Origin of the sequence: Sphaerisporangium sp. NPDC088356, assembly GCF_040685555.1 — a bacterium.
Taxonomy (GTDB): Bacteria; Actinomycetota; Actinomycetes; order Streptosporangiales; family Streptosporangiaceae; genus Sphaerisporangium.
On sequence record NZ_JBFBIK010000025.1, the window covers coordinates 1 to 57,671 of the forward strand.

51 protein-coding genes (1 of these 51 running past the window's edge) are annotated in these 57,671 nt (G+C 69.3%); 24 read left to right on the top strand and 27 right to left on the bottom strand.

Features of this window, described 5'->3' with window-relative positions; all coding sequences use genetic code 11:
* Positions 1–58 precede the first annotated feature (58 nt).
* The 4 genes from AB0O34_RS12385 to AB0O34_RS12400 all read right to left on the bottom strand — a co-directional run bounded on the left by AB0O34_RS12385 (position 59) and on the right by AB0O34_RS12400 (position 4,643).
* Complete coding sequence (locus tag AB0O34_RS12385) at positions 59–1,720, bottom strand: DUF4082 domain-containing protein (RefSeq protein ID WP_363915416.1); 1,662 nt, start codon at positions 1,718–1,720, stop codon at positions 59–61.
* A gap of 393 nt (positions 1,721–2,113) precedes the next feature.
* A complete protein-coding gene (gene rfbC / locus AB0O34_RS12390) occupies positions 2,114–2,722 on the bottom strand; it encodes a dTDP-4-dehydrorhamnose 3,5-epimerase (RefSeq protein WP_363915417.1) in 609 nt (202 codons plus the stop codon).
* A 62-nt stretch (positions 2,723–2,784) separates the two neighbouring features.
* On the bottom strand, positions 2,785–3,708 hold the full coding sequence (locus tag AB0O34_RS12395; protein WP_363915418.1) for an FkbM family methyltransferase: 924 nt from the start codon (positions 3,706–3,708) through the stop codon (positions 2,785–2,787).
* Complete coding sequence (locus tag AB0O34_RS12400; RefSeq protein ID WP_363915419.1) at positions 3,705–4,643, bottom strand: glycosyltransferase; 939 nt, start codon at positions 4,641–4,643, stop codon at positions 3,705–3,707. The genes AB0O34_RS12395 and AB0O34_RS12400 overlap by 4 nt, the downstream gene beginning before the upstream one ends.
* 179 nt (positions 4,644–4,822) lie before the next feature.
* Here AB0O34_RS12400 and AB0O34_RS12405 point away from each other — a divergent pair, with 179 nt between their 5' ends.
* The 10 genes from AB0O34_RS12405 to AB0O34_RS12450 all read left to right on the top strand — a co-directional run bounded on the left by AB0O34_RS12405 (position 4,823) and on the right by AB0O34_RS12450 (position 19,136).
* The gene (locus AB0O34_RS12405) at positions 4,823–5,965 is read left to right on the top strand and encodes an acyltransferase (RefSeq protein ID WP_363915420.1); all 1,143 of its coding nucleotides are present in this window, start codon (positions 4,823–4,825) and stop codon (positions 5,963–5,965) included.
* A 95-nt stretch (positions 5,966–6,060) separates the two neighbouring features.
* Positions 6,061–10,101, top strand: a complete 4,041-nt coding sequence (locus AB0O34_RS12410) for a DUF4082 domain-containing protein (protein WP_363915421.1) — start codon at positions 6,061–6,063, stop codon at positions 10,099–10,101.
* 115 nt (positions 10,102–10,216) lie between these two features.
* Entirely contained in the window at positions 10,217–11,254 is a 1,038-nt protein-coding gene (locus AB0O34_RS12415; RefSeq protein ID WP_363915422.1) for a Gfo/Idh/MocA family oxidoreductase, read from the top strand.
* Positions 11,251–12,243, top strand: a complete 993-nt coding sequence (locus AB0O34_RS12420) for an NAD-dependent epimerase/dehydratase family protein (protein WP_363915423.1) — start codon at positions 11,251–11,253, stop codon at positions 12,241–12,243. The genes AB0O34_RS12415 and AB0O34_RS12420 overlap by 4 nt, the downstream gene beginning before the upstream one ends.
* Positions 12,240–13,421, top strand: coding sequence for a glycosyltransferase (locus AB0O34_RS12425; RefSeq protein WP_363915424.1), 1,182 nt, complete (start codon positions 12,240–12,242; stop codon positions 13,419–13,421). The genes AB0O34_RS12420 and AB0O34_RS12425 overlap by 4 nt, the downstream gene beginning before the upstream one ends.
* Positions 13,421–14,545 carry a DegT/DnrJ/EryC1/StrS family aminotransferase gene (locus AB0O34_RS12430; protein WP_363915425.1) on the top strand — a complete coding sequence of 375 codons (1,125 nt, stop codon included), beginning with the start codon at positions 13,421–13,423 and terminating at the stop codon, positions 14,543–14,545. The genes AB0O34_RS12425 and AB0O34_RS12430 overlap by 1 nt, the downstream gene beginning before the upstream one ends.
* A complete protein-coding gene (locus AB0O34_RS12435; protein ID WP_363915426.1) occupies positions 14,542–15,786 on the top strand; it encodes a glycosyltransferase family 4 protein in 1,245 nt (414 codons plus the stop codon). The genes AB0O34_RS12430 and AB0O34_RS12435 overlap by 4 nt, the downstream gene beginning before the upstream one ends.
* Entirely contained in the window at positions 15,783–17,330 is a 1,548-nt protein-coding gene (locus tag AB0O34_RS12440; RefSeq protein WP_363915427.1) for a lipopolysaccharide biosynthesis protein, read from the top strand. Before AB0O34_RS12435 ends, AB0O34_RS12440 begins: the two co-directional genes overlap by 4 nt.
* 40 nt (positions 17,331–17,370) lie before the next feature.
* The gene (locus AB0O34_RS12445) at positions 17,371–18,042 is read left to right on the top strand and encodes an acetyltransferase (protein ID WP_363915428.1); all 672 of its coding nucleotides are present in this window, start codon (positions 17,371–17,373) and stop codon (positions 18,040–18,042) included.
* Positions 18,039–19,136, top strand: coding sequence for a DegT/DnrJ/EryC1/StrS aminotransferase family protein (locus tag AB0O34_RS12450; RefSeq protein WP_363915429.1), 1,098 nt, complete (start codon positions 18,039–18,041; stop codon positions 19,134–19,136). The genes AB0O34_RS12445 and AB0O34_RS12450 overlap by 4 nt, the downstream gene beginning before the upstream one ends.
* A 308-nt stretch (positions 19,137–19,444) precedes the next feature.
* Here the strand turns inward: AB0O34_RS12450 and AB0O34_RS12455 are convergent, their stop codons facing one another.
* The 7 genes from AB0O34_RS12455 to AB0O34_RS12485 all read right to left on the bottom strand — a co-directional run bounded on the left by AB0O34_RS12455 (position 19,445) and on the right by AB0O34_RS12485 (position 25,923).
* On the bottom strand, positions 19,445–19,909 hold the full coding sequence (locus tag AB0O34_RS12455; RefSeq protein WP_363915430.1) for a hypothetical protein: 465 nt from the start codon (positions 19,907–19,909) through the stop codon (positions 19,445–19,447).
* 190 nt (positions 19,910–20,099) lie between these two features.
* Positions 20,100–20,372 (bottom strand): DUF6295 family protein, encoded by a 273-nt coding sequence (locus tag AB0O34_RS12460; RefSeq protein WP_363915431.1) that lies wholly within the window; start codon positions 20,370–20,372, stop codon positions 20,100–20,102.
* Between the two features lie 14 nt (positions 20,373–20,386).
* On the bottom strand, positions 20,387–21,130 hold the full coding sequence (locus AB0O34_RS12465; RefSeq protein WP_363915432.1) for a dienelactone hydrolase family protein: 744 nt from the start codon (positions 21,128–21,130) through the stop codon (positions 20,387–20,389).
* A complete protein-coding gene (locus AB0O34_RS12470; RefSeq protein ID WP_363915433.1) occupies positions 21,127–22,821 on the bottom strand; it encodes an MFS transporter in 1,695 nt (564 codons plus the stop codon). The genes AB0O34_RS12465 and AB0O34_RS12470 overlap by 4 nt, the downstream gene beginning before the upstream one ends.
* A gap of 63 nt (positions 22,822–22,884) precedes the next feature.
* Entirely contained in the window at positions 22,885–23,331 is a 447-nt protein-coding gene (locus tag AB0O34_RS12475) for a MarR family winged helix-turn-helix transcriptional regulator (RefSeq protein ID WP_363915434.1), read from the bottom strand.
* Positions 23,332–23,416: 85 nt separating this feature from the next.
* The gene (locus AB0O34_RS12480) at positions 23,417–24,775 is read right to left on the bottom strand and encodes an O-antigen ligase family protein (RefSeq protein WP_363915435.1); all 1,359 of its coding nucleotides are present in this window, start codon (positions 24,773–24,775) and stop codon (positions 23,417–23,419) included.
* A complete protein-coding gene (locus AB0O34_RS12485; RefSeq protein WP_363915436.1) occupies positions 24,772–25,923 on the bottom strand; it encodes a hypothetical protein in 1,152 nt (383 codons plus the stop codon). The genes AB0O34_RS12480 and AB0O34_RS12485 overlap by 4 nt, the downstream gene beginning before the upstream one ends.
* Positions 25,924–26,098: 175 nt before the next feature.
* Here AB0O34_RS12485 and AB0O34_RS12490 point away from each other — a divergent pair, with 175 nt between their 5' ends.
* Positions 26,099–26,746 carry a hypothetical protein gene (locus AB0O34_RS12490; protein ID WP_363915437.1) on the top strand — a complete coding sequence of 216 codons (648 nt, stop codon included), beginning with the start codon at positions 26,099–26,101 and terminating at the stop codon, positions 26,744–26,746.
* Between the two features lie 154 nt (positions 26,747–26,900).
* On the top strand, positions 26,901–27,764 hold the full coding sequence (locus AB0O34_RS12495; protein ID WP_363915438.1) for a hypothetical protein: 864 nt from the start codon (positions 26,901–26,903) through the stop codon (positions 27,762–27,764).
* A 9-nt stretch (positions 27,765–27,773) separates the two neighbouring features.
* Here the strand turns inward: AB0O34_RS12495 and AB0O34_RS12500 are convergent, their stop codons facing one another.
* The 10 genes from AB0O34_RS12500 to AB0O34_RS12545 form a co-directional block, all read right to left on the bottom strand.
* Positions 27,774–28,745, bottom strand: coding sequence for a hypothetical protein (locus AB0O34_RS12500; RefSeq protein WP_363915439.1), 972 nt, complete (start codon positions 28,743–28,745; stop codon positions 27,774–27,776).
* A gap of 29 nt (positions 28,746–28,774) precedes the next feature.
* Complete coding sequence (locus AB0O34_RS12505) at positions 28,775–29,386, bottom strand: acyltransferase (RefSeq protein ID WP_363915440.1); 612 nt, start codon at positions 29,384–29,386, stop codon at positions 28,775–28,777.
* 60 nt (positions 29,387–29,446) lie between these two features.
* Positions 29,447–30,400: a glycosyltransferase family 2 protein gene (locus tag AB0O34_RS12510; RefSeq protein ID WP_363915441.1), complete on the bottom strand. Its 954-nt coding sequence runs from the start codon at positions 30,398–30,400 to the stop codon at positions 29,447–29,449.
* Positions 30,397–31,632, bottom strand: a complete 1,236-nt coding sequence (locus AB0O34_RS12515) for a hypothetical protein (RefSeq protein WP_363915442.1) — start codon at positions 31,630–31,632, stop codon at positions 30,397–30,399. Before AB0O34_RS12515 ends, AB0O34_RS12510 begins: the two co-directional genes overlap by 4 nt.
* 8 nt (positions 31,633–31,640) lie before the next feature.
* Positions 31,641–32,402 (bottom strand): WecB/TagA/CpsF family glycosyltransferase, encoded by a 762-nt coding sequence (locus AB0O34_RS12520; RefSeq protein ID WP_363915443.1) that lies wholly within the window; start codon positions 32,400–32,402, stop codon positions 31,641–31,643.
* A gap of 76 nt (positions 32,403–32,478) precedes the next feature.
* Positions 32,479–33,843, bottom strand: coding sequence for an MFS transporter (locus AB0O34_RS12525; protein ID WP_363915444.1), 1,365 nt, complete (start codon positions 33,841–33,843; stop codon positions 32,479–32,481).
* A complete protein-coding gene (gene rfbD, locus AB0O34_RS12530; RefSeq protein ID WP_363915445.1) occupies positions 33,843–34,715 on the bottom strand; it encodes a dTDP-4-dehydrorhamnose reductase in 873 nt (290 codons plus the stop codon). Before rfbD ends, AB0O34_RS12525 begins: the two co-directional genes overlap by 1 nt.
* Entirely contained in the window at positions 34,712–35,680 is a 969-nt protein-coding gene (rfbB, locus tag AB0O34_RS12535; protein WP_363915446.1) for a dTDP-glucose 4,6-dehydratase, read from the bottom strand. Before rfbB ends, rfbD begins: the two co-directional genes overlap by 4 nt.
* Positions 35,677–36,744: a glucose-1-phosphate thymidylyltransferase gene (locus tag AB0O34_RS12540; protein WP_363915447.1), complete on the bottom strand. Its 1,068-nt coding sequence runs from the start codon at positions 36,742–36,744 to the stop codon at positions 35,677–35,679. The genes rfbB and AB0O34_RS12540 overlap by 4 nt, the downstream gene beginning before the upstream one ends.
* Entirely contained in the window at positions 36,744–38,207 is a 1,464-nt protein-coding gene (locus AB0O34_RS12545; protein ID WP_363915448.1) for a sugar transferase, read from the bottom strand. The genes AB0O34_RS12540 and AB0O34_RS12545 overlap by 1 nt, the downstream gene beginning before the upstream one ends.
* A 251-nt stretch (positions 38,208–38,458) precedes the next feature.
* On the opposite strand from AB0O34_RS12545, the gene AB0O34_RS12550 reads away from it, so the two are divergent.
* Positions 38,459–39,214 (top strand): crotonase/enoyl-CoA hydratase family protein, encoded by a 756-nt coding sequence (locus AB0O34_RS12550; RefSeq protein ID WP_363915449.1) that lies wholly within the window; start codon positions 38,459–38,461, stop codon positions 39,212–39,214.
* A gap of 18 nt (positions 39,215–39,232) precedes the next feature.
* Here AB0O34_RS12550 and AB0O34_RS12555 read toward each other — a convergent pair whose 3' ends face one another.
* The 3 genes from AB0O34_RS12555 to AB0O34_RS12565 form a co-directional block, all read right to left on the bottom strand.
* Positions 39,233–39,568 (bottom strand): hypothetical protein, encoded by a 336-nt coding sequence (locus AB0O34_RS12555; RefSeq protein ID WP_363915450.1) that lies wholly within the window; start codon positions 39,566–39,568, stop codon positions 39,233–39,235.
* Between the two features lie 61 nt (positions 39,569–39,629).
* Positions 39,630–40,247, bottom strand: a complete 618-nt coding sequence (locus AB0O34_RS12560; RefSeq protein ID WP_363915451.1) for a GntR family transcriptional regulator — start codon at positions 40,245–40,247, stop codon at positions 39,630–39,632.
* Positions 40,244–41,215, bottom strand: a complete 972-nt coding sequence (locus AB0O34_RS12565; protein WP_363915452.1) for an EamA family transporter — start codon at positions 41,213–41,215, stop codon at positions 40,244–40,246. The genes AB0O34_RS12560 and AB0O34_RS12565 overlap by 4 nt, the downstream gene beginning before the upstream one ends.
* A gap of 166 nt (positions 41,216–41,381) precedes the next feature.
* Between AB0O34_RS12565 and AB0O34_RS12570 the strand changes: the two genes are divergently transcribed.
* Together AB0O34_RS12570 and AB0O34_RS12575 are read left to right on the top strand one after the other, a co-directional pair.
* Positions 41,382–43,793 (top strand): nitrate- and nitrite sensing domain-containing protein, encoded by a 2,412-nt coding sequence (locus AB0O34_RS12570; RefSeq protein WP_363915453.1) that lies wholly within the window; start codon positions 41,382–41,384, stop codon positions 43,791–43,793.
* Entirely contained in the window at positions 43,790–44,161 is a 372-nt protein-coding gene (locus tag AB0O34_RS12575) for a DUF742 domain-containing protein (protein WP_363915454.1), read from the top strand. Before AB0O34_RS12570 ends, AB0O34_RS12575 begins: the two co-directional genes overlap by 4 nt.
* 68 nt (positions 44,162–44,229) lie before the next feature.
* On the opposite strand, the gene AB0O34_RS12580 is transcribed toward AB0O34_RS12575, so the two are convergent.
* The gene (locus AB0O34_RS12580) at positions 44,230–45,093 is read right to left on the bottom strand and encodes a chitosanase (protein WP_363915455.1); all 864 of its coding nucleotides are present in this window, start codon (positions 45,091–45,093) and stop codon (positions 44,230–44,232) included.
* A 392-nt stretch (positions 45,094–45,485) separates the two neighbouring features.
* On the opposite strand from AB0O34_RS12580, the gene AB0O34_RS12585 reads away from it, so the two are divergent.
* Together AB0O34_RS12585 and AB0O34_RS12590 are read left to right on the top strand one after the other, a co-directional pair.
* Entirely contained in the window at positions 45,486–45,698 is a 213-nt protein-coding gene (locus AB0O34_RS12585) for a DUF5999 family protein (protein WP_363915486.1), read from the top strand.
* Between the two features lie 104 nt (positions 45,699–45,802).
* Positions 45,803–46,177: an ATP-binding protein gene (locus AB0O34_RS12590; protein WP_363915456.1), complete on the top strand. Its 375-nt coding sequence runs from the start codon at positions 45,803–45,805 to the stop codon at positions 46,175–46,177.
* A 264-nt stretch (positions 46,178–46,441) separates the two neighbouring features.
* Here the strand turns inward: AB0O34_RS12590 and AB0O34_RS12595 are convergent, their stop codons facing one another.
* On the bottom strand, positions 46,442–48,880 hold the full coding sequence (locus AB0O34_RS12595; RefSeq protein ID WP_363915457.1) for a LuxR C-terminal-related transcriptional regulator: 2,439 nt from the start codon (positions 48,878–48,880) through the stop codon (positions 46,442–46,444).
* A gap of 238 nt (positions 48,881–49,118) precedes the next feature.
* Between AB0O34_RS12595 and AB0O34_RS12600 the strand changes: the two genes are divergently transcribed.
* Positions 49,119–50,042 (top strand): SDR family oxidoreductase, encoded by a 924-nt coding sequence (locus AB0O34_RS12600; RefSeq protein ID WP_363915458.1) that lies wholly within the window; start codon positions 49,119–49,121, stop codon positions 50,040–50,042.
* On the opposite strand, the gene AB0O34_RS12605 is transcribed toward AB0O34_RS12600, so the two are convergent.
* Positions 50,033–51,010, bottom strand: coding sequence for a YafY family protein (locus AB0O34_RS12605; RefSeq protein WP_363915459.1), 978 nt, complete (start codon positions 51,008–51,010; stop codon positions 50,033–50,035). The two genes, AB0O34_RS12600 and AB0O34_RS12605, sit on opposite strands and share 10 nt — an antisense overlap.
* A gap of 105 nt (positions 51,011–51,115) precedes the next feature.
* Here AB0O34_RS12605 and AB0O34_RS12610 point away from each other — a divergent pair, with 105 nt between their 5' ends.
* From AB0O34_RS12610 to AB0O34_RS12635, 6 genes are all read left to right on the top strand, one after another.
* Positions 51,116–51,814: a class I SAM-dependent methyltransferase gene (locus tag AB0O34_RS12610; protein WP_363915460.1), complete on the top strand. Its 699-nt coding sequence runs from the start codon at positions 51,116–51,118 to the stop codon at positions 51,812–51,814.
* A gap of 50 nt (positions 51,815–51,864) precedes the next feature.
* Positions 51,865–52,251 carry a metalloregulator ArsR/SmtB family transcription factor gene (locus AB0O34_RS12615; protein ID WP_363915487.1) on the top strand — a complete coding sequence of 129 codons (387 nt, stop codon included), beginning with the start codon at positions 51,865–51,867 and terminating at the stop codon, positions 52,249–52,251.
* A complete protein-coding gene (locus AB0O34_RS12620; RefSeq protein ID WP_363915488.1) occupies positions 52,251–52,637 on the top strand; it encodes a VOC family protein in 387 nt (128 codons plus the stop codon). Before AB0O34_RS12615 ends, AB0O34_RS12620 begins: the two co-directional genes overlap by 1 nt.
* Positions 52,638–52,680: 43 nt before the next feature.
* A complete protein-coding gene (locus AB0O34_RS12625) occupies positions 52,681–53,340 on the top strand; it encodes an SRPBCC family protein (protein WP_363915461.1) in 660 nt (219 codons plus the stop codon).
* A gap of 678 nt (positions 53,341–54,018) precedes the next feature.
* Entirely contained in the window at positions 54,019–55,401 is a 1,383-nt protein-coding gene (locus AB0O34_RS12630; RefSeq protein WP_363915462.1) for a diaminobutyrate--2-oxoglutarate transaminase family protein, read from the top strand.
* 44 nt (positions 55,402–55,445) lie between these two features.
* Positions 55,446–57,671: the 5' portion of a Pls/PosA family non-ribosomal peptide synthetase gene (locus AB0O34_RS12635; protein WP_363915463.1), read on the top strand. Its footprint extends 1,839 nt past the window's final position; 2,226 of the gene's 4,065 nt are visible here — the first part of the coding sequence; it begins with the start codon at positions 55,446–55,448; its stop codon lies off the right edge, out of view.

The window sequence follows — 57,671 nt, forward strand, 5'->3', positions numbered from 1 at the left end:
CCCCCGTGCTGAACCGCACGGGGGCCTTCGCACGCTTGTACGGACTCATGGCTGGCCGTCAGGGGGTGACGGGCGCACCGGTGTCCTGCCAGACGTTGTTCTTCCACACGTTCCCCGAGGCGCCCATGTCGAAGTGGGCGACGGCCCCGAGCTCGCCACACTTGGAGTTGAGCGAGCGGCTGAAGACGTTGTTCTGGACCACCACGTTGGTCGTCGGGTTCGACCTGCCTGATCCGCCGTAGAGACAGTAGCCTCCACCGCTGAGCAAGTTGTCCTCGACCGTCACGTTATTGATGGGCCCGAGGTCGGCGTCGATCATGATGGCGCTGGTCTGGTCCTCGGGGTTACTCACCGTGTTGTGCCGGATGATCAGCTTTCCGGTCGTGGCGTCGGTCTGAATGCCGTCCACGTGGTCACCGGGATACGACTTGAGGTCGTGGACCCAGTTTCCCTCGATGAGGCCCTCGCCGCTCACGATGCCGTCGGTGACATCGTGGATGTCGTTGTTCCGCACAGTGATCATACCGTTGCCGATGTTCTTGACCCCGACGCTGAGCTGGCTCGACCCCTTGCCGGCGATCTCGCAGTTCTCGATCTTCAAGCCGGTGTGGCCGTTCCGTAGCTGGATGCCCCAGTAGCCGCCGGTGATGACCCGGCAGTTGCGGATGGTCACGTTGTCGGCGTAGACATCCACGCTGTCCGCGAAGTCCATGCCGTCCAGGACCGCGCCGTCCTCCCGGATCTCGCCGCCCTTGTGGCTCTTCAGCGCGGTGCCGTCCGGTCCGGTGGTAGAGGCCCCCGGCCAGGCGCCCGCTGGCGGTGGGGGTGCCACGGTCGGCTGGTTGGTCGGATCCGCAGTGAGCGACGGCTTCGGCGTGGACGGCTTGGGAGTCGGCGTCGGGGTGACCGGCTTCGGAGTCGGCGTCTGGCTACTCGTTGGGGTGGTGCTTGGCTGTGAGGTCACCGTGGCCGAGGTGCTCGGCTTCGGAGTGACGTCGGTGCCTCCGGACGGCTGCCCTGACACGGTGACCTCGGGCGTCGGCGTGGCGGGGCTCTCCGGCTTGGGCGACGTCGTGGGCGTGGCCGTGAAGCCACCCGTAGGAGTCTCCGACGGCTGGGGGACATTGCGGCGTTCCCGGTGCCTGAAGATGACGTCGACCCAGTAGCTGACCCGTGCCCGGTGCCGGTGGGACGGGAAGGCGGCCTTCGCGGAGGGGGCGAACACGCCGGCCTCGGCGGTCAGCGGGCCGACCGTGACGGGATCGGCCAGGGCTCCGGGAGCGGCGACGTACCCGCCGTTCTGCGTGTGGTACGAGACGGTGTAGGTGCGGCCGGCGACGATCGGCACCGGCTCGGAGAACAGCGCCTGCTGCCATCCGCTGCGCGTCTCGCCGGTGAAGGTCACCTTGGCGAGCAGCTTCTTGTCGGAGTCCCAGAGGCTTCCGCGGTGCGCGCCACGCTCGGAGGCGGGCTTGTAGAACCGTACGCCGGCAACCTCGCCATTACGGCTCGCCGTGAAGCGCGTGCCGAGCTCCAGCGGCGTGTGCTCGGACTGCGCCTTGCCCTTCACAGCCTTCTGCGACTTCCACAGGCTGGACTCGAGCGTCACCTCGGCCGAGACGGGCGCGGCGTTCGCGGTCTGGGCGGGAGACGACTCCCGGTTGACGACCACTACCGTTACGGTTGCCCCCAACAACGCGGCAGCGGCCAGCAACGACACCCGTCCCACCATGGGGAACCGAGGCCCAGCGGATCGAGCTTCGGCGGACGCCGGTCGACGCCGTGCGCGCCGCCTGTCCGCATGCCGGGAACTGCTCACTGGCACAAGCCTCCACCTCCGGCACTTGCGGGCGCCGGACTCCGATCATGTTTCAGTGCGAGGCTATTGTTGCGGTTGGGAAACGATGACACAACCTGAATCCCGTTTTTATCCTCCAATCCGCTGCAATAGGCATGAAGAAAGGGGATTACGGCGTCAGGATTGCTTGTTACAGGTAAGCCTTAAATCGTGGTATAGAGCAGAAGATCCTTAGGCGAACTCCTTCACCGGTTCCGCTGCCCGGGCGACTACCGGCGCATCGCGAGTGTCACAGGCTCGCGTCTCCAGGCCCGCCTACCTGCTCATGGAGCTTTCCACCGATTCACGCAGGTGGGTGTAGTACGCGAGGCAGTCGTCGTAGCGGGGTAGCAAGCCCTTGTCCTTGGCCTCGGCCAGCGTGGGAGCCACGGCGTCCTTCGCCGAGAGCAGCGGCTCGACCCCCTCGGGCCAGGCGATGCCCAGCTCCGGATCGAGGGGATGGATCCCGTGCTCTCTGGCCGGTGTGTATGGCTCGGAGCACAAATAGACGACCGCGGCCTGCTCACTGAGCGCCATGAACGCGTGGCCCAGCCCCTCGCCCACGTAGACGCCCTTGCGCGTGCGGTCGTCGAGCAGGACCGAGTGCCACCGGCCGAACGTCGGCGACCCCGTCCTGATGTCCACCACCACGTCGAGCACCGCGCCGCTCACGCACGTGATGAACTTCGCCTGGCTCGGCGGCACGTCCGCGAAGTGCACCCCTCGCACCGTGCCCTTGCGCGAGATCGAGCAGTTGGCCTGGGCGAGCCGGAGCGAATGACCGGCCACCCCTGCGAGGTCGTCCTGCCGATACCACTCCAGGAACGTTCCTCTGTCGTCACCGTGAATGGCCGGTCTGAACACGTAAGCGCCTTCGATACCCATAGAATCCACGGCCACAGCGTGCCACAAACCACCGCCGGAGGCGCCGCGTTGGAACGTGACCGTCAGGGTGTAAGACCGACCTTGCCCTCGGTGACCCGCTCGTACGCCGCGTCCCGGATCGCGATGACGTGCCGGGCTGGCGAGGGGCGCGAGCCGAGGAAGCCGGGCTCGTCGAAACGGCTCACCTCGTGCAGCAGACCGGCCTTCGGCTCGTAGAAGAAGAACCGGTACCCCGCCTGATGCAGCTTGGCGTACCACGGCAGGGATGCCAGTCCGATGAGCAGGATGAGGACATCCGCGCGTCCCTCCGAGAGGTACGGCTCAGCCCCGGCGAGCACCTCGGGCTCGTGGCCCGCCACATTGACCTTGAGCACGTCGATGTGATCCAAGCCCAGCTCCCGGCATGCTCCCGGCAAGGTCTCCACGCGCACCCGCTCACCCCTGCCAGCACCGTCCGTGTCCGTGGACCCGGACCTGGTGACAGCCGAGAGCCCGCTGACGTAGGTCACGTCGGCCGTGGCGAAGACCGCCTCACCCACCTGATCGGAGAGCGCCATCGCGTGTACGCTCATCCGGTCGGCGACCCCATTGAGCTCGGCGTTGCGCGCCAGCGCCGCCACGTTGCCCGCGCTGGGCTCGAAGGCGTGCACGCGCACGTCGGCGGACCGCGCGCAGAAGATCGAGAACTGGCCTATGGCCGCGCCGACGTCCACGACCGTCCACCCGGGCCTCAGCACGCGGGTCAGGAAGTCGTACTCCGGGTCGATCACGTCTCCGAAGACCACCAGCAACGGGACGGTCTGGCTGGGGTGCCGATAGCGGAGCCGTACCCCAGAGCGCCGCAACGTCACCTCGGTCGTGCGCGGCCCGCGCAGCCGCAGCGCCCCGTATCGGGCCAGCCCACGGAGCGCCTGCGGCAGACCGACCGCGCCGACCCCCCACCTGAGCTTGGCGATCCCGTTGCGGACGCGATCCGCGACCATCATGCCTCTCCCGTTCCCGTCCGGTGACCCGCCTGCTGTCCCGGTTGACGTTCCACATGGTGTCCCGGTTGACGCTCTGACTCGTGTCCCGGCTGGCGGGAGCTTTCGTCGCGCAGCCACGTCAAGTAGTCGCCTCGCCGCACGGCACGGCGCGCCCTGGCCTTGGCCAGTAGCGCCACGGCCGCGAAGAGGACGACCTTCGGGGCCAGCGCCGGCTCGGCTCGCAGCAGTCGTACCAGGTCGGACAGGCCCGTGCGCGGAGCGGCCGGCATGTCGTCGCGCCCCTCGACCTCGGTGACGCTGGTCACGGCGCGCACCCTCCGCCGCATGAGGTCGGCGAAGGTGCGGGGCGGGCGGATGCCCACCCGTGCCTCGGGCACGACAGCCCGCTCGGACACCGAGAACGCGATGGACGCGGCCAGGTCGTCGGCCATCACCGACGGCAGCGCCGCCAGCCGCTCGCAGCCCTGGGCGTCGACCGCGATCACGCCCCGGCCGAAGAGCCCGTCACGGACCGAGGGAAGCCGGGTCCAGACGTCGTAGTACCAGCTGACCGGCCAGGAAACGTTCACCAGGTCAAGAGCACGCTCGGGTGCGGCGGCATGCGTCCCGGATCGTTCCAACGCGGCGGCGAGCACGCGTACGCCGGCCGCCGTCAGCTCCACGTCGGCGTCGACGTACAGCCGGGGAAAGCCGGATGCGGCCTCATCGCCCAGACGCAGCGCGGCCGCCTTGGACGGGACGGGGGTCTCCAGCACGGTGACGTCGGCGCCGAACCCCGAGGCGACCGAGGCGGTGGCGTCGGTGCAGCCGTTGGCGACGACGACGATCGAGAACTCGCCGGGATCCGCACCGTCGAGGAGCCCGCGCAGAAGGCGGCCGATGACCGCGGCCTCGTTGTGCGCGGGAACAACGAGAGTCGCGACTGGGAGTGGCATGCGGCCGATTATGGGCCTTCGAGCGGGCATGTGACCACAGGAAGCCGAAAGCGTGGATATCTCGCTTTCCAGTTGACAATCCGTGGCGAGGAACGGTCATAAGCGAATACGTCGCTAAATCGTCGTCGGCACTTTAAAGTGAGCTGTCCGATCGACGGCTGACCAGGTGGGTGGACTCGTTGACGGTTCCCGTTTCCTCCGGCGCGACCACGTCGCTGACGGCCACCCGGCTGCCCTCGCTGACCGGACTGCGGTGGATCGCGGCCTTCGCGGTCTTCGGCTTTCACATCCACAGCGATCCCATGACCTCCTCCCCGGATGCGCGCGAGGTGCTACGCGTCCTGTTCCGGACAGGAGCTGTCGGCGTCTCGTTCTTCTTCATCCTCTCCGGCCTGGTGCTCACCTGGTCGGCACGACCAGGTGACAGCCCGCGCGCGTTCTGGCGGCGGCGAGCGGCCCGCGTCATGCCGAACCACGTGGTCACCTGGGTGGGTGTTCTGGCGATCCTGGCGATGACACACAAGGCCGTCGGGGCGGCTCCGGCGCTCAGCGGCCTCTTTCTGGTGCAAAGCTGGATCCCCGACCCGGTCTTCTACTTCGGCGGAAACACCCCGGCCTGGTCACTCGCCTGCGAGGCCGCCTTCTACGCGGCCTTTCCGCTGCTGCTGCCGCTGCTCCGGCGCGTGCCCGCGCGACGGCTGTGGGCCCTCGCCTCGGCCCTCGCCATGGCGATCTGGTGCGTACCGCTGCTGGCCCTTCCCCTGCCTGACCCCATCGCGTACTGGTTCGTATGGGTGTTCCCGGTCACCCGCGCACTGGAGTTCTGCCTGGGCATGACCGTGGCGCTGATGGTCCGCGAAGGGCGGTGGCGCGGCCCGGGACTAGTCGTGTCGGGGGCGGTCGTCCTTGGCGCCTACTTCGCCGTCCCGCTCCTGGCCCAGCGCTGGCAGTGGGTCGCCGGCACCGCCGTGCCGCTCGCTCTCCTCCTGGCAGCGGCCGCCCGCTCTGACCTCCGGGGATCCCGGACGGTGTTCGCCTCCCCCGCGTTCATCTGGCTCGGCGAGATCTCCTTCGCCTTCTACCTGGTCCACCAGCCGGTGATCCGCCTCGGCACCGGCCTCATCGGCAAGGACCAACCAGCCCCCGTCCTCGCCGCCACCTTCGCAGGGACGCTCGGCGTCGCGGTACTCGCGGCGTGGGTGCTCTACCGGCTCGTCGAGCGGCCCATGGAACGGCGCCTGAGCCGTCCGTCACGCCCGAAGACAGGCCCGTCACACCCTGACTCTCAGCAACCGCTGCCCTCACGATCCCCGGTCACGTAAACCACAGAGGCAACATTGGCGTCTTTTGGATGGTTCCACGCTTCAGCGTGCACCTCACCGAGGGTCAACATTCGTAACATCCACGTTGGAGCGTCATGATTTGGCACAAAGCCGCGCGCTCATCCAAGTACGCCATCGCCGCGGCGGTGGTCAGCCTTGCCGCTCTTCTGTCGGCGCCGACGCCCCCCGCCGTAGCCGCAGGTCCCTGTGACGCGGGCGGAAACGCGGTCACCTGTGAGAACAGTCTGACCGGCAACCCGTCCACCGAGTGGGAGACCGACTCGAGAGGGACGGTCGAAGGTTACGCCGACCAGATGAGCGTCAACCTCGGCCAGACCGTGAACTTCAAGATCCGGTCCAGCGCCCTGGCTCTCAGGGTCGACATCTACCGGATCGGCTACTACCAGGGGAACGGCGCCCGCAAGATCACCTCGGTGCCCGCCACGGCCTCGGCCGCGCGGACGCAGCCGAGCTGTCCGGAGAACACCACCACCGGCATGGTGGAGTGCAACTGGGCCACCGTCTCGAGCTGGACCGTTCCGACAACGATGGTCTCGGGCGTCTACTTCGCCCACGTCGTGCGCACCGACACCGACGACGACACCCACGTCGTCTTCGTGGTCCGCGACGACTCGCGTCAGTCCGACATCCTGTTCAAAACCTCGGACACGACGTGGCAGGCGTACAACTCCTGGGGCGACGTGCAGGCGACTGAGGACAACCCCAACAAGGCGGTGAACAGCTTCTACCGGGGGGACAGCGTGGCCGCCGCCGGGCGTGCCGTGAAGCTGAGCTACAACCGGCCGTTCAACACCCGGGGGTCGACCCCGTGGGGCCGTGACTTCGTGTGGGCCAACGAGTACCCCATGATCCGCTTCTTGGAGTCGAACGGGTACGACGTGTCGTACATCGCGACCCTCGACGCGGCTAGGACCCCGAACCTCCTGCTCGGCCACAAGGTCGTGCTGTCGGTCGGCCACGACGAATACTGGTCGGGCGAGGAGCGCACGGCGTTCGAGAACGCGCGCGACCACGGGGTGAACCTGGGATTCTTCAGCGGCAACGAGGTCTACTGGAAGACCCGCTGGGAGAACAACTACCGCACCTTGGTCACCTATAAGGAGACGCACGCCAACGCCAAGATCGATCCGACGCCCAACGTCTGGACGGGAACCTGGCGTGACCCGAGGTTCAGCCCGCCCGCCGACGGCGGCCGTCCTGAGAACGCCCTCACCGGCACCTTGTTCACGGTGAACTGCACGACGTCCAACGACGGCTGCGCGGCCATTCCGCTGACCGTGCCCGCGGCCGACGGCAAGATGCGCTTCTGGCGCGGCACTTCGGTCGCCAATCAGGTCTCCGGCTCTGTGAGCATCCCCGGCGTCGTCGGCTACGAGTGGGATGAGGACATCGACAACGGCTTCCGGCCCAAGGGTCTAGTGCCGCTGTCCACCACCACGGCGACGGCCGAGCAGGTGCTCGTCGACTACGGCACCAACGTGGACGTGAAGAGCGCCACCCACCGCATGACCATGTACCGCGCGGCGAGCGGCGCGCTGGTCTTCGGTGCCGGGACCGTGCAGTGGACCTGGGGGCTCGACGCTCAGCACGATAGCTACAACCAGACCGACTACACCGACTCCCGGATCAAACAGGCCACCGTGAACCTGTTCGCCGACATGGGCGTGCAGCCTAAGTCCTTGCAGGCGGGGCTGAACGCGGCAACCAAGTCGACCGACACCACGGCGCCCACCGCGACGATCGGCGTGCCCGCCACGAACGCCACCGTGAACAACGGATCCACCGTCACCGTCAGCGGCACGGCCGCCGACACGGGCGGGCAGGTCGGCGCGGTGGAGGTCTCCAGCGACGGCGGCACCACCTGGCACCCCGCCACCGGGCGCACCACCTGGACCTACTCATGGAAGGTCAGCGGTGTCGGAGCGACCACGCTCAAGGCCCGCTCGGTCGACGACAGCGGCAACGTCGGCGTCGAGGCGACCAAGAGCGTCACTGTCGACTGCCCGTGCAGTCTGTTCGGCTCCTCCACGGTTCCCGCGAACCCGTCGGAGAACGACAACAGCGCGGTGGAGCTCGGTGTGCGGTTCCATTCGGCCGTCAACGGCTACCTGACCGGAGTCAAGTTCTTCAAGGGCACGGGCAACTCCGGCACCCACACCGGCACGTTGTGGAAGACCGACGGCACAGCCCTGGCCACCGGAACCTTCACCGGGGAGACCAGCACCGGTTGGCAGACGCTGACCTTCGCCTCACCGGTGTTCATCACAGCCAACACCGACTACATCGCCTCCTACTACGCCCCGAACGGCCACTACGCCGGTGACGGGAATTACTACCGCTACCAGGCGAAGACGAACGCCCCTCTGACCGCACCGCAGGCCACCGAGGTCGCGGGGAACGGCGTCTACCGGGTGGGCGCGGGCTTCCCCAACCAGACGTACAACGGCGGCAACTACTACGTGGACGTCGTCTTCACCATTAACGACATCTACCCGCCGGCTCCCACGTCGGCGGTTCCCCTGCCCGGCTCCTCCAGCGTGCCCACCACGGTCCAGCCCAAGGTGACCTTCGGCGAGCCCGTACAGGCCGGCACCGCGACCTTCACGCTGAAGGACTCCACGAACGCCAACGTCGTCGGCACGGCGTCTCTCGACCCCACCCGCACCTCGCTCACGTTCGTGCCCACCGCGCCGCTCGCTCCCGGTGAGCGGTTCACCGTCGTGGTCTCCGGGGCGAAGGACGACGCGAACAACACGATGGCGCAGCCGTACACCTTCTCCTTCACCACCGCGAAGACCTGGACGGCCGGCGTCTGCCCCTGCAGTCTGTGGGCGGACGTGACCGTCCCCTCCGAGCCGAGCGCCAACGACAGCGGCGCACTGGAGGTGGGCGTGAAGTTCCAGGCGAACGTTGACGGCTTCATCGAAGGCGTCCGTTTCTACAAGGGCACCGGCAACACGGGAACGCACACCGGAACCCTGTGGTCGTCGACCGGTCAGGAGTTGGCCACGGCCACCTTCACCGACGAATCGACCCTTGGCTGGCAGGAAGTGCACTTCGCCAACCCCGTGCCGGTCACCAAGAACACCACCTACGTCGCGTCCTACCATGCGCCGAACGGCCACTACGGGGCGACCTCGAACGGGCTCGCCTCGGCGGTGACCGCGTCCCCGCTCCAGGCCCTGGCCAGCGGCCAGAGCGGCGGCAACGGCGTGTACAAGTACGGCGCGCGCGCGTATCCGACGGACTCGTGGGGGGCGACCAACTACTGGGTGGACGTGGTGTTCAGCAAGCTGGCCGACACCACGGCGCCGTACGTCACGCTCAAGTCTCCCGACCACGGAGGCACAGGCGTGGCCACCGGTACCGCGGTGACAGCGACATTCAGCGAGCCGATCCAAGACAACACCGCCGTGATCACGGTGAAGAACGCCGCCAACCAGACGGTGGCAGGCACCCGGTCGCTCAACCAGGCCGGAACGCTGCTCACCTTCACGCCGGACAACGCCCTGGCGCAGAACACCGTGTACACCGTCACGGTCTCCGGGGCGAAGGACGACGCGAACAACACGATGACACCCACGTCGTGGTCGTTCACCACCGGAGGCGCGACGAGCTGCCCGTGTTCCATATTCGCGAGCAACGCGACCCCGGCCAACCCGTCGAACAACGACTCCAGCTCAGTCGAGTTGGGCCTGAAGTTCACAGCCGAAATGGATGGCACCATCACGGGGGTCCGGTTCTACAAGAGCGCCGAGAACACGGGCACCCACACGGGGAACCTGTGGAGCGCGACCGGCACCCTCCTGGCGACAGGCACGTTCGCCAACGAGACGGCCTCCGGCTGGCAGACACTGACGTTCAGCACGCCTGTCAGCGTCACGGCGGGCCAGATATACGTGGCGTCCTACCATGCGCCGCAGGGACACTACGCGGGCGACACCGGATTCTTCAACTCCGGAGCTTACGACAACTCCCCGCTGCGCGCCCTCGTCAACAATGGTGCGGGAGGTGGCAACGGCGTCTACGGGTACGGCGTGTCGTCCGGCTTCCCGACCTCCAGCTACAACGGCGACAACTACTGGGTGGACGTACTTTTCACCCCCGGGAGCTGACGCCGTAATCGATCTGCGACCAGAGGCTTCATCTGCCCGCGGTTCGATATCCATCCTCCCGTGACCAGCCGCGCCCAGGTGCAGCTGGTCACCTTGTGAACGAAAGGAGACCTGCGTGACGTCGATCGGCCTTGCCGTGATCGGTGCCGGCTACTGGGGCCCGAACCTGGTGCGCAACGCGATGGCCACACCGGAGCTACGTCTTTCGTGGCTGTGCGACCTTGACAAGGACCGGGCGAAGGCGGTGCTCGGCCACTACACCACGGTAAAGGCGACCAGCTCGATCGAGCAGGTGCTCAACGACCCGGCAGTGGAAGCGATAGCGATCGCCACCCCGGCGCGAACCCATTTCGACCTGGTTCGCGCCGCCCTGGAAGCGGGCAAGCACGTCCTGGTGGAGAAACCGCTGACCCCGACCTTCGACGAGGGCGCCAAGCTGGTCGCCCTCGCCGAGGAGCGGGAGCGGGTGCTCATGCTCGACCACACCTTCTGCTACACGCCGGTCGTCCGTAAGATCCGCGACCTCATCGCGTCCGGCGATCTCGGGGACGTGCAATTCGTCGACTCGGTGCGCATCAACCTCGGTCTGGTCCAGCCCGACGTGGACGTGCTGTGGGACCTCGCGCCCCATGACCTGTCGATTCTCGACTTCGTACTGGCCGAGGACGTCACCCCGGTCGCGGTGGCGGCACATACCTCCGACCCGATCGGGGCGGGACGGCCGTGCCTGGCCTACCTGACGCTCTGGCTGTCGTCGGGGGCGATCGCCCACATCCACGTGAACTGGCTCAGCCCGACCAAGATCCGTACGACCGTGATCGGCGGGTCCCGCCGCACGATCGTGTGGGACGACGTCAATCCCGCCCAGCGCCTCGCGATTTACGACCGGGGAGTGGACCTGGCGTCCGCAGGCGCGGACGAGCGCCGCGCGGCCCTTATCTCCTACCGGACCGGTGACGTCGTCGTACCGGCTCTGCCGGAGCGCGAGGCGCTGCGGGGGGTGATGGCGGAGTTCGCCGCCTCCATTCAGGAGCGACGGGCGCCCCTCACCGACGGCCGCTCGGGACTCCGGGTGCTCGCCCTGCTCGAGGCCGCCGGCCGCAGCATCGACAATGACGGCAAGAGAATCGAACTTGGGGGAGCCACCCGATGATCAAAAACAGTCGCTGTCTCGTCACGGGGGGAGCGGGCACGATCGGCTCGACGATCGTGGACCAGCTTCTCGACGGCGGAGCGGCCGAGGTAGTCGTGCTGGACAACTTCGTCCGCGGCCACCGGGCCAACTTGGCGGGCGCCTTCGCCGCACACGGCGACAAGCTGAAGGTCGTGGAGGGCGACATCCGCGACCGCGACCTGGTCCGGTCGGCCGTCCAGGGCATGGATGTGGTCTTCCACCAAGCCGCCATTCGCATCACCCAGTGCGTAGAGGAGCCGCGGCTGGCACTCGAGGTCCTCGTCGACGGCACCTACGAGGTCGTGGAAGCCGCGGCCGACGCGGGCGTGCGCAAGGTGGTCGCCGCGTCCTCGGCGTCGGTGTATGGCCTCGCCACCGAGTTCCCCACCCGTGAGGACCATCACCCGTACGACAACGACACCCTGTACGGAGCGGCCAAGACGTTCAACGAGGGCCTGCTTCGCAGCTTCCACGCCATGCGCGGGCTCGACTACGTGGTGTTGCGCTACTTCAACGTCTACGGCCCCCGAATGGACATCCATGGCGTCTACACCGAGGTGCTGATCCGCTGGATGGAGCGCATCGAGACCGGACAGCCGCCGCTCATCCTCGGCGACGGGCTGCAGACCATGGACTTCATCTACACCGGGGACATCGCCCGAGCCAACCTACTGGCGGCGGCGAGTGACGCGACCGACCAGGTCTTCAACATCGCCAGTTCCACGGAGACCAACCTGCGGGAGCTGGCTGAGACGCTGATGTCGGCCATGGGCGTCACGGGCCTCGGCCTGGAGTACGGCCCAGCCCGCGCGGCCACGAACGTGACCCGCCGGCTGGCCGATGTGGGCGCCGCGGCCGAGAGCCTCGGCTGGAAGGCCGAGGTCGACCTCGAAGAGGGACTGCGCCGTCTGGTGGCCTGGTGGCGCGCGGAACGGCAGGCCGACACGGCGCGACACGGCAGCGCATGAACGCACTGCTCGTCTATGCGGGCGGGACCGCCTATGACGGCGTCAGGGGCACCGACCAGCAGATGGCGGACCGGCTGAGCAGGCTGGTCGACGTGCTCTACGTCGACCCGCCCGCTTCCATGCTCAGGCGGGCGGGCGGCAGCCCCTTGACCAGTGAGCTCACCACGATCCGGCCAGGGCTCTGGCGGCTCACCCCCGCCGCTCCCCCAGCGGCCCACCGTACGGGCGTCAACCAGGTCACAGCGGCGCTGGCACGCCGGGCCGTCCGCCGTACGGCCCGCACGCTCGGACGCCGGATCACCGCCGTGATCGTCTCCGGCACCACCGACATCCTGGGTGTCTCCTCCGGCGCCCGCACGCTGCACTACATCACCGACGACCTGAGCGCCGGGGCGTCGCTGCTCGGCATGGCCGCCGGGCAGCTCGAACGCATCGGGACGCGGATGTCGACCCGGGCGGACCGGGTCGCGGTCGTCTCGCCTGACCTGGTGGAACGCGCCAAGTCCCTCGGTAGGGACGCGACGCTGGTGCCGAACGGGTGCGACAGCGATGCCTGCGCGGACGTGGACACGTCCCCATGGCCCGACGATCTGCCCTCCGAGCTCGCCAGCACGCCCGTCGCCGGGTTCGTCGGGCACATCAACGGGCGCATCGACCTGTCGCTGCTGGAGGCCGTCGCCGACGGGGGTCATCCGCTGGTGCTCGTCGGCCCTCGTTCCGAGGGGTACGAACCCGAGCGTTTCCCCGCGCTGGTGAACCGGCCAGGAGTTCACTGGGTCGGGCGCAAGCCGTACGAGACCATGCGGTCGTATCTGCGGGTGATCGACGTGGGGCTCACGCCATACGCCGACAGTGCCTTCAACCGGGCGAGCTTCCCGCTGAAGACCTTGGAGTACCTCGCCGCCGGGCGGGGGGTGGTCTCGACGGACCTGCCCGCGACTCGGTGGCTCGGCGCCGGGGAGCTGATCAGGACGGTTTCCCCTGGAGAGGCACGGGAGGTTCCGAAAGCGTTCGCCGCGGCGGTCACGGCCGAACTGGCCGCGCCCCGGACCGACGCCCTGGCGAGCCGCCGCCGGGAGTTCGCGGCGCTGCACGACTGGAATGAGCGGGTCCGCGTGATCGCGAAGCTGCTCGACATCGATTCGACGTCGCAGACGTCAAGGGAGGTGGCCGGGTAATGATCCCGGTGATGCGGCCGTGGTTCGGGCCTGAGGAGCAGGCGGCGGTGGCAGAGGTGATCGCCTCGGGCTGGGTCGCGCAGGGACCGCGGGTCGCGGAGTTCGAGCGCGGTTTCGCCGAGCTGGTCCAGGCGGAGTACGGCGTCGCCGTCTCGTCGTGCACCACGGCGCTGCACCTGTCCCTCGTGCTCGCCGGCATCGGCGCAGGCGCCGAGGTCATCGTGCCGTCGTTGTCGTTCATCGCAACCGCCAACGTGGTACGCCACGCGGGCGCGGAACCGGTGTTCGCCGACATTGATCCGGCGACCGGCAACCTGACCGCCAAGACCATCGACGCCGTACTGTCCCCGCGAACTCGGGCGGTGATCCTCGTCCACCAGGCCGGGGTGCCCGCCGACGTCGACGAGGTCCGGGCGGCCCACCCGGATCTGGTCATCATCGAGGACGCGGCCTGCGCGGCGGGTTCGACGTACAAGGACCGCCCGGTGGGTGCGGGGGCGCAGCTCGCCGCCTGGTCCTTCCACCCGCGCAAGTTGCTGACCGCCGGCGAGGGCGGCATGATCACTCTGGCGGACGCCGAGCTGGCCGCACGAGCCAGACGGCTTCGCGAGCACGGCATGAGCGTCAGCGCCGCTGACCGGCACGCCAAGGGCATCACCACCCCGGAGCAATACCTCGAGGTTGGCTTCAACTACCGGATGACCGACCTCCAGGCGGCGGTCGGGCTGGTACAGCTGGGCAGGCTCGGCGAGATGATCGAACGCCGGCGCGCCCTGGCCACCCGGTACCACCAGCTGCTCGGCGACATGCCTGGACTTCGTATGGTCGCCGATCCCGAGCACGGCACGACCAACTACCAGTCGTTCTGGGTCGCGCTGCCGGATGACTTCCCCATCGGCCGCGACGCCCTGATGGCCTTCCTGTCCGACCGGGGCGTGTCGGCCCGGCGCGGGATCATGGCATCCCACCTGGAACCGGCCTACGCCGGCATGTCCAACGCCGAACTGCCGGCCACGGAGTGGCTGACCGCCAACTCGCTGATCCTTCCCCTGTTCCACACCATGACCGAGGCGGAGCAGGACCAGGTGGTCGAGGCGATGCGCGCGGCGGGGCGAGTCGCATGACACGCCGCATCCTGGTCTACCCGCACTCGATGGAGGTCGGCGGCAGCCAGCTCAACGCCGTCGAGCTGGCCGCCGCCGTGCAGAAGCTGGGTCACGAGGTGACCGTGATCAGCGAGCCCGGGCCGCTGGTGCGCAACGTGACCGACGCCGGTCTGGAGCACATCGAGCTCGATATGCACCGGCGCCGCCCATCACGGACCACTATCCGCCGCCTGCGGTCTCTCGTCGAGTCCCGGCGGATCGACGTCGTCCATGGCTACGAGTGGCCGCCCGGCGTCGAGGCGTACTACACGGCCGTGGGCGGTATGGGGGCGGGGGCGAGAGGGCGGGGCCCGGCCACGGCCGTCTGCACGATCATGTCGCTGGTGGTCGCGCCCTTCCTGCCACCGTCGCTGACCCTGGTGGTCGGCACGCGGGAAATTCAGGAGCGAGCCGCGCCACACCATCGCCGGGTTCACCTGATCGAGCCCCCTGTGGACGTCACCGCCAACGCCCCTGGCCACCCTGTGGATGACTTCCGCGAGAAGTACGACCTCTCTCCAGGACCGATGGACATCGTGGTGGTCTGCCGGCTGGTGCCCGAGCTGAAACTCGAAGGCATACTGACCGCGATCGACACGGTGGGCCGCCTGGCCGCCGACCTCGACCTGCGGCTGATCGTGGTGGGTGACGGCACGGCCCGCGCGCAGGTCGAGGAGCATGCCGCGGCCGCCAATGCGGCTGCGGGCCGCCGGGTAGTGGTGCTGACCGGTGAACTCACCGACCCTCGCCCCGCCTACGCGGCCGCCATGGTCTGCCTGGGCATGGGTGGTTCCGCGTTGCGCTCCCTGGCCTTCGCCAAACCCCTCATCGTCCAGGGCGAACGCGGCTTCTTCGAGTTGCTCACCCCTGACAGCGAGCCGCTCTTCCTCAGCCGCGGCTGGTACGACCTGGGCGCCGGGCGCGAGGAAGGCCCCGCCCGGTTCGAGGCGGCGGTGCGCAAGCTTTACGGCGACCCTGAGCTCCGTGCCAAGCTCGGCGATCACGGCAGGGCACTGGTGGTCGACCGGTTCAGCTTGGAGGGCGCCGCCCGGGTCCAGGTGCAGATCTACGAGCAGGCGATCATCGAGCGCCCCTCCGCGCGAGACGCCATCGGCACCGCGCAGGGTGTCGCGGCCCACAAGCTACGCCGCCGCTACCAGCGGCTGCGCGGCACGCAAGCGCGCGACGACTTCAACGCGGTCGCCAGGGAGCGCGGGTGACAGGTCCACCGGCGACCTCCTCCTCCGCGGAGGGAGGCGGAGGCGTGAGGCCGGACACCTCCCCTGAACCCGGCGAGATCGCCGGACCGGGCGACGAAGCCACGGGGCCGGGCATGCCCGTTGAGGCCTCGCTGAAGGCGAAGGCCCGGCGAGCCCTGGGCTGGAGCCTGATCAGCACTATCAGCGCGAGATTCGGCACGCTTGCCATAGGCATCGTGCTCGCGCGCGTGCTCGGCCCCATGGAGTTCGGCACATTCGCCGTGGCGCTGGTGGCGTTGCTGGCCATGCTCAGCATCAACGAGCTGGGGGTCAGCCTGGCGATCGTACGCTGGCCGGACGATCCGCGGCGTATCATCCCCACCGTCACCACGCTGGCCACGGCCTCCAGCCTGATCATTTGCATCGCCGTTTTCAGCGTGGCGCCCGCGTTCGCCGAGGCCATGGGAAACCCCGCCGCGACCGGCCCCATACGAATACTCGCGCTCAGCGTGCTCATCAACGGGGTCGTCTCCACCTCGGCCGCGCTCATGCAGCGGGAGTTCATGCAGGGCCGCAAGGCGATCGTGGATCAGGTCGACAGCTGGCTCGGCGCGGTCATCTCACTCGTCCTCGCCCTCCTCGGGTGGGGGGCGATGAGCCTGGCGGTCGGCCGGGTGTGCGGTTCGCTGGCGGGCGGCACGCTGTGCGTGGTGTTCGCCCCGCACCGGCTCCGCTTCGGGTTCGACAGGGAGGTGATCCGGCGGCTCCTGCGGTTCGGGTTACCGCTGGCCGGTTCGTCGCTAGTGGTCTTCGCAGCCGGATATATCGACCAGATCCTCGTCGGTCACCTGCTGGGCCCGGTCGCCTTGGGCTTCTACGTGCTGGCCTTCAACCTGTCCGGGTGGCCGATCGCCGTGTTCTCCCAGCCGGTGCGCGCCGTGGCCCCGGCTGCCTTCGCCCGCCTCCAGCATGACAGGCCGAGGTTGAACCGCGCCTTCCTCACCACCGCGGGACTGCTGGTAGGGCTCACCGCACCTGTCTGCCTGCTGCTCAGCGGGAGCGCACCGGCGCTGATCAGATTCGTGTACGGCGCGGAGTGGCAGCCGGCCGCGGACGTGCTCGCCTGGCTCGGGGTGTTCGCCAGCCTGCGCATCCTGTCAGAGCTCATGTACGACTACCTAGTGGTGCTCGAGCGCTCCCGTGCTGTGTTCGCCATCCAGGTGCTGTGGCTCTGCGCGCTCGCGCCGGCGGTCTACACGGGCATCCAGGTGGCCGGGCTGCGGGGAGCACCGATCGCACTGGTCGCGGTCTCCACGGCGGTGGTGATTCCGGCTTATCTGTTCCAACTGGGCCGTACGGGGGTGGGTGCTGGGCGGCTGCTCGGCGCATTCCTCCCCGGAGCGCTCACAGCCCTCGCGGTGTACGGCGTGGCGACACTGGCCGTAGACCTGATCCCGCTCGATCTGCTCGCCCTGGCCGTCGCCGGCCTGGCGGGAGTCGGCGCGGCGGTGCTGTACGCGTACCGCAACCGGCAGGTTCTGCGAAACATCCGGGAGGCGACGTGAGCACGACCCCGCAAGCCACGCGAAGCATAGGCCGCGCGGCATGACCCCTCTGCTCATCGTCGGAGCCGGCGGGTTCGCCCGCGAGACCGCGCAGGCCGTGGAGGCGATCAACGACATCTCCCCCACCTGGGAGTTGCTCGGCTACCTGGACGACGATCCCGGCAAGCACGGCACCGTCCTGGACGGCGTGCCCGTACTGGGCGGCTCCGACGAGGCACTGAAGCGCGACGACGCGCGGATCGTGGTGTGCACGGGTAACTCCCGCGACTACGCCAGCCGCGCGCGCATCGTCGCCCGTTTCGGCCTGCCGCCGGAGCGGTACGCGACCCTGGTCCATCCCGGCGCGAGCGTGTCCCGGTCGTCCACGATCGGCCCTGGATCGGTCGTGCTGGCCCAGGTGGTGCTGACCGCATCGGTCACGGTGGGGGCGCACGTGAGCGTGATGCCCCACGTGACGCTCACCCACGACGACGTGGTCGGCGACTACGTCACGCTGGCCGCGGGCGCCCGGCTGGCCGGGGGCGTCCACGTCGGGCGGGGCGCCTACATCGGCTCCGGCGCCCTCGTGCGCGAGACCCTCACGATCGGCTCCTACGCCCTCGTCGGCATGGGCTCCGTGGTCCTCCGGGACGTCCCGGCCCGCCAGGTCTGGGCTGGCGTGCCCGCCCGTTTTATCCGTACAAGCACCGTTGATGATGGAGCACGCACATGATCCCGTTCGTCGATCTGAAAGCCGCCCATGCCGAGGTGGCCGAGGAGGTGCTCCAGGGCTTCGACCGGGTGCTCCAGAACACCGCCTTCGTCCAGGGGCCCGACGTCGCCGCCTTCGAGGAGGAGTTCGCGGCCTTCTCCGGCGTGCCGCACTGCGTGGGTGTGGGCAACGGCACCGACGCCATCGAGCTGGCCCTGCGCGCGTACGACCTGCCGCCCGGCTCGGGGGCCGTGCTGCCCGCCAACACGTTCGTCGCCACCGCCGAGGCCGTCGTACGGGCCGGCCTGCGACCGATCCTGGCCGACTGCGACGACGACCACCTCCTGCTCGACCCCGAGTCCGCGGCCACCGCCGCGGGCCCCGGCACGGCGGCGATCCTCCCGGTCCACCTGTACGGCCAGCAGGCCCCCATGGCCGCCGTGCACGGGCTCGCGGAGCGGCACGGCCTCGCCGTCGTCGAGGACGCCGCGCAGTCCCAGGGCGCGGACCAGGCGGGACGTCCGCCGGTCGGCCTGGCCGCGACGAGCTTCTACCCGGGCAAGAACCTCGGCGCGTACGGCGAGGCGGGGGCCGTGCTCACCTCCTCACCTGAGCCGGCCCGCGCGATCCGGCTGCTGACCAGCCACGGCAGCGAGGTCAAGTACCAGCACGAGACGCTCGGCTTCAACTCCCGGCTGGACACCCTCCAGGCGGTGGTGCTCCGTGCCAAGCTCAAGCGCCTGGCACGGTGGAACGAGCTGCGCCGCGCGGCGGCCGGCCGCTACGAGACGCTCCTGTCCGACATCGACGGGGTACGGCTGCCGCGCACGGCGCCGGGCAACGTCCATGTCTGGCACCTGTACGTCATCCGGGTGCCCGAGCGCGACAAGGTGCTGGCCGGCCTCCAGGAGGCCGGGGTGCAGGCCCAGATCCACTACCCGGTGCCGGTCCACCTCCAGCCGGCGTTCCGCCACCTCGGCCACGGCCCCGGCGACTTCCCGGTGACCGAGAAGGCGGCGAACGAGATCCTCTCGCTCCCCATGCACCCCCACCTGACCCCCGCCCAACAGGAACAGGTCGCCGAAACCCTCGCCAAGATCCTCAGCCGTCTCTGACCCTCAAACGGGACGAACCAGCATGCCCCATACGCGTCGGTTGGGATCCGACTCGGGAAGTCATGGCTGCGCTCCTCGATGCTCTGCTGAGTGGCCTGATCTCTCTGGCCAGCACCAGGGTCACTCAACGATCAAGTCGTGTCCTGGAGCATGAGGAAAGCTCATCGCTCACGGGAGAGTTCTCTACCTCGAGGTGCTCGAGGCGATCTGCCGGGACAGCGTGAGATGACTCCAGCCCTCAGCCGCTCTACGATCAGCGAACCGTACGATCCATGGTTTTGCGCGTAGCACCTCATTTCCCCGGCCGGTCACGCGGACTCACCGAGAGGCCGTGGAACATCTGCTCCGTCACCGGGGAACGGACCCTGGAGGTCACGTGCGAGCTGCGGATCGCTCCACGCGACAGCAGTGGATCGCCAGGAGATCAGCGCCCGGCTGAAGGGCACCAGTTCCCCCGTATCCGCTCCTGCGACCAAGTGACCGAGCAGCTCACGCACACAGGAATGGCGCTCCATCTCGGGCAACCAGGTGGTCCACGGCAGCTCTTCGGCGAGCACCTCCTCGGCGAGATCGCCGTTACGCCGGGCAAGGATCGCCAAGGCGCGAGCCGCGATGCGCAGGGTGGCGACGCCTGCTTCGAAGCGCTCGGCGCGCATCAGGATGAGGTTCTCGTCATCCCTACGCTCCAGAACGACGTCCGCGTCATCGAGTGACGGCAGCACCAGAGACGGCCCACGCAGGAAGGCACTGTACGGGAAGCTCTTCGTCGTCATGACTTTCATGCTATCTGAACTACTGCAGATCGGTGCTGCGCGCCATTGGGTCCAGGGTCTGGCACTCCAACCGCTGCTTCCTCCAGACCCGCCGGACCCGCCACCCGCTGGCGGCAGTCATCGAGGCCCCTTCCAAGAAAGGCCTAACTACGGGCGCCCGGGCGAGCCTTGGAAGGGGAGTGGCGGCAGGTCAGTGGCGGCCGGAGGCGAGACCGGGTGGGGCTGCGGCGAGGGCCTTCTGGATGGCTTCCACCAGGGCGAGGGCCGACTCCTCGGTGAGCTCGACCGCCACCCGGGCCGAGGGGCCCTCGGCCGGGTTGGTGAAGTCGATGTTCACCGTGTGCTCATGGCAGGCGTGGAAGGGGTGGTCGACGTAGACCAGGCCCTCCCTGACCGTGAACCAGCCGTTGCCGCCCTTGCCGGCGCCGTCGAGCTCGATCTTCTCGGTGAGGTAGGTGCACACGCTGATCTCTCCTGTCAGGCGCTGAGGTGACGGCCGTAGAAGTCGAAGATCTTCTTCCAGCCCTCCGTCGCGGCGGCCGGGCGGTAGGCGGGCCGGTCGACGGAGAAGAACGCGTGCCCCGCGTCCGCGAAGGTGTGGAACTCGTGGTCCTTGCCCAGCTTCTCCAGCTCGGCGGCCAGCACCGCGACCTCCTCCGGCCCCGGATAGGAGTCCTGCTCGCCGAACAGCCCGAGCAGCGGGCAGGACAGGTCGGGGGCCTTGGAGATCAGCGAAGAGACCTTGAGCGGGAACTCCGCGGGCGGGTCGTTGACCACGAAGGCGCCGTAGCAGTCGACCGCCGCGTCGATCTGGAGCGAGCAGGCCGCCAGGAACGACTGCCGCCCGCCCGAGCAGTAGCCGATCACGCCGATCTTGCCGTTGGCGTGGTCGAGCGAGTTGAGGTACGCCGCGGCCCCGGCGACGTCGCCGACGAGCTGCTCGTCCGCGATACCGCCCTTCGCCCGCGCGGCGGCGGCCTGGTCGTCGGGGCTGACCCCGGCGCCCTCCCGCGAGTAGAGGTTCGGGCAGAGCGCCGCGTACCCGTTGGCCGCGAACTTCCGGGCGATCTCCTTGGTCGCCTCGTCGTACCCGGGCATGTGGTGGATGACCACCACGCCGCCGCGCGGCCCGTCGCCGAGTGGCCGGGCCAGGTAGGCCTCCAGCTCGGCCCCCTCGTGACCCGTGACGGTGACGGTGCCTGCCCACATCGCGTCGTTCATATGCGTGCCTCCTTGTGCTCCGAAGGAGCTTGTTCTGTATAGGTGTAGCGGCCGCCGCGCAGGGCGGAGGCCGCGGCGGCGATGGTGGCCATCACCGCGGCGCTGATGAACACGGTCACCAGCCCATGGTGGAACGGACCGGAGATCAGCTCCGGGAAGAACTGCTTCCCGGTGAGGACCGCCACGTCGTGTGCCGGCAGCGTGCTCAGCACGCCGGTCGAGGAGAGCAGGTGGCCGATCGGGTTGTCGCCGAGGAAGGCCGCGAACAGCGTGCTCACCGGCGGTAGGCCCGCCACGTGGGCGGCGGCCGAGGCTGGCACGCCGTGGCTCTCCAGGCCCGAGGCGAGGGCCCCGGGCAACGTACCGGACAGTCCGGCGACCATGAGAGAGAAGAAGACGCCGATGGAAAGGGCGCTGCCGGAGTTCTGGAAGGTCGCGCGCATCCCCGAGGCGACCCCGCGCCGGCCGGGCGGCACGCTGCTCATGATGGAGGAGGTGTTCGGCGCCGAGAACATCCCCATGCCGATGCCACAGGCCAGCAGCAGCAGGGCGAACGGCGGGTAGTCGAAGCGCACGGGCAGCAGCACGAGCCCGACGAAGGACAGCGCGGTGATCATCAGTCCGCCGGTGGCGAAGGCCCGCGAGCCGTACCGGTCGGACAGGTGGCCGGAGAGCGGTCCGGCGATCAGGAAGCCCACGGTCAGCGGGAGGATGTAGATGCCCGCCCACAGCGGGGTGTCCTCGAAGTCGTACCCGCGCAGCGGCAGCCAGATGCCCTGCAGCCAGATGATCAGCATGAACTGCAGCCCGCCCCGCGAGATCGACGTCAGCAGCGTGGCGAGGTTGCCGGCCATGAACGACCTGATCCGCATCAGCCGCAGGTCCAGCATGGGCTCGGCGACCTTGGTCTCGACCACGCAGAAGATCACGAGCGCCAGGATCCCCGCGCCCAGCCCCCCGAGGACCATGGGGTTGCCCCAGCCGGTCGGCTTCCCTCCGTACGGCTGGATGCCGTAGGTGATCGCGGCGAGGATCGCGGTGGTGCCCGCCACGAACGTCAGGTTGCCCGCCCAGTCGACGCGGGCCCTCTTGGGGGTGCCGACCTCGCGCAGGCTACGGTACGACCAGATGGTGCCGAGGACGCCGAAGGGAACGCTCACCCAGAACACGGCGCGCCAGTCGATCACGGCCAGCAACCCGCCCGCGACCAGCCCGAGGAACTGCCCGGCCAGCGCGGTGACCTGGTTGACGCCGAGCGCCATGCCCCGCTGCGAGGCCGGGAAAGCGTCGGTCAGGATGGCGGCGGAGTTGGCGGTGAGCATCGCGCCCCCGAAGGCCTGGACGAATCGCCAGCCGATCAGCCAGAGCGCTCCGCCGCTCTTGGTGAAGGGGTCCACCGACAACGCCAGCGACGCGACGCTGAAGATCGCGAAGCCGAGGTTGTACAGGCGGACCCTGCCGAACATGTCACCCAGGCGGCCGAGCGCCACCACCAGCACGGCCTGCACCAGCAGGTAGCCGAGGATCATCCACAGTAGGTAGCTGATGTTCCCCGGAGCCAGCGGGTCGAGGCCGATCCCCCGGAAGATCGCCGGAAGCGAGATGATCACGATGGACGCGTCCAGCGTGGCCATCAGCACGCCCAAAGTGGTGTTCGACAGCGCGATCCACTTGTAGCGGTCGCCGGCCACTACAGGCAGCGGGAGTGGAGGCGTGCGGTCCCGCTCCGGCGGCCCTGGGCCGCGCTGGATCGTTCAGGCGCCATCTGCCTCACTCCTGTCCATGATGTCGTTGAGCAGCCTGGCCGCCTCGCGCAGCCGAGAGGTGTCCTCGTCGGTGAGTTCCTCGATGGCGGTGACCAGCCACCGGGCCCGCCGGGCGCGCTGCTCGGCGATGACCGTCTGCCCGCCCGGAGTGACCGACCAGAGGATCTGGCGCCGGTCATGCGGATCGGGCGCGCGCTCCACCAGCCCCTGCTCGTGCAGGGCCGCCAGGGTGACCGCCATCGACTGCGGCGTGATGTGCTCGGCGGCCGCGAGGGCGCTCGCCGTCATGGGACCGCCGCGCCGGAGCCACCCGAGCGCCGTCACGTGCTGGTACGGCATGCCCGACTCGCGCCGGAGGCGGCGCACCACCCTTCCGAGCGCCGTTCGCAACTCCTCGGCCACCGTCTCCGCATGCGCTTGCCCAACCACGTCCACCAGAGTACACAGTTCAACTTAACAGTTGAACTGCCGATATTTCTGGCAGAGGGCATCCCGATCCGTTCCACCAGAGGTGATCCGGCTAGACGCCCTGCTCGTACGTCTCGCGCGCCGGCTGGGTCTGGAGGCGCCACAGGGCACCGCAGCAGCCGAGGATCAGGAACATCACGTTGGTGATCATAGGGAAGCCGAAGGCGTCGAAGGTGCCGAAGCCGAAGATCGCGACTGCTGACGACGCGGCGAGGCACTGGGCGAGGTGCCGGGTCGCCTCATCGGTCGCCACCCGCCGGGCTCTGCGCGCCAGCGACCATCCGGTCAGCAGGAACACGATCAGCGCCAGCACACCGACGAGACCGGTGTCCAGCGCCGACATGAGGTACTGGTTGTCGATCACGCGATATACGCGCGGCAAATAGGTATTGAATCCTTGCCCGAAGATCGGGCGTTCCGACACCGCTTTGACCACGGCGTCGTAGTCGCCGGTGCGGGTGGTGGAGCTTTCGTCCGAGCCGATCACGGAGACGAGGTTCATCACTGTGCCTATAAGACCGGGGATCATCAACCGCATCACGATCGAGCCGGCACCGAAGATCAGCAGCGCCCGCAGACGCCACTCGGCCCGCCACGTCGGGAGCAGCACCAGCATGACGATGAACAAGCCGAGGATCGCGGAGCGCGACACGCTCATCGGCAGCACGCCGGCGATCAGCGCCACCATCAGCCACCGGTTCCTGCGACGCTTGGGATCAACACAGTAGAGCGCCCCGTGCAGGGCGAGCGGTAGAACGGCCGCCAGGGTCACACCCAGTTCGATGGGATGAGTGGCGGTGCCAGCCGGCCGAAAGAAGCCGTCGCGCTCGAACAACACGGCCGAGCTGTTCTCTACGAGGCCGGGAAGAGCGAGGTATTTGGTGATCTCGATGCCGGTAAAGAACTGGATCATGGCGACCAGCGCGGCGAACGACGCTCCCATCACCAGACGGTGGCGGAGAGTCTCCAGTCTGGCCATGCTGCCGATTCCGTCAGCGGTGACCAGCGCGACTCCGGCCCACCCGGCGACCAGCACCAGGCCCAGGTCCGCGACGTTCAACTCTTCCGCCGACAGCGGCCTTGTCATGGCCGCCACATAGCTTGCGACGACCGCCATGCAGAAGAACATGATCACCGGCCGGACCGGCTGCCGGCCACGGATCGGTGTCCACCGCGGGGAGAGCGTGGACATCAGATACCAGACCAACAAAAGCACGGCCCCTATCGACGCCGGCATTCCGGCCGCACCCAGGGGGCCCACCACATAGCGAGCCGGCATCACGAACAAGACGACCAGGAAGAACGTCATGATCGTCACCGGATCGACGCCTGCCTTGGGCAGCTTGGACCGGCGTTCAGGCGGCCGGCGGGTGGGGGGGTTGACCCGCTCGGCCTCCGACGTGCTGCTCACCGACCTGGCCTGGTGGGGTCGAACACGACGTACGGCTCGTCGTCGGAGTCACCCCCGCCGGAGGAGAGCGCCCCGGGGGCCTGCCGTGAACGCCGCCCGGGCTTGGAGTCGGACTCCTGCCCGGAGGACTGCGCCGGCTGCCTCGTGCCGTTGCCCGCCGGCTCCCTCGGCGGGGACACGGAGCCCGAAGGAGGGGCGCCTCTCGGACGGTCCTTGTCGTCGGACCAGACATAGAGGTCGTCCTCGACCTTGACGGCCGGAAGAGGGGCGGTGTAGCCCTCTTCGATGTGCTGCTGGTTCGCCCAGGGGTCGCGGGGTTCGGGAGGCGACCCGTGCTTCGAGGGGGAGGGCCGCCGGTCGTAGATGCGCGGCTCGGGCGGCTCGATGGGCCTCGGAGCCCGCGCGGGCGGTCTGCTGCGCGGCACGGTGCCGTTCGCGGGACGCGGAGGGGCTCCACCGGCGGAACGTGCCATGCGCTGCTGGTGAGGGGGGCCCGCCGGAGGCTGCCCCGCCCTGGCGGTCACCAGGTCGGGCTGGCCCTGCCGGCGGCGCTTCTGGGCCAGCGACTCAAGGAACAACGGGACGCCAACAGTGAGCAGCATGCCGGCGGCAAAGATGATCACGAGCGTCCGGATCTTCTTCTCGGGCGTTAGCTCCGCCTTGTCGGTCGACGTCACCAACTCGGCCCGGATTGTGGCGTCAGGCAGGATCGCAGACTTCCGCTGCATCTCGGTCAGCCGGTCCTGGCTCAGCGTCGCAAGGGTCTCCATCGTGGCCTGGGCGACCTTCGGGTCGGCACCTGTGGCGGTGATGTCGAGCAGCGGTCCCCGGGAGTCCTGGGCGAGGCCCACGGTGAAATCGGCCGTTTTGCCCTCGTCCTTGAGCTTCTGGAGCGTCCGCTCGTCACTCATGCCTCGGGAGATGACCTCGGCCGTAATGGTCAGCGACCCGTCGAACGCCAGCCAGGGGTTGCCTCCCACCGGCTGAGAGCCCTTCCTCGACGACAGGAAGACCACGGTGGCCTTGGATTCGTACTGCCAGGGGATCGCGATGAGCGCCCCCACCGTCGCCGCGATCGTGACAGCGAGCAGCGCCACCGTCACTGGCCAGCGCCGGAGCAGCGCGCGCAGCGAATCAAGCAGGTCCATTGTGTCCCTTCACCCCCGCCCGGCCGGCCACATCTGTGATTCCCACCCCGCCGAGCCGCCGAGATAGGACGCCCGAGTACCTCGGCCCGTTGTCATCGCCCTCAAGTGTTTCCTGTGAGTGCCTTCTTTACCAGGCCCGTCCTAAAACTCCATACGCCTGTGCCACGATGTGTCAGTGCGAAGGCGAGTGGTTGTGCGGTGCTGCTGCCTGGCGCTGATCTTCCTGGTCGCCGCCTGTGCGGTGCTGTGGGTCAGATATAGGTCACCTCTTTACCAGAGTACGGTCACGGTTGCGTTCATAACCAAGACGAACCAGTCCCAAGGGGAGGTGTACGACCACTTCACCGACAACCACATCTATATGACCCTGGCGACGGCACGGTTCTTCGAGAACCCGAACACGCTGGAACGTCTCCGCAGCATGGGCGGCACCGCCGATTTCCATTACGAGGTGGCGCACTGGGGCAACGAGGAGGTCCCGGTGTACGGCCAGCCGTACGCCACCATGCAAACGCTCTCACGCGACCCCAAGGCGTCAATAGACACGCTCAATCTGGCGCTCCGGCTCCTTACCCAAAAGGTGCAGCGGTTGCAGACGTCGTCGGGAGCCACCGGACGCGTGATGATCAAGTGGGAGCCCATCGACTCCATCAGAGGGCCGGAGCTGCAGTCCCTCCAAAGGGGCCGCGCCACCGTCGGCATCGCGCTCCTGACCACCCTCGCCATGGTCAGTGTCCTGGCCGTCACCCGTGCCCGAGGGGGAGCCGCCGCCGCGCCGCAGCCCTCCCGCCCACTCCTGAGCCCTCTACCACGCAATCCCTGAGCCCTTTCCTCACGCCATCGCTGAGCCCCTCCACCGCGCTTCATGGCGAGCCCGCTTGGAGCGTTCCCCAGATCACGATTTGGAGCTCTCCGTGCCTCCTGCCCTGTCCCCTTCGTCACCGCGCCGTCTCTTTCTGTTCGTCGTCACGGTCGCGTTGGGCGTTGCCGTTGCGGGATGCGGCGCGAGCGACGCCTCGCAGGACGTGGACGACACCCCCACCAAATTCACGCCGCTGCCCGACGGCCGTCCCGACGTCTCCCACTTCCCCTCGGCCAAGACCACCGGCCCGCAGCCGAGCACCGATCTCCGCGTGGTCGGCGAGACGACCGTGAGGAAGGCCGGGGAGCTCGTCGAGAACGTCGAGATCCACGGCAAGCTCAACATCGAGGCCAACGACGTCGTGGTGAGAAACGTCCGTGTCATCGGAGAGGGCGACTGGGCGATCATCCAGCGGCAGGGCGCATCAGGCGCCGTCCTATCGAATTTGGAGATCAAGGGAAACGGCACCACGAAGGTTGACACGGCCGTGCTGAACCAGGGCGGCCAGATCACCATCCGCCGGGCCGACATCCATACGGTGTCCAACGGCATCACGACCGACCACGGCGTCATCGAGAACTCCTACCTGCACGACTTCAAGGAGTTCCCCGGCGACCATATCGACGGCGTGCAGATCGGCGGATCCCCGATGGCGGGCCTGTCACTGACCGTGCGGCACAACGCGATCCTCAACCAAGTGGCGGAGACCTCGGCGATCATCATCGGCCAAGATTTCAGCCGCACCCACGACGTGCTGATCCAGAACAACCTGCTGGGCGGAGGCGGTTACACCGTCTACGGCGGCGAGGGGAAGTTCGGCGTGCCGACCGACATCAAGATCATGGACAACGTCTTCAGCCGCCGCTTCTACCCGAAGGGCGGCATGTACGGGCCGGTCGCCTACTTCACCGACAAAGGCAAGGGCAACACCTTCAGCGGCAACGTCTGGGAGGACGACGGCAAGCCGGTGACTCCCTGACAAGCCGGATCAGCGCGCGGGCGAGAACGCGTCCCTGGCCAGCATGGCGGGCGCTCCCGAACCGTCCGCGGCGACACGCCACACGTCTGTCGTGTCGCCTCGCAGCCTGTCGTACATGACCGAACCGTCGTCGTACCAGGCGGCCTGGTCGTCCACATTGGCGGTCTCCGCAAGCCGCGTCTCCTTGCCGCTCCGCAGGTCCAGAACGTGTAGCCGCCACGGGCTCGACTGGTCGCCGGTTCGCTTCTTGTATGCCAGGCGTGTGCCGTCCGGGGACAGCGAAGGGCATTCGGGGCCCTCTCGCACCACGTCCATACGGCCGGCGGCGAAGTCGCCTTTCACCAGATAGACCCTGCCCTTGGTGGAGGCGGTCGCGTAGAAGGTGTTGTCGTCGGACGCGAAGGTGACGCCCCAGTAGTTGAGATCGACCGCCCGCTCGGACTTGCCGTCGCGGTGAAGAGTGAACTTCTCCAAGCTGTTCACCAGCTTGCCCGTGCGGGTGTCCAGGACGCCGGTCCTGGTCGCGAAGCCCACGCTGAGGTAGGAGTCCCCCGTCGTGAAGACGGTCCAGGACACCATTCGACCGCTGGCAGAGACACGCGCTCGGCTCGGCACGCCGGGCAGGTCGACCCGCCGGACCTCTTGCAGGTCGCGGCCGAGGACGATGGCGTCGGACCTGGTGACGACACCGGGCACCAGGCGCAGGCATACAGCCGTCTGCGCGGCCTCGTAGAACCGTCGGCAACTCACCCCCGTCGAGCTCGCGGGCCCCTTCCCCGCGTCCCTTATGGCGTAGACGATGCCACTGTCCCCCCGAGGACCGGCCCTGACGACATACAGGTCGTCGCTCGTTCCGAGCTTCACCGACACGGGCGTGGGGACACCGCCGGCGGCGGCCACCGTTCGGTTCTCGCCACGCGAACGCAGCACGACCACCACGACGGCGGCAATGAGAAGCAGGACGGCGACGCCCGCGACCATGAGCCGTGCCTTGAAAGAGAGTCGCATGGTCAGGTGGGGTCGCCCACAGGGCCGGTGAGGCTCCCGTCCCGCTCGACGTATCGCTCGCCCGTGGTGGGGCAGCGCCAACTGCCCTCACCGTTCTCCTCCAGCGTCACCCCGGCGCGGCCCACCCAGCCGACGCGGCGGGCCGGCACTCCGGCTACCAGCGCGAAGTCGGGCACGTCGCGCGTCACCACGGCCCCGGCGGCGACCAGAGCGTGACGGCCCACCGACTTCCCGGCGACGATCACCGCGCGGGCGCCGATCGAAGCGCCGTGCCTGATGGTGACCCCTTGGGCCGCCCAATCGCCGTCCCGCTTGAGGTCACCGTCGAGGCCGGTCGAACGCGGGTACACGTCGTTGGTCAGCACCGCCGCGGGCCCGACGAACACGCCGTCCTCCAGCACTGCGGGCTCGTACACCAACGCGTAATTCTGCAGCTTGACATTGTCACCAACTACCACGCCCGGTCCGACGTACGCGCCCCTCCCGAGAATGCATCCCCGGCCGAGCACCGCCTTCTCGCGGACCTGGGCAAGGTGCCAGATCGTCGTGCCCTCGCCGATGCCGGCGGAGGGATCGACGTCCGCGGTGGGTGCGATCTTTACTTCTGTTGCCATGCCAGCCCTCTGGTCCAACGACCCTCTGATTGCCCTTGCGACCCTCTGGCCCGTCGGCCGTCAGACGCCATCCCAGCCTCTTGTCCACTGGCCGCGCGCCTGCCACAGGCCTCGCCAGTCTTCCGCCTTAGTAGTCGGCCTGCCCTGCCGGTCGGCGCCGGGTGAGCTCATCCACCGTCCCGCGAGGGCCCGCAGCAGCACCCCCGCCTTTAACGACAGCACGCCAAGTCCGCGTAGGAGGGGCGGGAAGTGCCGGCGCACCAGGGTCACCTTCCCCGCGAACAGCAGGACCTGCTTGCGCAGGGAACTGGACGACATTCCCGCGGGGTGCACGAAGGTCGCGGCGGCGGTGACTGACGGCCGGTAGCCGGCGGCGGCGGCCCGCAGGCACAGGTCGGCGTCCTCGGCGTACATGAAAAAGCTTTTGTCGAACCCGCCCAGCTCGTCCCAGGCCCGCCGCTCGACGAGCATCATGCCGCCGGTGACGATGGGCACCCGGCGCACCTCGTCGGGCGACCCGCTCCAGGGCCGGGGCGACTCCGGGTCGAACCTTGGCCGGCCGGGGAAGACCGTGCTGAGCCCGGTGGCGAAGCAGAACAGTGACCACGGCGTCGGCCTGCCCCACCACGAGCGTGGGTCCGTCTCCCCGGTCTCGGTCAGGCACCGGCCGCCGACGATGCCGATCTTCGAACCGCCGCGGACGCAGTCGATGAGGGCGCGCGGCGTCTCCGGGGAGACCTCGGCGTCGGGGTTCACGAACAAGAGGTAGTCGCCCGAGGCCAGGTCCGCGCCCGCGTGGCAGCCTCTGGCGAAACCGTCATTGGTGTCCCGGGCGACAACCCGTGTCCAGGGCGCGAGCGCCCGTACCGTCTCCGCCGTACCGTCGTCGGAGGCGTTGTCAACCACGACCACCTCGGCGTCGAGCCCGACGACCGCCTTCTCCAGCGCCGCGAGGCACTTGCCGACGTAGGCGCTGGAACGGTAGGTGAGGACGACGACGGAGAGCTCGGTCATCCTTGAGTCCTCTCCATGACGCACAGCCAGGCGTAGAGCAGCCAGCCCAGCTCGTACGGTCGGCACTCGCGGTCCACCGCCACGGGCGGGTACACGCGGTCGAGAACGGGCAGTCTGGCGCCCTGCCGCACGCGCGTGACCGCGGCACGTGCTCCGCGCACCACCTTGCGCGGGTCCTCGCGGGCGGCCTTGCGCCAGGTGAGGTCGAGCTCCGGAAGCACCAGCCTCTCGCTCGTCTCCGGACGCTCCAGCATCCAGCGCAGGCCGAGCGCGATCTCCTCGATGCGCGACCGTCCACCCGCGTCGGCGAGGTCGAGCAGGGCCATCGGCCCCATGGCGAGCTGGTGCACGCTGTAGACAGGGTAGCCCTCGACCACCCCGCCCGAGCGGGCGTCGTAGTGCCACCACCACTGGCCCTCGGGTCCCTGGGCGGCGCAGATGCCCTCGGAGACCTGCTCGGCCGCGCGCAGCGCGTCCGCGTCGCCGGTGAGGGCGTGCAGGCGGGCGAGCGCCTGCAGCGGGTAGACCTGGTCGGCGAAACAGCCCACATGGGCGCGATACCACGGCACGAGAGGACCGGAGGCCGGCCCGAGGATGTGCCGGTAGAGGCGGTCCCCCGCCAGCCCGTCGAGGATGCGTTTCCGGGAGCGCTCCAAGCGCCCGTCCGGGACCTTGCCACCCGCCTTGCGCGCCGCGACGAGCCCGGCGAGCGCCCAGGCCGCCTCAACGGTGTACACCTGGGCATCAGCGGCCACGCTGTCGTCGAGCTCCGCGAGCCGGGCCAGCGCCACGTCCAGGTCCGGGTGACCGGACTCGGCCGCCGCCCAGCAGATGAGGGCCGCGTCACCGAGCCCGCTCACCTGGGGCAGCCGCTTGACGAGACGCCCCGTGAGCTCCAGCACCGTGTCACCGGCCAGCGCCTCACGCCGACGCTCCTCGGGCAGCGTGTTGACGCCCAGCGCCACGATGGCGGTGTACCGGACGCTGCGGCCCTCGGGAACGGCGGTCCACTGTCCCTTCGCCGCCCCCTCGTCGCCGAGCTTCCCGCGGCGGGTGAAGACGAATTCGCCGTCGACGTAGCCCGGCGGCAGCCCTCGTACAGCCAGATCCACCATGTCCGTCACGAAGCCCGGTAGCGGGTCCGACCCACTGGTCTGGCGATCCGAACCAGGGCTGGGGCCCAGCAGCGCCATGCGGCGGCTCGGGGTCACGTTGTCCTCCCTCATGTTCATGGCGCGGCTCATGGTTTCCGCCGCAGCCATTCCTCGGCCAGCATCAGCAGGAACCGCGCATTCGTCTTCAGATAGCGCGGCCCGAGCCGGACCGGCTCCTGCAGCAGCCGGTAAAGCCACTCCAGGCCGAGACGCTGCCATCCGCTCGGAGCGCGCCGGGTCTCCCCGGCGAGGATGTCGAAGGATCCGCCCACGCCGTGAATGATCCTGGCCTGGGTCGTCTCCCCCCACTGTCCCACGAAGATCTCCTTCTTCGGCGAGGTAATGCCGAGGAAAAGCATGTCCGCGCGGGTACCCGCGATCTCCCGGGCCACCTGCCCGGCCCCCTCGTCGGTGAAGTAGCCATCACGGGCTCCAGCGATCGTCAGACCGGGGAAGCGCCGGCGTGCCTCGTCGAGCACCTGGGACAGCACCTCGGGGCGAGCGCCGAGGAAGTAGACCCGGTGGCCCCGTCGCGCCGCCTCGGCCAACAGCTCCAGAAAGAGGTCGATGCCGGCGACCCGCTCTGGCAGAGGGTGGCCGAGCATGCGGGATGCCCAGACGACCGCCTGGCCGTCTGCGAGCACGAGGTCGCAGTCGAGCACCGACTTGCGCAGCAGCACGTCGGTGCGCATGTTGACGATCTTCGCGGCGTTGACCACGCCGATGCTCAGCGGCCGTCCCGTGTCGATCGCAACCACGCATCTGGTGACGACCTCGCGCATGGTGAGTGCGTCGAGCACGGTGCCGAGCACTACGTCCCGTCCCGGCGTTCCTTTGACCGTACTCACCGGCACGCTCCCATGGGCTCACGTCGTCGGCAGCCCGGCACGGCTGCTCGCCTCACATCGGTTCGGCGCTTCACTGTCACGCCTTTTCCTTTCCGCGCATGAACAGCGCCGATTCCCTTCTGAGCAGCACCGCCGCCAGGACCAGCGCCAGCCCGAGACCGACGGCCATCACCGCGACGGCCTGCCGGGGGCCGACGACCGTCCACAGCGCCCCGAAGCACCAGGCCCCCGCCATGGCCGCCACCGCCTGGCCGGTCTGGACGATCGCGAGGCCGGTCGCCCGCTGCGTCTTCGGCACGAGCGGCCCGGCCAGGGCGCTGATCACGCCGTCGGTCGCCGCGTAGCCCAGGCCGCGCAACCCGAGCGCGACGGCCAGGAGTACGACACCGTCTCCCCAGAGGATCAGGAAGTAACAGCCCAGGATGGCCAGGTAGCCGCCGAGGACCACCGCGGACCGGCCGTACCGGTCGGCGAGCCGCCCGAACGGCATCGCCGCGAGTAGATAGGTGACCGAGACTCCCACAGGGAGGAGCGGCAGCCAGCCTGCGGGGATGTCGAGTCGCTGCTGAAGCAGCAGGTAGAGGAACGCGTCGCTGATCGTGACGAGCGACAGCGGTAGCACGGCGACCACCACACGGCGGAACGGCGCGCGCCGGAGCAGCCCGGCCGCCGCACGCAACGACAGCCCGCGACCCGCCGCGGCCTCCCCGGGCACGCGACCCGCCGCGGGCGCCATGCCGGGCTCGCGTACGAAAAGGGTGAGCACCAGTACACCCAGGACGGCGACGCAGAAACTCACCGAGAAGACCGCGTCGTAGGCGTCCAGCGTGAGCCACAGCACCCCGAACGCCGCCAGCGGTCCGAGCAGCGCGCCGGCGGTGTCGAGCGCGCGGTGGAAACCGAAGGCCCGTCCCTGCCCGTCCCCCGGCGCGCTCAGCGAGATGATCGCGTCCCTGGGAGCGGTACGCAGCCCTTTGCCCGTACGGTCGACCCCGATGACCAGACCGATCAGAGGCACAGAAGTGCCGGCGGCGAGAAAGCCCAGCTTGGTGGCCGCGGACAGGCCGTACCCGAACCCGGCCACCGTCTTGCGGCGCTGGAAACGGTCGGCGACGTGGCCGCCCACGAGCCGCAGTGCGGCCGTGGCCCCGGTGTAGAGGCCGTCGAGCACGCCGAACTGCATGGTACTGACGCCAAGATGGAACACCAGGTAGAGCGGAAGAACCGCGGTGACCATCTCGGACGAGATGTCGGTCAGGAAGCTCACCATGCCCAGGGCGAGCACATTTCCCGTGAGAAGGCGTCCTGCCCCGCCTGGCGAGCGGCCGTACGGCCCGCCGTGCTCCGGTCCGTCCCCTGGCGGGGATCCGCCGGCCTCGCCCGAAGCGCCCGGCGCGGACTTGTTCTGGGAGTCGGCCCCGCGCGTCTCCGACAGGTACATCAGGCCGGGCCTCCCACCATGGACGGCCACGCCGCGTGGAGCGCGTCGCGCCAATGGCGGATCGGGGGCAGGCCCGCGGCGGCCCAGCGGTCGTGGCCGAGCACGCTGTAGGCGGGCCTCGCGGCCGGGAGCGGGAAGTCCGCGCTGCCGATGGGCCTCACCCGGGCGGGATCGGCGCCGAGGAGCATGAAGATCTCGCGGGCCAGGCCGTACCACGTCACCTGGCCGGAGCTGGTGCCGTGATACACGCCGGGAGGGGCGTCGGCACGCGCGAGCCGTACGAGCTGCGCGGCGAGGTCGGCGGTCCAGGTCGGCTGGCCGAGTTGGTCGTCCACCACGCCGATGGTCTCACGGCTGCGTTCGAGGGAGATCATCGTCTGGACGAAGTTCCGCCCGGCCGCGCCGTACAGCCACGCGGACCGCACGACGTACCCGGCTCCGGGGAGCAGTCCGAGAACGGCTCGCTCACCGGCCAGCTTGCTACGGCCGTAGGCGTTGACCGGCCGGGTCGGGGCGTCCTCGGCGTACGGCGCGCTCGCCGTACCGTCGAAGACGTAGTCGGTGGAGATGTGGAACAGGCGGGCGCCCACATCGGCGCACGCGGTGGCCAGGGCGCGCACCCCGCCGCCATTGACCGCCAGAGCGTCGATCTCGTGCGCCTCGGCGTCGTCCACGGCCGTCCAGGCGGCGCAGTTGACCACGACGTCCGGCTTCTCCTGCCGGATGACCTCGCGCACGCCGTCGGGGTAGCGCAGGTCGAGGCGATCGCGGCCGTACGGCAGGACGTCGGGCGCGGCCGGGTCGCTCGCCAGCTCGGCCAGAAGGGCGGTCCCGAGCATGCCCTTCGCGCCGGTGACCAGCAGCCGGTTCACCGATCGCCCTTGAGGTGCTTCCACCAGGTGGGGTTGTCGACGTACCACTGGACGGTCGCGGCGATGCCCTCGTCGAAGCCCGTCGCCGGGGCGTATCCCATGCTCCGTAGCTTGGAGTCGTCCAGGGAGTAGCGGCGGTCGTGCCCCTTGCGGTCGGCCACGGGCTCGACCGCGCTCCAGTCGGCGTCGAGCTCGTCGAGGATCCGCTGGGTGAGCTCCAGGTTGGTCAGCTCCGCCGTGCCTGCCATGTGGTAGATCTCGCCAGGCTCGCCCCGCTCGGCCACGAGCTGGATGCCCCGGCAGTGGTCGTCGACGTGGACCCAGTCGCGAACGTTGCCGCCGTCCCCGTAGAGCGGGACTTGACGGCCTTCGAGGATGTTCGTCACGAAGAGGGGGACGACCTTCTCCGGGAACTGGTAGGGCCCGTAGTTGTTGCCGCAGCGAGTGATCGACACCGGCAGGCCGTGCGTCACGGCGTAGGCCTGGGCCATCAGGTCGCCGCCGGCCTTCGCCGCCGAGTACGGCGAGCGCGGCCGGAGCGGGGCGTCCTCGGCCCAGGAGCCCTCGTCGATCGACCCGTAGACCTCGTCGGTGGACACCTGGACCACCTTCGGCACCGCCGCGTCCAGGCAGGCCTGCAGCACGGCGTGCGTGCCGAGCACGTTGGTGCGCACGAAGGCGGCGGGACCGTCGATCGACCGGTCGACGTGCGACTCGGCCGCGAAGTTGATCACCGCGTCGTGGCCGGGCACGACCTTCGCGAGCAGCGCGGCGTCGCAGATGTCACCGTGCACGAAGTCGTAGCACCCCTCGACGGGCTCGAGGTTGGCGAGGTTGCCCGCGTACGTGAGCATGTCGAGCACGGTGACGCTCGCCCCGGCGAACGCCGGATAGCCGCCCGAGAGCAACGTGCGGACATAGTGCGACCCGATGAACCCGGCACCGCCGGTTACCAGAACCCTCATGAACTGATCTGCACCTTGCTGTGATCGCCGAGCACCAGCCGGTGGGCCCTCGGCGTGTTGGGAGCGGGCGTGACCTCGACGTCGTGCCCGATCAGGGACGCCTCGATCCGGCGGACCCCCTCAATGGACGCACGCCGCAGCAGGATCGAGTACTCGATCTCGCTGTCCACAACGTGACAGTTCTCCGCCACCGAGGTGAACGGGCCTATGTAGGAGTCCCTCACCACGGCGCCGGCACCGATGACGACCGGCCCGACGATGCGCGAGCGGGTGACCTCGGCCCCCGCCTCGACCACGACCCGGCCGATGATCTCGCTGGCGTCGTCCACCTTGCCGTCGAGCCGTTGGTCCAGCTCCTCCAGGAGGATCCGGTTGACCTCGAGCATGTCGGTGACGTTGCCGGTGTCCTTCCAGTAGCCGGAGATCAGGGTGGAGTCCACCCGGTGCCCGGCGTCGAGAAGCCACTGGATCGCGTCGGTGATCTCCAGCTCGCCGCGCCACGAGGGCTTGAGCGCGGAGACGCCCTCGTGCACCGCCGGGGTGAACAGGTAGACCCCGACCAGGGCGAGGTCGCTCTTCGGCACCTGCGGCTTCTCCTCCAGCCCGGTCACCCGCCCCGCGGCGTCGAGCTCCGCCACCCCGAACTGCCGGGGGTCGGCGACGCGGGTGAGCATGATCTGTGCCGAGGGACGCTCGTCGTGGAACCGCCTCACCAGCGGCTCGATGCCGCCGACGATGAAGTTGTCACCGAGGTACATGACGAAGTCGTCCTCGCCCAGGTATTCACGGGCGATCAGCACCGCGTGGGCCAGCCCGAGCGGTGCCTCCTGCCGCAGGTAGGTCACCTCCAGGCCGAACGCCGACCCGTCGCCGACGGCGCCCTCGATCTCCTCGTGGGTTTCGCCGACCACCATGCCGACCTCGCGGATGCCCGCCGCGGCGATGGCCTCGAGCCCGTAGAACAGCACGGGCTTGTTGGCCACCGGCACCAGTTGCTTGGCGGAGGTGTGGGTGATGGGCCGAAGCCGCGTGCCGGACCCGCCGGCGAGCACGAGCGCCTTCACTAGTAAGCCCCTCCACCACGGGTGACGGCGGACCAGGTCTTCCACAGGATCTGCAGGTCGAGGATGAGAGACCAGTTCTCGACGTAGCGCAGGTCGAGCCGGACCGACTCCTCCCACGACAGGTCGGACCGGCCGCTCACCTGCCACAGACCGGTCATGCCCGGCTTGACGACAAGGCGCCGGCGCACGTCAGTGCCGTACTGCGCGACCTCGTCGGGAAGCGGCGGACGCGGTCCCACCAGCGACATCTCGCCACGTACGACGTTGAGCAGTTGCGGCAGCTCGTCAAGGGAGTAACGGCGCAGGAAGCCGCCCACACGCGTGATCCTTGGATCGTTCCTCATCTTGAACAGCACGCCGTCGAACTCGTTGTCCTCGACGAGGTCGAGTTTCAGCTTCTCGGCGTTCTGCACCATCGTCCGGAACTTGAAGACCTTGAACTCGCGTCCGTGGCGGCCCACCCGCGTCTGCTTGAACAGCGCGGGACCCGGGCTGGTGGCCCTGACCAGCACCGCGATCACCAGCATGGGGATCGCGAGCACGGTCAGCGCGGCCGTAGCCAGGAGCCGGTCGAACAGGCTCTTGACGACCTGGCGCGTCCCGTCGAACTCCGGGTGCTCGACGTGGAGCAGCGGCATCCCGGCGACCGGGCGGATGCTCGTACGAGGACCGGCGACGTCCATGAGCGCGGGGGCGACGAACAGTTCGGTGCCCTTGCTCTCGATGCTCCAGGCGAGGCGGCGCAGCGCGGCGCCGTCCAGCTCGGGGCAGGCCAGGACGGCCACCGCGTCCGCGGAGACCTTGTCGGCCACGGTCGCGACGTCGGCGAAGTCTCCGTAGACCGGGATGCCGTCGACGTCGAGCCCGTTCCCCGGGAACTGCCCGGGCGGCAGGCACGCCGCGACGACCCGCATGCCGTGGTACGGCTGGCGCCGGAACTGCATCACCAGGTCGAGCACGGCGGTCCTGTGACCGACGGCCACCACGCGGCGGAGGTACTCGCCCTCGGCGCGGCGCCGGTGCAGGCGCTTGCGCATCCGGTAGCGGAACACCAGCGTGAGAACCGTCGCCAGCGGCAGCATCGCCATGACGTAACTGCGCGCGATCATGGTCTGCGTGGCGTACGCGCCGATGGCCACCGCGGCCGTCAGCCCCACCCCGCCGTCGAAGACCGCGCGGAACTCCTCGCTTCCCTCTCCGTGGCTCCTCTCACGGTAGACCCCGGCCAGCGCCATGGCACCAGGCCAGGCCAGTCCGAGGCCGAAACCGAACAACAACTCCGACCACGGGATGAAGGCGCCCACCCAGAGCCTGAATCCCATTACCGCCTCGCAGGCGATCATGGCGCACGCCATGTCACCTGCCAAAAGAGCCCGCATATAGGAGCGCGTCCAGATGCTGGACGCCGTCAGCGGGCCCGTGTCGAGAAGCGCGACACCACGCTCCTCCAACCCCACCCTCATGCCTACCTACCCCTACCCCTGACCTGCTCCTGCCAGACCGTGCAGATAACAGACGGCCGTTGCGTCCCTTTGGTTGACACACAACCCGGAAACATCACGAGCGCGGGTACCCGTTCAAATACTAAAGATCGTTATTAACCAGCGAAATAGCCGGGCAATGGCCACAATAGGCCTCGTACCAGGGAACGTCAGTCCCTTGACGGAACGGTCCAAACCTGTGTAGGCAGCGACCGTCCAGTTACATTCAGCACATGTCTGGCATCCATGTAGAACGATCCGGCCTGGTCACGACCGTCGTCCTGTCCCGCCCCGAGGTCCGCAACGCGGTGGACGGGCCGGCCGCCGGCGCCCTCGCGAACGCGTTCAGGGACTTCGAGGCCTCCGACGCCGCCGTGGCCGTGCTGTGGGGCGACGGCGGCACCTTCTGTTCCGGCGCGGACCTGCACGCGATCGGCACCGAGCGCGGCAACCGCGTGGAGGAGGACGGGGACGGGCCGATGGGCCCGACCCGGATGCGCCTGTCCAAGCCCGTGATCGCCGCCGTCGAGGGCTACGCGGTGGCGGGCGGGCTGGAGCTGGCGATCTGGTGCGACCTCCGGGTGGCCGCGCGGGATGCGACGTTCGGGGTGTTCTGCCGCCGCTGGGGCGTCCCCCTCATCGACGGCGGCACCGTACGGCTGCCGCGGCTCATCGGAGCGGGACGGGCCATGGACATGATCCTCACCGGCCGGGCCGTGGGCGCGGAGGAGGCCCGGCTGATGGGCCTGGTGGACAGGGTGGTGCCGCCGGGGACGGCGCGGGAGCACGCCGAGGAACTCGCCCGCTCGCTTTCCGAACTCCCCCAGGAGTGCATGCGGCAGGACCGCCTCTCGGCGCTGGAGCAGGACGGGCTCTCCGAGGAGGAGGCCATGCGCAACGAACTGCGGCACGGCATGGTCTCGCTGCGCGGTCAGATGATCGAGGGGGTCGGCCGCTTCCGCACGGGAGCCGGCCGCCACGGAACCTGACGGGCAACGACGGGAAACTCAGTCGTATTCGAGGTCCGGCAGCGGCGACGGCGGGTCGGGACTGCGCCACACGACCACGTAGCTGAGGGTGGCGGCCGTGAACGCCTCGCTCAGCCGGTCGAGGTCGAACTCGGGCAGATAGCGAAGCCTCGCCAGGAAGGTCGCGTCGGTGGCGGAGCGCGGCACCACACATCCCTGTCCGTCGCGGTCGAGCAGGACGATCAGGATGTCGGATTCCGTGACACCGCCGACGCGAACCTCGACGACGTCCTCCCACGCGAGGGCTTCGACACTGCCGTCGGCGTAGTGGCGGGTTACGCCCTCTTCGGTTACGTAGACATACGAATCCGGCACTGAGTTGCCGTGCATGGGCGCGATTGTGACGACTTACGAGCACTCCATGCAAGAGAAGTCGCTAATCAGCGCCCCAGGTGTGATCCAGATGGGCCGCCACGGCCCGCCTGGCCGCCTCAGAAGGACCGGCGGCGATGGCGTCGAGAAGGTCCCTGTGCTCGGCGACCAGTGTCTCTCTGTCCGGATACACGGCGCGCAGCCGCACGAGGCCGAGCCGCGTCTCGGCCGCCAGCACGGCGTAGAGGCGTTCGAGCCTGGGGCTTCCCACGGCGAGGATCAGCTCCTCGTGCAGCGCCATGTGCTCGGCCACGACGTCCGCCCACGGCGCGTCCGCCGGAAGCGCCGCCATGCGGGTCAGCGCCCCGTCCGCCGAGGCCACCCGGCGGCCCGCCAGCCTGACGGCCATGAGGTCCTCAAGAGGGCGCCGGACGTACATGAGGTCGTCCAGGTCGCCGGTGGTCACCTCCGGCACGTACGCGCTGCGGTTGCGCTCGCGCCTGAGCAGCCCTTCGTGGACCAGGACGGCCAGGGCCTCACGGACGGTCGGGCGCGCCACGCCGTACAGGGATGACAGCTCCTGTTCGGGCAGGGCCGTGCCGGGGACGATCTCTCCGGAGAGCACGCGCCGTCGCAGGGCTCCCGCGAGCGCGTCGACCGTCGAGACGGGGCGCAGTTTCACGCCGACGATTGTGCCTTCTCATCGTCGGCCGGTGGTGCCGGTTCCACGTCGGGCGGGCCCGGACGGACGGCCGGCGGCCCGGACCGTTCGGGAAGGGCGACCAGGACCAGGCCGGCGCCGAGCAGGACGAGCCCCGCCCAGGAGACGGCCGTGAGCCGCTCGTGCAGGACGGCCAGGCCGAGCAGCGCCGCCACGGCGGGCTCCGCCAGCGCCAGGGTGGCCGCCTTCGCCACCGGAGTGGTGCGCAGGCCCCTGCCGTAGAGGAAGTAGGAGAGAGCCGTCGCGGCGAGGCCCAGATAGAGGGCGGTGAGCAGCCCCCGCGGCTCGCCCAGCCATACCGTGCCCCTCCACAGCAGGACCGGCAGCATGATCGCCGCCGCGCCGCCGAACATCACGCCCATCACCGCGCCGGACGGCTCTCCGGCGGTGATCGCCCGCGCGGCGGTCACCGCGTAGAAGCCGTAGAGCAGCCCGCCCGCCAGCGCGAGCAGCACCCCTGCGGGGTCGACGCCGACCGCCTCTCCTCCCGACACCAGCGCGGCGCAGCCGGCGACGGCGGCGGCGGTCGCAAGGGTCCAGCGGCGGCCCGGCCGCCGCCGGTCGTACAGCCAGGACAGCAGGCCGGTGAAGACCGGCCCGCTCCCGATCGCCACCACGGTCCCGACCGCGACTCCGGTACGCCCGACCGCGGCGAAGAAGCACAGCTGGTACGCGGCCACGGCCCCCGCCGCCGCGACCAGCGGCAGGCGGCGCCCCCGGACGCGCAGGCCCCTCGCGGCAGGACCGGCCGCCACGGCGAGGACGAGGCCCCCGATGACGAGCCGGGCCGCCGCGAGCGCGACCGGATCGGCCGTTCCCGTCAGTGCGAGCGTGCCCGCCGTACCGGCCGTGCCCCACAGGACTGCGGCGGCGACCACGGCGGCGGAACCCCCGGCGACCGTATGGGAGGCCTCTCGTTCAGCTGTCATGGTCACATTGTCTGACAACTAGACAGAATTCGCCAAGAGATTTGCCGCACCCCCTTGGAATGGGGCCGTTTTGTTGTTAGAGGGCCCTGGTTCCCCGTGTTCCCCATTGGTACTGTTTCGCCACCAATAACCCGCGTGTAACGATGCGGTTCCCCTGCGAGGTCACATGGGCGGGCGTAAGAGGTCCATCAAGTTCAAGATCCTGACGCTGGTACTGGTTCCGCTGGTATCCCTCGTGGGGATCTGGGCTTTCGCCGCGACGATCACCATCCAGAACGGTCTCGACCTCCTCAATGTCAACACCGTCTTCAACAACACGATCGTTCCCGCCCGTGCGCTGATGACGGAGGTCGAGCAAGAGCGCTACCTCTCCCTGCTGAGTTTGGGCTCAAGGGGCTCCGAGCGCGGCGAGCTGGACGCCCAGCGGGCCAGGTCCGACCAGGCGCGTGCCACCCTCGAAAGGCTGGCGCTCGCCGAGGACGTCCAGAAGGTCACCAGCGCCGCGCTCCTTCAGCGCGTCACCGAGCTCGTCGGGGTCACGCGCCGCCTCCCGGAGATCCGCGCGCGGGTCGACTCGGGGAGCTTCACCCGGCTGCTGACCCTGGACGCCTACCGGCTCGTCACCGACGCCATCGGCCGCGTCTACGACAAGCTGGCGCTCGCCTCCGACTCCCAAGGGGAGCCCACGCGGGCCGTCGTCCTGATCGGACGCAGCCGCGAGCTCATGAGCGAGCAGTCGGCACTGCTCGCGGGCGCGGTCGCGTCCGGCTCGATCAGCGGCGAGGAGCGCACCGCCTTCACCGCGATGGTGATCAAGCGCCGTCTCCTGTACGACATGGGCTTCCAGCGGCTCGACGAGGAGCTGCGCCAGCCGTACCTCACGCTGCAGAACTCCCCGCTCTTCGCCAAGTACGCCTCGATCGAGGACCAGGTCACGCAGGACGTACGGCCCGGCAGGCGGCTTCCCGGCGCGGCGGCGACCTGGGGCCCGACCATCCAGAACCTCAACCTCGCCTTCGACAAGCAGGCGGGCGTCGCGTCCCAGAAGATCGCCGACCGCGCGCTGCCCCTCGTCGCGACCATTCTGTGGCAGATCGCGCTGGCCGCCGGGCTCGGCCTCGTCGCGGTCGCGGCGTCGCTGTTCGTCTCGATCCGCTTCGGCCGGCTCATCACCGCCGAGCTGGTCGAGCTGCAGGCCGCCGCGCTGGATCTGGCGAACCAGAAGCTGCCCGGGGTCGTGCGAAGGCTCCGGCAGGGCGAGGACGTCGACGTGACGGCCGAGACACCGCCGATCCCCACAGGGACCACCACGGAGATCGCGAGCGTCAGCCAGGCGTTCACCTCCGTGCAGACCACCGCGATCGAGGCCGCCGTCGGCCAGGCCGAGATCCGCAAGGGCGTCAGTAAGGTGTTCCTCAACCTCGCGCGCCGCAACCAGTCGCTGCTGCACCGGCAGCTGTCCATGCTCGACAGCATGGAGCAGCGGGTCACCGACCCCGAGCTGCTCGACGAGCTCTTCGGCATCGACCACCTCACCACGCGCATGCGGCGCCACGCCGAGGGTCTGATCATCCTCTCCGGCGCCGTCCCCGGGCGCGGGTGGCGCACGCCGGTGCCGCTGTACGACGTCGTCCGCGCGGCGGTGGAGGAGGTCGAGGACTACCTGCGCGTGCACGTCGCCGTACCGGAGAACATGGCACTGTGCGGCGCCTCGGCCACCGACGTCATCCACCTGCTCGCCGAGCTGGTGGAGAACGCGACGATCTTCTCGCCCCCGCAGACCCACGTCGAGATCCGTGGCGAGCTGGTGGCCAGGGGCTTCGTGATCGAGGTCGAGGACCGAGGGCTCGGCATGAGCCCCGAGGAGATGGACGAGGTCAACCAGAGGCTGGCCGATCCGCCGGAGTTCGACCTCGCCGACAGCGACCGGCTGGGCCTGTTCGTCGTCGGGCGCCTGGCGGCCAGGCGCGGCATCCGCGTCTCGCTGCGCCCGTCCCCGTACGGCGGCACGACGGCGATAGTGCTCGTTCCCGAGGGCCTGGTGACCCCGGCAGAGGCCGGGCCCGACCAGTACTCCGTGGAGCAGATCAGCGCCGTGGAGGCGGGATTCGCGAATGGGCACGCCAACGGCAACGGCCATGGGCTCGACGGCAACGGGCGCGGGCTCCTCGCCGGCGCCGCGACCAACGGCAACGGCAACGGCAACGGCACGGGGAACGGCCACACGAACGGCAACGGTCACGGCTACCGGAACGGAACCGACGCCGCGAACGGCGGCGGGACGGTCAACGCCACGGGCCACGAAAAGGGGAACGGCGACGTACGTGAGGAGGGCGGCCGTGGAAGGGGGCTGCCGCAACGGGTGCGCCAGGCGAACCTCGCCCCCCAGCTCCGCGACGGGGGCCCGCCGTCCGGCGGCGGTGCCACGGAGCGCACGCCCAAGCACCTGGCGGGACCGCTGAGCGACCCGCTGGAAGATTCGCTGGACGCCCCGCCGCTCCAGCCCTCTCCCAACATGTTCTCCTCGTTCCGGGCAGGCTGGGAGCGCGCCAATGAAGGGGAGGGGAACATGTCATGACCGACGGTGGTGAACGCTGGCTCGACCAGGAGGCGGGACCTCTCGTCCGCCCCTACACCGTCACGCGCGGCCGCACCCGGCCCTCGGGTCCCGCGTTCGACATGGTCGCGATCGTCAGGGCCGTCGCCGGCGCCAGGCCCATGGCGGGCCTCGGCCCCGAGCACCTGCGCGTCCTGCGCATGTGCGTGAAGCCGGTGTCGGTGGTCGATCTCGCCTCCGAGAGCGGCCTGTCGCTCGGGGTCGTCCGTGTCCTGCTGGGCGACCTGCGCGACCAGAGGCTCGTCACCGTGCGGCCTCCGGCGACCATCTCGCAGCTGCCGGAGGAACGCCTCCTGCGGGAGGTGATCCAGGGCCTCCAGGCCCTGTAGCCGGCCGACCGACGCGTAGGGGCCCCTCTGAGGACATCCAGAGGGGCCCCTACGCGCTTCCGGCCTTCCTAGCTCTTGATGGTGTAGCTGTCGCCGTACACCTTCCAGGTCAGCGGCGGGTTCAGGTCGAGGTTGCCCGCCTTGAGGAAGACCCGCTGCTCGGTGTCCACCCTGCTGGTGTCGCTGTGGGCCTCTTCGGTCTTCATGGCGGCCTTGCGGGCGTCGAGGAAGGCGTTGAGGTACGTGGTCTCGTTGCCGCCCTGGGCGGGGGTCTTCGCCTTCTTCATGGCCGTCTTGCGGATGCCGCCGAAGCTGACGCTGTCGTCGCCGGGGCCGTGCATCACGATGGCGTCGTAGTAGATGAACTGGCCGAGGGCGCGCAGCCCGTCCGCCTTGGCCTGCTGGACCGCCGGGTTGAAATAGACCCTGTCGCGCTCGGAGTTCTGCGCCTGCTGGAAGACCGTGTCCTTGGCCGCGGTCTGCCAGTCCTTGGTGAAGTTCGGGTCCAGCCCGCTGTGGGAGTCGGTGCCGTTGACCTTGCGCAGCGCCGGGAGGTACTTGGCGAGGACGTTGCCCGGCTTCTGCTTGGTGTAAAGCTCGACGAGGTCCAGCATGTCGCCGGTCCCCGAGCAGAAGCCGATGATCCCGGCCGTGTACCCGCGGCCGTCGTCGATGTCCTCGATGTACTTGTACTGGGCCTTCCAGTCGAGCGAGGAGTTCTCCGCGCTCGACACCAGCTGCATGGCGATGTCCTTCTTGTGCGGATCAGTGAGGTCCACCGACGCGGCGACCATGGACGCGCGAGCGGAAAGCATCGAGTCCGACGCGTGGGCGGTGCCCGTGCCCATGAGGGCCGGGACCAGTGCCACGGCTAGCGCGGGGACGAGTAGGACGGCTCGTCGGGACGACTGCGTGACCGGGGGGATCTGCAACTGTCTCTCCGTTCCCGCCACTCCAGACGGGCCGCGCACGGGGGAAAACGCCCTGGACACAGGCAGTGCGGGCTCACATCGTCGGAGTTGCCGGCGGCTGGCCGAAGGCGGGGGGCGCCTTCGGGGATCGTTAGGAAAGTTTTCTAACGAATAGAAGCACTACCCCTGGAGCCATGTCAACGCCCCTCGGCGAGGCGCCGCGTCCCACCTGCCCGAATCCGGCCGAGTCACTCCGACACCTCTCCAAGGTAAAGACTGAGTACCCATTTGTGTCGAATGGGTACCGATAGGGGTAGTTGTCCCGTTACTAGGTATGCACCCGTCGGGAGATGCTCGACGTGTTGGTAAAGAGAACGAGCTACGAGAAGATCAACCGGATTCAGGTGCAAGCCATGTGTCAACACCAGCCTCAGTGCCCGCCCGCGACCGCCGTCGACCACGAAGCGGCCTGTCTTGTGGCGTCTCACCCCGAGCAGGGGTGGGGATTGCTGTGCAACGGCGTGGTGGTCTTCGACGACACCGGCGAGCTCCTGCCTGATGGACGCAGCATCCCTCCGGTCCATCGTTTCGCTTATGGTGCCAAGGCCTACGGAAGGGCGGCATGAGGATGATCACCCAGGTTGCTTCACCGCCGCGCACGGCAAGCGCTTGCGTTCCGGCGGCCCTCCACATCCGCCCCAGCCGTCACCACGGGACGCGGGCGTCGTGGGTGCTGCTCCCGGAGCCGGCCACCGTTCCCAAGATCCGCGGGCGGGTTCGCCGCCAGCTGGCCGCATGGGGCGCCGGTGAGGAGGGTGACATCGTCGAGCTGCTCGTCAGCGAGGTCGTCACCAACGCGATGCGCCACTCGTGGGGAGCGGTCATGACCGTCTCCCTGAGCCACGGCACGCTGCGCTGCGAGGTCCAGGACACCAATCCCGCGCTGCCTCAGGTGTGCCACGCGCACGAGGGTGACGAGGGCGGCCGGGGCATGTTCCTGATGCAAGCGCTTTCCGAGTCCTGGGGCAGCTACCGCGTGCCCGCGGGCAAGGTCGTCTGGTTCGAGACGGCCTGCCCGGCAGGGAAGGGTGGCGACGATGAGTGACGCCCCCAACCAGAACGGCCGGTCCCGGCCCGGGTGGGCAGGACCGGCCTTGGCCGGCCCTGCGCAGCGACCCAACGCCACGCGGCGCATCCAGGTCAGCAAGCCTCGGAGACGTACCGCCTCCGAGGCCCAGGATCTGCGGACTCCGTCAGGCCGCACCCTGCCGTACTGAACCGGAATCCCGCACGGGAGAGAACCTCCCCCCTACCGGGCCTTCGGGCCCGCCCCCCTCCCCCGGTGACGCCGGGGTCGACCGGATCGCCGCTATCGGTCGGCCCCGGCATTGCGCTGCCTCCGGCCGGACGCGGGCCTGTCCGCCTTCGCGGCTCCCGGGCCCGGTGAGCCGTCCTGCCCGCCGTCGTCGCCCTCCTCGCCGCCGACCCGGCTCTGCTCGGCGGCCCAGACCGCGACCTGCGCGCGGGAGTGGAAGCCGAGCTTGCTCAGGATGTGCTCGATGTGGCCCTCCGCCGTCCGCTGGGCGATCACCAGCGTCGTGGCGATCTCCTTGTTGCTCAGCCCCAGGGCGACCAGCCGGGCGATCTCCGTCTCCCTGCGGGTGAGCGGCGACGGCCGCACGGCTCCGTCGGCGCAGGGGGCGAGGAGCCCGCTGTCCTCAAGCGCGTAGGCGAGCGCCTCGTCCAGGGACAACCTCGCGCCCCGCTGCATGGCGGCCTTGTACGCCGGGTCGCCGAGGGCTTCGTGCACGCGGCGCCCGCATTCGTCGCGGTAGTAGATCAGATGCCCGAACCCGGCCATCGGCGTGCCGACCGTCTGCCAGACGCCCCGCAGGACCCCGAACAGCCGGGCCGCCCTCTCGAAGTCGCCCACGCCGGCGGCGATCCAGGCCAGGACCTCCAGGTTGATCCCCATGCCCTGCCAGTCGTGGAGCGAGCTGTCGAACCGCAGGCTCTCCTTCGCCAGGCAGGCGGCGGGCTCCGCGTTCCCCTGACGCCACCTCTCGATCGCGAGGGCCATCATCGCGTAGGCCCTGTGCCAGCGCTCCCCCCGCGCTTCGCAGGCCCGGAGCGCCTCCTCGCCGGCGGCGACGGCCCGTTCGGAGTCCCCTTCGTAGGAGTAGGCGAGGGAGAGCCTGGTCAGCGCCATGACATCCCCGACCTCGTCCCCCGCGGCCCGGAATGAGGCCAGCGCCTCCTCGAACAGCTTGATCGCCGGCTCGATGTCCCCCTGGTACATGCCCGCCATGCCCAAGTAGAGGGCGACATAGGCGAGTACCGAGTGGAGCCTCAGCCGCTCCCCCAGTGTCTGGCTCTCCTCCAGCATCACAAGGGCCGGGGGGATGTCCCCCTCGAGGATCGCCAGCCAGCCGGCGCCGCACAGTGCCCGTGCCCGCAGCTCGCAGGGCCGGGTGACCAGGGACAGCCCCTGGCCGAACAGGCGACGGCCCTCGTTGACGTGGTGGCTGGTCTTCCAGTGGTACAGCAGGTCGGTGACCGCGCGCAGGCCTTCCGCCGCCTCACCGTGGTCGAAGCTGGACCGCAGGGCGACTCGAAGGTTGCAGTGTTCCAGCCTTAAACGGACGAGCCATTCCACCTGCGAGCGCGTGAAGATCTGATCACGGGCCTTGGACGCCAGCTCCCGGTAGTACACGCGGTGACGCCGCCACAGCGCCTCCTCGTCGCCCGACTCGCCCAGCCGGTCCCTGCCGTACTGCCGGATGGTCTCGAGCAACCGGTAACGGACCCCCGACGGGTGCTCCTCTCGGACCAGCACGGACTTCTCCACGAGCCCGATCACCAGGTCGATGACGTCCTCGCGGACGATGCCGTCGCCGGAGCACACGGCCTCGGCCGCCTCCAGGTCCAGCCCGCCGCGGAAGACCGAGGTACGGGCCCACAACAGCCGCTCGGGCTCGGTGCACAGCTCGTAGCTCCAGTCGATCAGGGCCCGCAACGTCTGGTGGCGGGGCGACACCGTTCGCGATCCCGCCGTGAGCAGCCGGAACCGGTCTTCCAGCCAGTCGAGCAGCTGCTGGACCGACAGCGCGCGAAGCCGTACGGCCGCGAGCTCGATGGCCAGCGGGATGCCGTCCAGCCGCCGGCAGATCCGCTCGACCGCGTCCCTGTTGTCGTCCGTGACCGAGAACCCGGGCAGGACGGCCTCGGCCCGCTCCACGAACAGCCGTACGGCGTCGACCTTCGCCAGCGCGTCCGTCGACAGCCTGGCCGTGGCCGAATCGGGGACCGGCAGCGGAAGGACGGCCAGCGTCTGCTCGCCGCCGATCCGCAGCGGCTGCCTGCTGGTGGCGATGATCCGCAGCTCCGGCGAGGAGGCGAGGAGCTCCTCGGCGAGGAGGGCGCAGTCGTGCAGCAGGTGCTCGCAGTTGTCCAGGAGGATGAGCGCCTTCTTGTCACCCAGGTACTCGCTGACCGACTCCGCGGGGGACCGCGTGGACGTCTCCTCGATCCCGAGGACTTCCGTCAGGGTGTGGGCGAGCAGATCGGGATCGGCCAGAGCGGCCAGCTCGGCGAGCCAGACGCCGTCGGGGAACGCCCGCTGCACCTCGGCGGCGACCCGGGTGGCCAGCCTGGTCTTCCCGACCCCGCCGACGCCGGTGAGGGTCACCAGCCGGGACCTGGACAACAGCGACTTGACGTCGGCCACTTCCTGCCGGCGTCCGACAAAGCTTGTCACCTCGGCAGGCAGCCTGCGCACCCGCCGTCGCTTCGAGGTGCTCGATGCCATACCGCTCACCAATGCCTCACATCGACACCGGGTACCGAATCAGCGTGCGGCACACGAGTCGACATAAGTCAGGCTATGCCCAGGCCGTTTTGGAACCGACGTCCCCAGCGCACCGATCGTCCCAGGTGACCGCAAAGGTTTGGCATGCGGATGACCACCTTGCCGCTGGCCGGCGGGCCTCGAAACGCGCGGAAAAACCGGACACAGGCTGTCTGGTATCGCTGACAGCATTTCCTCCATGACATCCACAAGGGGACCACTCACGGGAAAGGTCGCGCTGGTCGCCGGGGCCACGCGCGGCGCCGGGCGGGGGATCGCGAGGGAGCTGGGCGCGGCCGGCGCCACGGTGTACGTCACCGGGCGCACCACGCGCGAGCGGCGTTCGGAGATGAACCGCCCGGAGACGATCGAGGAGACCGCCGAGCTGATCACCTCCGCCGGGGGGACGGCGATCGCGATCCAGGTCGACCACCTGGAACAGGACCAGGTCAAGGCGCTGGCGGAGCGGATCGACCGGGAGCAGGGCCGGCTCGACGTGCTGGTGAACAACATCTGGGGCTCGGAGTCGCTCTTCGAATGGCACTCCAAGCTGTGGGAGCACAACCTCGACGCGGGGCTGCGCCTGCTCCGGCTGGCCATCGACACCCACCTCATCACCGACCACTACGCGCTGCCGCTGCTGATCAGGCGGCCGGGCGGGCTGCTGGTGGAGGTCACCGACGGCGTTCCCGAGTACAACGACAGGCACTACCGGCTGTCGGCCTTCTACGATCTCGCCAAGACCTCGGTGATCCGGCTGGCGTTCGGCCAGGGCGAGGAGCTGCGGCCGTACGGCTGCACGGCCGTCGCGCTCACCCCGGGGTGGCTGCGCTCGGAGCTGATGCTGGAGCACTACGGGGTCACCGAGGCGAACTGGCGGGACGGGGCCGAGCGCGACCCCCACTTCGCGATCTCGGAGACGCCCGCCTACGTCGGGCGGGCGGTGGCGGCCCTCGCCGCCGACCCCGACGTCGCCCGGTGGAACGGCCGGGCACTGTCCAGCGGGCAGCTCGCCCAGATCCACGGCTTCACCGACGTGGACGGGAGCCGTCCGGACGCCTGGAGGTACCTCACCGAGGTGGTGGACGAAGGCAAGCCCGCCGACGTCACCGGTTACCGCTGACCACCAGTGCCGTACAGGGCCGTCAGCCGCCGCGCGGCGTCCTCCAGGCGGGCGCGGAGCGACGGCGGGTCCAGCACCTCGGCCTCCGGGCCGAGCCGCAGCAGCACGCCGTAGGCCACCTCCAGGGACTCGACGGGCAGGCGGGTGACCACCCAGCCCCGCTCGTCGGGCTCCCCCGCGGCGGCGAGGGCCTGCCGGGACGCCGGCGGCTCGACGGTCGCCCTGAGCACGCGCAGCCCATCGGGGCTCACCCGCAGCGTGACCTGCTCGACCAGCAGCGAGGCGAGGAACTCGGCCACCCCTGCCGTCCAGAACGCGAGCAGGTCGAACCCCTCGTCCCGGACGAACCCCTCGCCGGGCACCGTGACCGAGACGACCCGGTCCACCCGGTAGGTCCGGTAGTCCTCCCCCACCTGCCCGACGAGGTACCAGACACCGTTCTTGAGCACGAGCCCGTACGGGCGGACCGTCCGGGTCACCTCTCGGCCGCGCCGGTAGCGGAGCTCGACGACCCGGTCCTGCCAGACCGCCCGCGCCAGATCGGCGAGGAGCGGCGGCGGGCCGGCGTCGGCGAACCATCCCGGGGTGTCGAGGTGGAACCGCTGCCCGGCACGCGCCGACGCGTCCCGCAGGCCGGGCGGCAGGGCGGCGAGCACCTTGAGCCGGGCGGACGACACGGCCTCGGCCAGCCCCATGTCCCTCATCGGCCCCGCCAGCCCGGACAGGAACAGCGCCTCCGCCTCGGCCCTGCTCAGCCCGGTCAGCCGTGTACGGTAGCCGCCGACCAGCCGGTAGCCGCCGCGCCGCCCCCGGTCGGCGTACACCGGCACTCCGGCGGCCGAGAGCGCCAGCACGTCACGCGAGACCGTGCGCTCCGAGACCTCCAGCTCGCGGGCCAGCTCGGCGGCCGTCATCGTGTCCCGCGACTGCAGCAGCAACACCAGCGAGATCAACCGGGAAGCACGCACCCTTCCATCTTGACCTCTCAGCGTGCCGGCCGTCCTCCCAGCCGGCGCGGGCAGCGAGCTGAAAAGCATGTGCGACCGTCCGGGCGGGCGTGCCACGATCGGGCGATGAAGATGGAATGGGCTCTTGACGAGCTGGCCTACGCGGGACCCGAGCACCTCGACCCCGGCTTCGTCGCCGGGTTCGACCGCAAGCAGGGCAGCCCGGACCCCACCGGGGACCTCGCCGTGCTGGGCGAGCACGGCGTCGACGAGACGGCGACCGTCGTGGACCTCGGCGCCGGGACAGGGCGGTTCACCCTGGCCGCCGCGCTCCGCTTCCGGCGCGTGGTGGCGGTGGACGTCTCCCCGGCGATGGGGAACCACCTGCGCGACCGCGCCGCCGAGGCCGGGCTCTCGAACGTCGAGGTCGTACGGGCGGGCTTCCTGTCGTACGAGCACTCGGGCCCGCCGGCGGACGCCGTCTACACGCGCCATGCCCTCCACCAGCTCCCCGACTTCTGGAAGGCGGTCGCGCTCGACCGCGTAGCCCGGATGCTGCGACCGCGCGGCGTCCTGCGCCTGCACGACCTGATCTTCGATTTCCGGCCGGCCGAGGCCGGCGAGGTCCTCGACCGCTGGCTCGACGGCGCGGTGGACGATCCGCGGCAGGGATACACCCGCGAGGACTACGCGGAGCACCTCCGCACCGAATACAGCACCTTCCGGTGGCTGCTCGAACCCATGCTGGAGGCGGCGGGCTTCGAGATCGTCGACGCCGCCTACGGCCAGTCCATCTATGGGACCTACACCTGCGTCAAACGCTGACGATCTTTAAGGTTTGACTTATATAAGCGGCAACTGCCATGCTGGCCCGCGTGCACGCGTTCGACGTCCTCGGGGACCCGGTCCGGCGCCGGATCCTTGAGCTGCTCGCCGACGGCGAGCGGTCGGCCGGCGAGGTCGGCGAGATCGTCCAGGAGGAGTTCGGTATCTCCCAGCCCGGGGTGTCGCAGCACCTTCGGGTGCTCCGCGAGAACGGGTTCGCGACGGTCAGGGCCGAGGGCGCCAGACGCCTGTACGCCGTGGACCCTGCGCCCCTTCGGGAGATCGACGTGTGGCTGGAGCGCTACCGGCGGTTCTGGAGCCAGGGGCTGGACGCCCTCGGCACCGAGCTCGCGCGGGGGCGGCGCGACCGTCGCGCGAAGGATCTGGCGAGCGCGTCACCGGACAACCCCCTCGACCCAGAGCAGGAGACCTCATGATCAAAATCGCATTGACCAGCGTGTTCGTCGACGACCAGGCCAAGGCCCTCGCGTTCTACACCGACATCCTCGGCTTCGCGATGAAGCATGACGTCCCGGTCGGAGAGGACCGCTGGCTCACCGTGACCTCCCCCGCCGGGCCCGAAGGCATCGAGCTGCTCCTTGAGCCGAACGGCAACCCGATCGCCACGACCTACCAGCAGGCGCTCTTCGAGTCCGGGATCCCCGCCACCTCGTTCGCCACCGACGACATCCACGCCGAGTTCGAGCGGATGAAGGCGCTCGGCGTGGTCTTCACCATGGAGCCGACGGAGATGGGCCCGGTGACCCAGGCGGTGTTCGACGACACCTGCGGCAACCTCATCAGCCTGACCCAGCTCGGCTGACGGCCCGCCCGGCGCTCCACCGCGACGAAAGGCACCACGGCACATGACCGACGTGTTCGGCAAGGACGACCCGATCTCGGGCACCGAGCGCGAGCTCGGCAGCCGGCACCGCGACGGGGGCGAGACGCGGACCATCCTGATGCGACGGCGCTACGACGCCGAGGTCGAGGACGTCTGGGACGCCTGCACCGACCCCGACCGGCTGAGCCGCTTCTTCATGAAGCCCTCCGGCGACCTCCGGCAGGGCGGCACGTTCAGCTTCGAAGGCAACGCCGGCGGCAGGATCCTGCGCTGCGAACCGCCCCGGCGCCTCACGGTCACCTGGGTGTACGGGGAGGCGGGCGACCTTCCGGAGGACCAGGTCGAGCTGCGGCTGTCGCCCAGCGGCGACGGCACCGAGCTGGAGCTCGAACACTCCTCGTTCGGCAAGATCACCGGCTTGCTCCTCAACGATCCCGAGAAGGGCCTGTGGGGCCTCGGCGCCGGCTGGGAGCTGGGCCTGATCGCGCTCGGCACGTACCTTCGCGGGGAGTTTCCGGACGTCGCTCCCGCCGAGATCGGGAACATGCCGGAGATCACCGACCTGGCCGACCGGATCAGCCTCGCCTGGGCGGCGGTGCTCGACAAGGCCGCGCCCGGCTCGGCCGCGAGCACGGCGTCCGACTCGGCTGCGAGCACGACGTCCGATGAGGACCCGGCCTGACCTTTTGCCGCCTTAGAGCCCCGGCGCCGCTGGCGGGCGCGCCGGGGTATTGCCCTTTTCATAGCGATCTTATTGGCGATTCGCTGACATAATCCGAATCGCTTCCCCTGCTGCGGGTCATCACGTCTCACTGCTTAAATGCGAAGCCTTCCGATTGCCAGGGAATGGTAATAATAGAGGGCCTTGCCGATTCACATGATCCTTAGGGCGGATCGGCCCGCCGATAAGCCAGGCCAGCATGTCTTAATATTTCGCGACAAATCCCGATTTATACCCCGAGCCGACACGCCCGATGAGCCGGATGTCGCCGACGGCCACTCCCATGATCAGCGACCGGACGGGCACCATACCACCAGGTCACCGACCCCGACATCGATCGGCGAAGAACGATCACGTCCGGACAAAACACTTTTTGGAGTTCCTCCTGAAACGGGAAGTCCGCGAAGCTTAGACGGACATGAGTAGCGTTGGGGTGTTTGTACGGGTACCGCTCGTGGAACCGTATCCGTAGACCGAGGCCATGATTCGCGGAGGATCACAGAAGGCGTTGTTTCTGGCAGTCCGACCGATATCAGCGATATACGTGTGGCTAGTCTGTGATGGGTGAGTTAGGAGATTTGAGACGCACGCACCCCTTGAAAGGATCCAGCACGTCGGCCGCCTTGAGAGGAGAGCCCGATGACTCTGGCCGATCGCAGCGCCAAATCCACCACGTTGCCCTATCCCTATGTTGAGAGTGATCTTCCAGGCCCGCGCTCCGCGGAACTGCTCGCCCGGCAGGCTCAGCGGGAGTCGAACGCGCGGACCTACCCGCGCCGCCTTCCCCTGGCCATCGCCGACGCATCCGGCAGCTTCCTGCGCGACCTCGACGGCAACACCTTCATCGACTTCCTGACCGGCGCGGGGGTCCTGTCGCTCGGGCACAACCACCCCGAACTGGTACGAGCCGTGACCGGACAGCTCAACCGCCTCACGCATGGCCTCGACTTCCCGACGCCGGCCAAGGACGCGTTCACCGAGGCACAGCTGTCCATGCTGCCCCCGGGCCTGCGCGACAGCATGAAGATCCATTTTTGCGGGCCCTCGGGAGGTGACGCCGTCGATGCCGCGATCAAGCTCTGCAAGATCGCGACCGGCCGGGGAGACGTCATCGCCTTCCAGGGCGGGTTCCACGGCAGCGGCCACGCGGCGATGGCCCTCAGCGGGCTCGTACGGCAGAAGCAGCCCGTACGAAACGGTGTCCCGGGGATCCACTTCTTCCCCTACTCGTACTGCACCCGCTGCCCGCTCGGCCTCATGCCCGAGACGTGCGGCACCAACTGCGCCGGACACCTCGAACAGTCGCTGCACGACAAGAACGGCGGCATCCCGCTGCCGGCCGCGGTGATCCTGGAGATGGTGCAGGGCGAAGGCGGGGTGATCCCGGCCCGCAAGGAGTTCGTCCAGCGGGTGCGCGCTCTGACCCGCGAGCTCGACATCCCGCTCATCGTGGACGAGGTGCAGACCGGATGCGGGCGTACGGGTACCTGGTTCGCCTTCGAGCAGTACGACATCGAACCCGATGTGATCGTCGCGTCCAAGGCCCTGAGCGGCATCGGCCTCCCGGTCGCGATCATCATGTACGACCAGCGGCTGGACGTCTGGGCACCGGGCGCGCACATCGGGACCTTCCGGGGTAACCAGCTGGCGTTCGCCGCCGGAGCCGAGGCCGTGCGCATCATGCGGCGCGACGACGTGCTGGCCAACGTCCGGGAGCGCGGCGAGCAGATCGCCGACCGGCTCGCCATGCTGCCGAAGAACCCGTGGGTGCGCGAGGTGCGCGGCCTCGGCCTGATGTGGGGAGTCGAGCTCGCCGATCCGCTCGACGGGAGCCCGGCCACCGAGCTGGCGCACGAGGTACAGGCCGCCGCGCTGCGCCGAGGGCTGATCATCGAGCTCGGCGGGCGTGACGACTGCGTCCTGCGGATCCTCCCTCCGCTGAACGTGAGCGCCGACGTCGTCGACACCGCGTGTTCCATCCTCGTCGACGCCATCGACGAGCGCTGCCTGGTGGCGGCCTGAGCCGGTCCGGCACCAGGGCATCTGTGGTGGTTGATGGAGGCAGCATGACCAGACAGGCCGACGTCCAGGACGTTCAGCGCTCCGATCCGAGGCCGGGCGATCAGATCCTGATCGGCGCGAAGAGCCCGCATTCGGCCTGGCCAGGGGGCGGGGACAGGCTCGAGTCGCTGTTCGAGGAGCAGTGCGACCGGCTGCGGGCCGCCGGCCTCGGCGACCGGCGGGCGGTGGACGCGGGCGACGTCGTGCTCACCTACGACGAGCTGGACGCGCGGGCGAACCGGCTCGCCCGATATCTGCTGAAGCGAGGCGCCCGGCCGGGGGACCGGATCGCCCTGCTGTTCGATCACGCCGTGCACTCCTATGCCGGCATGCTGGCCGTCCTCAAGATCAACGCGGCGTACGTGCCGATGGACGCCGGTTTCCCCGCCGACCGGCTGGCGTACATCGTCCAGGACGCCGGGGTGCGGATGGTGCTCTCCCTGTCGCACCTGCGGGGCCGCGTCGAGCACGTCGACGCCGAGATCCTCTTCCTCGACGAAGCGGAGATCCCGGTCGCCGCCGAGGACGACCGGCGCCTCACGGACGACGAGCGAGGCAAGCCGGTCGACGAGCTCTGCTACATCATCTACACGTCGGGCTCGACGGGCAGGCCCAAGGGCGTGGCGATCCAGCACGCCGGCATCTGCAACTTCGTCCGCGTCGCGGCCGGGGCGTACGAGATGCGGGCGGGCGATCGGGTCTACCAGGGCATGACCATCGCCTTCGACTTCTCGGTCGAGGAGATCTGGGTGCCCCTGCTGTCCGGGGCGACCCTGGTCCCGCGACCGCCGGGCGTCACGCTGCTCGGCCGGGAGCTGTGGGAGTTCCTCCGGGCGGGCCGGGTCACCGCGCTGTGCTGCGTCCCGACCCTGCTGGCGACCCTCGACCAGGACCTTCCGGACCTTCGCTTCCTGCTGGTCTCCGGGGAGGCCTGCCCGCCCGACCTCGTACGCCGCTGGCACCGGCCCGGCCGCAGGTTCCTCAACGTGTACGGCCCGACGGAGGCCACCGTCACCGCCACCTGGAAGGTGCTCCACCCGGGCGAGCCGGTGACCCTCGGCGTCCCGCTGCCGACCTACTCCGTCGTGATCCTCGATCCGGCCAAGGCACGGGTGCTACCCCCCGGTGAGCTGGGCGAGATCGGCATCGCCGGGATCGGCCTGGCCGGCGGGTACGTCAACCGCGGCGATCTCACAGAACGGGCCTTCATCCCGGACTTCCTCGGGCTGCCCGACAACCCGTCGGGCCGGATCTACCGGACCGGAGACCTCGGCCGGGTCAACGACGACGGCGAGATCGAGTACCACGGCCGTATCGACACCCAGGTCCAGATCAACGGATACCGCATCGAACTGGCCGAGATCGAGTCGGTCCTGCTCCAGGTGCCCGGGGTCGCGCAGGCCGTGGTCGACACCTACGAGCCCGAGCCCGGGGTCGTCGAGCTGGTCGCCTACTACAGTCCCCGCGAGGACACCCCCGGCCTCGGCCAGGAGGACATCTACCGGCGGCTGCGCGGGCGCCTTCCCGGCTACATGGTCCCCGCCTACGTGGAGCAGCTTCCCGACATCCCGATGCTGCTGAGCAACAAGGCCGACCGCAAGAACCTCCCGCCGCCGAAGGGCCCTCGTTGCCTGTCCACCAGGCAGGCCTACGTCGCCCCGTCGACCGCCGCCGAGAGCGTTCTGGCCGGCACGCTGGCCGATGTCGTGTGCCTCGAACAGGTGTCTGTCGACAGCCACTTCTTCGACGAGCTGGGGGCGAACTCGCTGCTGATGGCACGCTTCTGCGCCCGCGTAAGGGAGCGGGCGGACCTCGCGCCGGTGTCGATGAAGGACGTCTACCTGCACCCCACGGTCAGAAGCCTCGCCGCGGCCCTCGCGGACGCGGCGCCCGCCGCCGAGCCGCCGGTCCCGGAATCGAGACCCGCGGCGAGCACGGCGCGCTATCTCCTGTGCGGAGCCCTGCAACTCCTGCTGTTCCTCGGCTACGCCTACCTCGCCGCTTCTGTGCTGGTGGGCGCCTACCGATGGATCTCGGGGGCCACCGGTCCCGTGGACCTCTACCTGCGGTCACTGGTGTCCGGCGGCGCGATCTTCATCGCGCTGTGCACCATCCCGATCGTGGCGAAATGGGCGCTCGTCGGCCGCTGGAAACCCGGGGAGATACCCATCTGGAGCCTGGCCTACCTGCGGTTCTGGACCGTGAAGACGCTCGTCAGGCGAAATCCGATG

Bases quoted from the DNA above. Each gene is read 5' to 3' on its own strand.
- AB0O34_RS12425 (WP_363915424.1), top strand. From the start codon at position 12,240: ATGAACGCACTGCTCGTCTATGCGGGCGGGACCGCCTATGACGGCGTC.
- AB0O34_RS12625 (WP_363915461.1), top strand. From the start codon at position 52,681: ATGACCGACGTGTTCGGCAAGGACGACCCGATCTCGGGCACCGAGCGC.
- AB0O34_RS12430 (WP_363915425.1), top strand. From the start codon at position 13,421: ATGATCCCGGTGATGCGGCCGTGGTTCGGGCCTGAGGAGCAGGCGGCG.
- AB0O34_RS12630 (WP_363915462.1), top strand. From the start codon at position 54,019: ATGACTCTGGCCGATCGCAGCGCCAAATCCACCACGTTGCCCTATCCC.
- AB0O34_RS12525 (WP_363915444.1), bottom strand. From the start codon at position 33,843: ATGTACCTGTCGGAGACGCGCGGGGCCGACTCCCAGAACAAGTCCGCG.
- AB0O34_RS12595 (WP_363915457.1), bottom strand. From the start codon at position 48,880: ATGGCATCGAGCACCTCGAAGCGACGGCGGGTGCGCAGGCTGCCTGCC.
- AB0O34_RS12500 (WP_363915439.1), bottom strand. From the start codon at position 28,745: ATGGTCGCGGGCGTCGCCGTCCTGCTTCTCATTGCCGCCGTCGTGGTG.
- AB0O34_RS12545 (WP_363915448.1), bottom strand. From the start codon at position 38,207: ATGAGGGTGGGGTTGGAGGAGCGTGGTGTCGCGCTTCTCGACACGGGC.
- AB0O34_RS12420 (WP_363915423.1), top strand. From the start codon at position 11,251: ATGATCAAAAACAGTCGCTGTCTCGTCACGGGGGGAGCGGGCACGATC.
- AB0O34_RS12550 (WP_363915449.1), top strand. From the start codon at position 38,459: ATGTCTGGCATCCATGTAGAACGATCCGGCCTGGTCACGACCGTCGTC.
- AB0O34_RS12410 (WP_363915421.1), top strand. From the start codon at position 6,061: ATGATTTGGCACAAAGCCGCGCGCTCATCCAAGTACGCCATCGCCGCG.
- AB0O34_RS12450 (WP_363915429.1), top strand. From the start codon at position 18,039: ATGATCCCGTTCGTCGATCTGAAAGCCGCCCATGCCGAGGTGGCCGAG.
- AB0O34_RS12505 (WP_363915440.1), bottom strand. From the start codon at position 29,386: ATGGCAACAGAAGTAAAGATCGCACCCACCGCGGACGTCGATCCCTCC.
- AB0O34_RS12465 (WP_363915432.1), bottom strand. From the start codon at position 21,130: ATGAACGACGCGATGTGGGCAGGCACCGTCACCGTCACGGGTCACGAG.
- AB0O34_RS12600 (WP_363915458.1), top strand. From the start codon at position 49,119: ATGACATCCACAAGGGGACCACTCACGGGAAAGGTCGCGCTGGTCGCC.
- AB0O34_RS12455 (WP_363915430.1), bottom strand. From the start codon at position 19,909: ATGACGACGAAGAGCTTCCCGTACAGTGCCTTCCTGCGTGGGCCGTCT.
- rfbB (WP_363915446.1), bottom strand. From the start codon at position 35,680: ATGAGGGTTCTGGTAACCGGCGGTGCCGGGTTCATCGGGTCGCACTAT.
- AB0O34_RS12445 (WP_363915428.1), top strand. From the start codon at position 17,371: ATGACCCCTCTGCTCATCGTCGGAGCCGGCGGGTTCGCCCGCGAGACC.
- AB0O34_RS12585 (WP_363915486.1), top strand. From the start codon at position 45,486: ATGTGTCAACACCAGCCTCAGTGCCCGCCCGCGACCGCCGTCGACCAC.
- AB0O34_RS12485 (WP_363915436.1), bottom strand. From the start codon at position 25,923: ATGGACCTGCTTGATTCGCTGCGCGCGCTGCTCCGGCGCTGGCCAGTG.
- AB0O34_RS12510 (WP_363915441.1), bottom strand. From the start codon at position 30,400: ATGACCGAGCTCTCCGTCGTCGTCCTCACCTACCGTTCCAGCGCCTAC.
- AB0O34_RS12610 (WP_363915460.1), top strand. From the start codon at position 51,116: ATGAAGATGGAATGGGCTCTTGACGAGCTGGCCTACGCGGGACCCGAG.
- AB0O34_RS12565 (WP_363915452.1), bottom strand. From the start codon at position 41,215: ATGACAGCTGAACGAGAGGCCTCCCATACGGTCGCCGGGGGTTCCGCC.
- AB0O34_RS12395 (WP_363915418.1), bottom strand. From the start codon at position 3,708: ATGATGGTCGCGGATCGCGTCCGCAACGGGATCGCCAAGCTCAGGTGG.
- AB0O34_RS12570 (WP_363915453.1), top strand. From the start codon at position 41,382: ATGGGCGGGCGTAAGAGGTCCATCAAGTTCAAGATCCTGACGCTGGTA.
- AB0O34_RS12575 (WP_363915454.1), top strand. From the start codon at position 43,790: ATGACCGACGGTGGTGAACGCTGGCTCGACCAGGAGGCGGGACCTCTC.
- rfbC (WP_363915417.1), bottom strand. From the start codon at position 2,722: ATGGGTATCGAAGGCGCTTACGTGTTCAGACCGGCCATTCACGGTGAC.
- AB0O34_RS12400 (WP_363915419.1), bottom strand. From the start codon at position 4,643: ATGCCACTCCCAGTCGCGACTCTCGTTGTTCCCGCGCACAACGAGGCC.
- AB0O34_RS12515 (WP_363915442.1), bottom strand. From the start codon at position 31,632: ATGAACATGAGGGAGGACAACGTGACCCCGAGCCGCCGCATGGCGCTG.
- AB0O34_RS12435 (WP_363915426.1), top strand. From the start codon at position 14,542: ATGACACGCCGCATCCTGGTCTACCCGCACTCGATGGAGGTCGGCGGC.